This window comes from Vibrio sp. 1F263 (genome assembly GCF_041439035.1).
GTDB lineage: Bacteria > Pseudomonadota > Gammaproteobacteria > Enterobacterales > Vibrionaceae > Vibrio > Vibrio tasmaniensis_A.
In genome coordinates, this window is the sequence record NZ_JBGONI010000006.1 from 57,672 (window position 1) to 115,342 (window position 57,671).

Sequence of the window (57,671 nt, forward strand, 5' to 3'; positions counted from 1 at the left end):
TGCGTTGGGTGCAATCGACCTTCTGGATCTTCAAGGATCAAAAGAGGGCGAGCACATCTTCTTAAGTCATTTGGCCCTTTTGCTTGCAAATAGGCATTAAGTAACCCCATGAATAATAAGCGAGTTTGTTTGTTTTTGGTCTCTTCGACCAATTGATGAATGCTCTTGTCGTTCGCACCAGCTGAGTAAAGTAACCCATCACGCGGTTTTCTCGGATTTTTACGTGAGACACTCTTAAATGAGAAGTAGTGTTCTATTAAGCTTTGCATCGACTCAAGACTACTGCGCATTTCACCTTTATTAACATGTCCGGGTATCGCCATAAGGCGACGGCAGGTGTTGTCGATGCGTTTTTCTATCCTTGCCTGACGCCCATTTCCGTTTCCATTGCTGCCATTACCATTGGTTGTTTGACTCTGGCCGTTACCATTTCCACTCACATTATTAGCGTGCCCGTTACTAGCATGAACGGTGTTAGTGTGAACATTACCCGGTAGATGAGCATTGTGGTTAAGTGAATTGCCGTTGAAAGGGCGATCGAAGTGCCTTGCGTCTCTCAAACGAATTACAGGGTGTAACGTCATTAATTCTTGAGCGAGCTTTTCTGAGTGATGAAGCTTGAGAGGGTTTCCGTCCAACCCCAAAAATGCATAGTGTGTGGTCGTTTCATATTGTTCTAACGTGGCACTGATTCGATAATAGATACGAAAAACACCAAACTCGTCTTGAACCCAAACCGGTTTGAGTTTGCGATAACGTCCTGCATTTAGCTCACTTTTATCGTTGGCTTTTAATGCGAGAACAATTTGAAGGTGTTGAGACTGTGGATGTGAAACTGAGTAATCGACATGGAAATCGGTCATTTCGAAGTGATATGGAACTCCGTCTGAAGGGAGAACGACGGAAAGGGCATCCAATAATGAAGACTTACCCCAAGTATTTTCACCAATAAGCGTGGTTAGCTCATCAAACGCAAGAGACATGCGCTTAATACCTCGAAAGCCAGAAATCTCGATTCTTTCTAGTTGCATAGGCTTACTCCTAACGGAAGGCTCTGCTAATTGTTTGAAAGCTAACAGATATCTTTAATCATAATCGAAAAACACAAATCTGGTATGCTCACCTGTCACAAAACCCGTTGTTTATTTATACGGTGCAAAATGAGATTTTCGATCTATCTCGAGTATTTTTTTGCAGTGCAGTTTCATAAAATTCACGATTCTGTCATGATTCTCGACCTAGTATGAAGGGACAAAGAGAGAAGAAAATATGACTAAAAAGAATAAGCCGACAAAAATAGTGTTGGCACACATCAACGACACCCACTCATACTTTGAACCAACCTCGTTACAGCTATCACTTAAAATGAACAACCACATCATTGAACCTTATGTCAGTACTGGTGGCTTTGCTCGAATTTCAACACGCTTCAAACAAATAGAACAAGATGCCCAGCGTCAGAAGGTTGGAACCCTGTTCCTGCATGCTGGTGACTGCTTCCAGGGCACTTTGTACTTTTCTTTATTCAAGGGAAAAGCCAACGCCGATTTGTTGAACGCCCTTAATATAGATGCCATGACGCTCGGCAATCACGAGCTAGACATGGGTAATGAGCCCGTTGCGATTTTCTCTAAAAGAATCAAATTCCCACTGTTGGCCGGTAACTGGAACCTATCGAATGAGGATATCAATAAAACTCATACCTTAGCGGACAACGAAATTGTTAAGCCTTATCTGACTGAAACGCGAAGTGCTTCTTTTATAACGAAAGAGTTTGATAGCGAGAAGGTTGCAATATTCGGCTTAAGCATCGACAAGATGGCAGGCATTGCCAATCCAGATATCGATACACCATTTGAAAATGCTTTAGAAACCGCAAAAGCGACCATTGAGCAGATTCATAAAGCTGGTATCAACAAGATTGTGTTACTTAGTCATCTTGGTTACGAAGCTGATTTAGAGTTAGCAGCCAACGTAACAGGTATTGGTGTCATTGTTGGTGGTCATAGTCATCGCTTACAAGGTGATTTCTCTGATATTGGCTTAGTTAAAGACGATGACTACGGTGTGAAAGTCGATGACACCTATGTTGTGCAAGCGGGTTTCCACGCCATGAGCCTAGGACACTGCGAAATCGAGTTCGATGCTGAAGGTAAAGTGACTCACTTCAACGGTAAGAACGAACTGCTGTTAGGCCGTCGACTGTTTATAGATGCAAAGCTAAGTGAAGTAGGGCAAGACGACGCTCATGACATGGCGTGTGAGTTTTTGAATAATCACCCTAATATTGCAGTGTGTAAGAAAGATCCCGAGCTGCAGAGCATTCTGACGGATAAATACCAGCCGAGAGTTCGAAAGCTTCAACAACAAGTCATTGCTCATGCAGACACAACACTGCGCCATATTCGGATCCCAGATGAGAAAGGTCCAAGTCAGCTTGCTCCGTTGGTTGCTCAATCATTTCACTACTTGATGAATAAGAAAGGGCATCAAGTTGAGTTTGCTATCCACAATTCTGGTGGAGTGCGAAATTCACTCAATAGTGGTGATGTATCCGTTGCCGATATTGCCGGAAAACTACTACCGTTTGCCGTACCTATTGGTGTGTATAACGTAAAAGGTGAAACGATCGCAGGCATGCTCGAAGGGGCAATTAACAACGCGCTCGATAATGGTGTGGTCGGTACGGGTTCTGGCAGCTTTCCTTATACTCATAACTTGAGATTTTGTTATCACAAAGAAGCACCCTTAGGACATAGGATTCATCATCTAGAAATACACTCTGAAACATCCGGTTGGCAGCCTGTGTCTCGCGACCGAATTTACCGAGGCGCGTCGTCAGCCTACACCATGAAAGGAAAAGAGGGCTATAACGCCGTCTTAGATATGATAGGTGATGGCGTGGTGACGACCGATTCTATGGCAGACTGTTTTATCGAGTTTCTACAAGAATACCCAGAGTCTCTTAAACACAATGAACCGCTGAATTGCATGGAGTGTTTTAGATAATCAGCATCAATGATAGCACTTAACATTATTAGTTATAGCTGTTTATAAATTTGGCACTGTTTATGCTTTATTCCTGCAGGTCACACTTCTTGTGGAGATAAGCATGGATAAGAAAGATTGGTTAGATGCAGTAGCGGTGGTTGGTTGGGTATCGATTTGGTCTGCGTTAGTGTATTTGATACCGACTGCAGGATTGTAATTTACGCGAGATTGTAATTTGCGCAGAATTATTACTTGATCGTTTTGCAGTGTAACTACGCAGTGCCATCGTGAATTTGGTTAGCGGATTTATTCTTAGAATCAATTCGAGTGTCTATTTGACAGGGTGGCATCAATAAGAAAGGAGCATTTGCTCCTTTTTTGTATTTCTAGTGCAAATTTTAATAGACGAAACACAAATAGGGGAATATTATCCACGCGTTTGGGGAGTAGTTAGCGCAAGTTTACATGTCGTCATCTCGTTAGGCTAAGAGCCTATCCGGTATGTAAAGGTGAAATCCCATATTTCACTTCAACGAGACCAACGCAATCACAGTCAAGATCCGTCGTGGAACTTGATATGTTTTGTTTGCGGAAGGTCTTTGTAAAGTTCTTCCGCCCGGAGGAATAATGAACTCAACTCAATCTCTATTATCTACAAATAGTGAATCCTTTTTTTCATCGCCAATCATGACGACTTATGCGGGTTTTTTCCTGCTAACAGTGATTCTCGTCTCAATTGATATCTATCAGACTCGTGGTGGGAACGTCACAATTAAAAAAGCGGCAATCTGGAGCGTTTTTTGGTTTGTACTTGCATTTTTGTTTGCTGGTTCTATTTACTTATTCTGGGACATTTATGCACCAAATAGTGACTACACAGCGCAAAAAGCAACCGTGTCATTCATTACGGGTTACTTGCTAGAAAAATCACTCAGTGTAGACAACCTATTTGTTTTCGCGATGATCTTTGCTCAATACCAAGTTCCTGAGCATCTAAGACCACGTGCGCTTCTTTGGGGCGTAATTGGTGCATTGGTACTTCGTGCAATTATGATCGCACTAGGCGCACAGCTATTGGCGGAATACCACTGGGTACTTTACGTGTTCGCTGCGTTCTTGATTGGTACTGGTATTAAACTGGCGTTAGACAAGGGCGAAGAGGAAAGCGTGAATACACTGCCTGAAAAGCTACTTCGTAAAGTGATGCCGGTAACCGAAGATTTCCATGGCCCTGCATTAATGGTTAAACAGGGTGCTAAATGGGCATTCACTCCAATGATGTTGGTGATCGGTGCGATTGCAGTTATGGATGTGATGTTTGCATTGGATTCTATTCCTGCGATCTTTGCGGTAACACAAGAACCTTTCTTAGTACTTGCTGCAAACGTATTTGCGTTACTTGGTCTCCGTTCTTTGTACTTTGTACTGCAAGGCATGATGGATAAGTTCATTTACTTGAAGCCTGCGCTGGCATTCATCATGGTCTTTATTGGTGTAAAAATGCTACTGGTTGATAGCGAATGGGCTATACCGACGTATTGGTCGTTGGCGGTGCTGATTTCTACCATGACGGTTGCGGTTATAGCGTCGATTTATGCTAAGAAGCCAGACATTGAACAAGTGAATTAGAAACAAATATAACTTATCGAAAAGTTTATAATCGGTATGTGGTCGATGAAGTGGAAAAATTATTTATGTAAAATTTCTGTGACATTGGCCACTATGATTTGAAGGGTATTTGTACTAAATGCATGATTTTAACGCCATTGTGAATTTATAGTCACCATTTGTGAATATGTATTTTCATGCGTTGTTAATGGTTTGTTTTATTAGAAAAACTAATCTGAATGCCCAAATTTAGTCATTTTTTAACGTGTAAAAAATCACCTATTATTCTTGTCATCAGAACGAACCACTTAAACAAATTTATAGAGAGGCAATCATGGCTCAAGCAATGCAAATGAATACTATCGCTGTTCCTAACTCTATGGATAAGAAGACCTACTCGGTTAACTTCAAAGGATTGATTGCACACATTTTCGATATTCTTTTTGTAGACAACTCTCCACGTAGTTACTACTCAAGCGACCTATCTGGTCACATGCAACGCGATATCGGTATCAACCGTTAATCTCCGCGTTAACATGTAAAAATATAGAATTTTAAGAAAACGCCAGCTTCTGAAGCTGGCGTTTTTGTATCTGCAATAAGCTGTGTATCTCAAAGAAACTAAGCATTTAAAATAAACTAAGCACCTGAAAACTCATCACCTGAAAGAAAGACTTAGGCATAACGGTCTGTATTTGAGCGCCAGTAAATTCGCTTCGTACAAGGATCACGGTATGTCACACGCCAGCTGCAACTCACCATTGATTAAACTCTGTTTACTTGCCTTACCGATCGGCTTTTACTCTTCTGTGTCGATTGCACAAACCTGGAGTAATGAAGGTCAACCTGCGCAGGTTATCGAACTGTTCACCTCTGAAGGTTGTTCAAGTTGTCCGCCTGCTGATGCCTACCTTAGTACTTTTGAAGACGACCCTAATCTTTGGACACAAGTCATTCCTCTCGCCTATCACGTCGATTACTGGGACTACCTAGGGTGGGGAGATAAGTTCGCGAGCAAGGCATTCAGTCAGAAGCAACGCTTGTACAAAGCTTATGGGGTAACAAGTGGTGTTTATACCCCGGGCTTTATCGTCGATGGAAAAGAGTGGCGTGGTTACTTTAATTGGCTAGACAGAACCTTGCCATCGCTCCAACAACAAATTAATCCTAAATTAACAGTGAACCATAAAGGCGATACGTTCAGCGTGCATTACGAAGGCAAAGGTGATTATGTCGCTCATATTACCTTGTTGGCGATGAACGAAGTCACCAGCGTTAAAGCGGGCGAGAACAGAGGTAAGAAACTTGAGCACGATTTTGTCGTGGTTTATGACGGCTATCGACGTGGTGAGTCTGAATGGCAATTCAATGTCGATTTTGATCCATTAGTCGCAACGCCAGATGCTGTAGCCGTGTGGTTAACCGAACCTAACTCGTATACACCGGAACAAACGGTAGCAGGGTGGCTGAATTAAACTTGCCATAACTTGATACTGGATGTGTTGTAGTGGGGCTCATTGCTAAAACACGAGAGAAAGGGGCGATTTAGTTACGTAATACTGCTGAAATACGTTAATATAGCGCGCTATTATTTTAGCTTTGAGTTCCTGCAATTAATGACTAACACCACAACACCAACCAACTTCTCTGATCTTGGCTTAATCTCTCCTTTGATGGCTCGTCTTACCGAGCTTGAATACCAACAGCCAACGCCTATCCAAGCGCAAGTTATTCCAAGTGTGTTAGCAGGACGCGACCTAATTGCAGGCGCAAATACAGGTTCAGGTAAAACCGCAGCCTTTGCACTTCCACTGTTACAACAAATCCATGAAGATGCACCTCTAGACCGTCGTTCAGGCAAAGGTAACTATGTTTCTGGCCTTATCTTGGTTCCTACACGTGAGCTTGCTAAGCAAGTTGCCGATAGCGTTAAGTCTTACGCAGTACATTTCAACGGTGCAATCAAAACTGTTTGTGTATTCGGTGGTGTATCGGTGAACACTCAGATGCAAGCGTTACGTGGCGGCACAGACATCTTGGTGGCAACACCGGGTCGTTTGCTTGATCTGATCTCAAGCAACGCTATCAAACTCGATAAAGTAAAAACGTTAGTGCTTGATGAAGCTGACCGAATGTTGAGCCTTGGCTTTACAGAAGAACTTGATGCACTCTTGAAGCTATTGCCGAATAAGAAGCAAACCTTGCTGTTCTCTGCGACTTTCCCTGAGCAAGTTAAAACGCTGACTCAAGAATTACTGAACGACCCAATTGAAGTCCAACTTCAAAGTGCCAATGCGAGCACGCTAGTTCAGCGAGTATTCGAAGTCGAAAAAGGCCGTAAGACAGCTTTGTTGGCGCACCTGATTCAACAACACGAATGGCGCCAAGCTCTTATCTTCGTGAATGCGAAGAACAGCTGTGAACATTTGGCTGATAAGCTTTACAAGCGCGGTATCATTGCGGAAGTATTCCACGGTGATAAAGGTCAGGGTTCTCGTACTCGTATCCTAGAAGATTTTAAATCTGGCGAGATTGACGTTCTGATCGCGACAGACATCGCAGCTCGTGGTCTGGATATTGAAAAGCTTCCTGTAGTGATCAACTTTGACTTACCACGTAGTCCATCAGACTACATGCACCGTATTGGCCGAAGCGGTCGTGCAGGTGAGGTTGGTTTAGCATTATCTTTGATCGATCACGAAGACTACCATCACTTCACAATCATCGAGAAGAAGAACAAAATTCGTCTTGAGCGTGAGCAAATCGAAGGCTTTGAAGTGGATGAAGAAGCAACCGCTGCACTTGTTGCTGCGTTAAAACCGGTTGCGCCACCGGCTGGTACAGGCAAGAAGAAAAAGAAGAAAGCGCCTAAAAACCAAGACGTTTGGTTGAGAAATAACTGATATTGAGTCAGTAAGCAATAGAATTCCTAAAGGCGCTTAATTGCGCCTTTTTTTGTTTTTTTATTCCACGTTTAGCGAATCAGCGTAACGAGATTAAACGACACTCTTGACTCTAAATAGGTCTGTGAATAATTTTCCTATCATCAAAATGATGACCAGTGTGGTTAACATTAGCAATGGTGTTTGAATCTGATAAACCGGTGTTAGATTAAGCGCGCCAGATGTCAGTACGACCAGCAGGTTTATACCAAGTATTCGATGCACCATAAGTTTAGGAGTCGCAAACACTTTCCATATCACTATGCTGTTGATGAAATAGAACAACGCCAATTGCCACAATTCAGTCATCATCGGCATGATAAAGATATATTGCAGCAAGATAACCGTGCCCGTTCCAATGACACCAAAAAACGCATCCTTAATAACACTGGGCGGCATAGTTGGAAGCATTGAAGAAAATATGCCAGCAATCATCGGGAAAATAAAACCTCCCGGTACAGGCAGGTATATCCAAACCAATAACGACGTGACGAACATCGAGACACCTTGTAAGACTTTTCTCCCATCTTCATTAAGGTGTTGAACAAACGTACGGTGCTCATGGTGCCAAGAAACGTTATTCTTCTCACTCATCACAAATGGCACATCATCAATCAATGACGAGTTTGGTGCCATTAACTCGAGTTTTTCCATTTTTTTGGTGAGAGCGACCCAATCAATAGCTTGAGTCAGTTCACCCGAGGCGATCTCAAGCAGACGCTCTTGAATATGCGCCATTTCGGCGATTCGTAAACGCCATGCGTGAATATTTTCTTTTAGGTGATAACTCCCAGCGAGCGGCAAATCCAACAGTTGATAGAGCTTTTCAATATTAGCGGTATTGGACTCTAAGGCTTCTATATCAAGGTTGTTGGTATCGCTCATTGCTGTTATCAGCGTTTCTCTGCTTGTTTCAAATCGTTGTACAAAGCTCTGCTCAGTGTTTACAGGCCAGATCAGACGATAAACAATCGAGAAGGTGATAACGCCTAGCAAAGTTTCTTGTATTCGTAGAACTGCAAAATAGAATGTAATTTGGTTATCGAATCCACCCATACAAGAGATGATGGAGCAAACCGCGAAGCCTATTGAAAAGACATAACCGTATTTTTCATCACTCGACATGAAGATGCATGTACCGAGAAATAAGGTGAAAAACATCAGAAATAGAAAGCGGTCTTGCGAAAACATCGCAATCAAGAAAAAGGCATAACCAGTCCCTAATAAGGTGCCCATCAATCGGTTATGGCCTTTGTTGATTGAATGAGCAAAGCTCTCGTTCAGTGCCATGACCGCAACCGCAATTGCCGCCCAATAAGGTTTCTCCCATTGAAACCACAAAGCAACACAGATAGAGATAACAATAGCGAGAGCCGCTTTAATGGCTTCTTTGGTCGATGCACTGAACATAAATGCCATCCAACTATTTGATTATTTTGATTGAAGCTGTCATGCCGACACGAAGTTGCAAGTCTTCAGGCACGTTATCGAGTACTACTTTAATTGGTATACGCTGAGCGAGGCGAATCCATTGAAAATTAGGGTTCACGTTGGGAAGAAGGTCATTACCAGTACTGCCATCTTGTGTCGCAATGCCAAAGCCAATGCTTTTGATATGGCCTTCCAGTTGAATATTGTTGTGCATCATAAGAGTGACAAGCGCTTTGTCGTTAGGGCCAACATTCACGAGATCAGTTTCTTTGAAATAGCCTTCGATCCAGAAACTGTCTTCATCGATCAGCGCAACTACCGGTGTATTAGCGACGACTTGAGAGCCTTCTCGTAGGTTTAAGTTCGTGATGAAGCCATTCGTTGGAGCGTAAACCTTGGTGTATTTGAGATTTAAATGTGCCTCTTCAACATTGGCCTTTGCTAGTGCAACGTTAGCTGCATTTGTCTCAACCGCGTTGTTCAGGTTATTCAAGGTCAGCACTGGCAGCGCGCCAGGCGTTCTTTTTTCTAAGTTCAACGCGCGTTGCTCTTCGTTTTTAGCTTTTGCTAAGAGCGCGCGAGCCTGTTTCTGTGTCGCGAGTGCTTTATTGTAGGCCGCTTGATAAATACTTGGATCGATCTCAAACAGTAGATCCCCTTTAACTACCTGTGAGTTGTCTTCAATATGGACTTTAGTTACTTGCCCGGTGACTCGAGGGGTAATAGAAACTATGTAAGCGCTGACCTGACCATCTCGAGTCCAGGGATTACTCGAATAAGATTGGTAATAGCTATAAACCACAGAGCTTGCGGCAACGACCAGTAGTAGCGTGATTAGATAACGTTTAATCAAGGTGAATTCCTCAGAAGATGGTAATGAATTGACCGATAACGCCGACGAAAATCACGATTAGGCTTAATTCGGCAATTGCAGGGAAAGCGACATATTTATGTAGCCCAAGTTTTGTCGCGATTGAGCCCGTCAATATCGTCAATACATAAGCTAACGCGATAACCAATAGCAAAGGAGGGAAGTAGATCTCACCCCACACGAGTTCATGTGGCATTGTGTTCATGGGTCTGTCTCTATCGTTTGAAGAAGGATACGATAAAGGAACTATGGCAATGTTAATAATCGTATATAGAGGATCGGATCCATCAAACTTAGGTAGGTTTAGGTATATACTAGAAAGAAGAGTTAGCAAAAGGCACAAGTCATTAGCTATTTAGCTCCGTCTTTTTATCATTATTATTCTGATGCAGTAGATATTTTTCTATTTCATATGCATGACTAAGAAAGTAAGCACATCAAAATGAACTTTAGTATTGAACAACTTCTCGCGTTTGTGACCGTTTATGAACAACGGTCATTCAGTAAAGCAGCAGTAAAACTCAACAAGCACAGAACGACCGTCGGCCAGGTTATTACAAATTTGGAAGACCACCTTGCTGTGCATCTTTTTGAAAGGGTCGGCCGCTCTGTAGAACCAACGGAGGACGGGCACCTCCTTTATCACTACGCAAAACAGACGATTGAGCAAGCTCGTACTTTTGACAAAGTGGCGTTGAGCCTTTCTTATGGTGGGTTAGAGAAAATAACAATCGCGTATTCTAGTTTCGTTCCACAACGAGTTTTGGTCGATATACGAAAACGACTTAAACACGATTTCCCAATGATGCGAGTGAACTTTCTAGTTAGGAATAAGAACGAAATTAAACAAGGAATACAAAGTGGGGAATATCACTTCGGACTTGTGAATGCTCACAATAGCCGAGCGATGCATAGTTTTGATTCTACTTTCCTTGGGCATTTTGAGTTCTATCCATTCGGACAGAAAGGGGGAGCGCTCTCACATATAGACAAAGATGAAGTATTAGTGGCACTAAGGAACTCTAAACAGTTCGTATTGAAGTCTCTGATTGATGAAGGGATGTCTGAGAAGATTATTGTTAGCTCTGACTATGAGGAAATCGATCAGCTTTCGTTAATGATCAAAATGCTTGAAGAGGGTTTTGGATGGGCACTTCTTCCTAAGGCATTTTTTACCGACTCTGAGTTTTCAAAACATTCAATTGAGCCCATTCACTCTGCGCAAATGGTGGAAGGATTCAAATTTGGATTCGCGTTGTGGTGCCCGCACTCGAAGCAAGTCAGTGGTATCAAAGGCTCCTTGGTGTCTGTCATTAAAGAGTACCGCGAGCAACTTATTGATAGTTTTAAGTCGTGAAAATTTGAGATATTAAAAAGGCGCTAATTATTCATTAGCGCCTTTTTAGACTTTGTTCAGCTAAAAGAAGAATTACTTCTTACGGCAGAACTCAGCGATTACGTACATTGATTGACCGCCGTTTGTTTTACCAGAAACAAGCTTAGGATCGTCACCAACGCTGATGCCACGGATAACAGTACCTTGCTTAATCACTTGGTTAGTCCCTTTGATTGGCAGGTCTTTGATTACTGTTACGTCGTCACCTTTCTTAAGTTCAACGCCGTTCACATCAAGAGGCTTATCATCAGCAGACATGCCGATTTGTGCCCAAACTGATGTTTCTTCTTCAAGGTACATCATGTCTAGTGCGTCTTGAGCCCAGCTTTCAGTGTTCAGACGAGTAAGTTGACGCCATGCCGTTACTTGAACTGGTGCCTCTTGACTCCACATGCTGTCGCTTAGGCAGCGCCAGTGGTTGATATCTTTAGGCTCGTCAATCTCACCAAGGCATTTGTCACATACCATAATGCCGTGATCCACTGTTACGTGGCTGTGTGGCGGTACCGCGTACGCAGTAAGAGAAGAATCAGAACCACATAGTTCACATTTAGATTGGCAGCGTTCTAGCATAGTAGCTTCAGAAGACATAATGGACTCACATTTATTAGGTATTAATTACGGGGGCTATTATCCACTTTATTTTCAATAAAGAAAGAGGTCGTACGGCATTCTGTCTTGATTAATTTTAGCCGAGATCAACCATTTGTGTTTTAACGTTGTATGCAAACGGTTAGCTAGAGAAGGTTGATTGGCCGCAGAAACAAAAATGCCAGCGGTTAGGCTGGCATTTGTTTAGTAGCAACGTTTTTTATTCTAAGAAGGAACCTGTTATTGATGCTGAAGTTAGCGCGTTGTCAATTAGGAAATCTACAGCTTGTGCCTGCATACTGACATGATGATCTGCATCCAAAGGTGTCGGTGTCGTCTTATCTTGCGGAACTACAAACGTACTGTGCGCAGCAACATCGCTGAACTTAACAAAGTCCTTCGCACCATCAGGGCTTGTGTTACTCGAATCAACCACCTTGAGGCCTAACTTAGTTGCTAACGGTGTCGTTCCCGCGAACGGAGCGTTTGCGACAGAGTTTGGTACTGTATCGTCACCTTGCACTTGAGCCATATAAATAGGCAAAAGAGGTGAACCAGAAGCAACTAGGTAAGAAGCATTGGTAAACGGATCCACAGTATCCAACACAGTTTGTGCAGCATAAGCGAACTGCTGAAAAGCGGCCGTCATGGTAGCTTTTTGCGCAGCGGTCGCGTTTGCTTCAAACGTTGTGTAGCACTGTTTGCTAGTAAGACTTCCACAGTTAGCGGTTGCGAAGCCTGCGTACTCAGTTGAAGCGCTCAATGCAACGCTGTGCTTAACTTGAGGGCCAAACTCTGTAGAACCAAGCAGAAGGTTAGATATTTGTCCCCCTGAGTTTTCAATTGCTGCTGAACTGAATGAGTAAAGCGAATTAGCTGCGACACTACCGAGAGTACGGTTAGAGACTGCAACTGCTGTTGTTCCAACAATACCACCTAGCGAGTGGCCTAAGAACTTCACTTGTGAGCCAGTAGTTAGATTAAATGCCTTCAATGGAGACGTTGTGAGTGCCCCAGCTTTTAATGAAACGGCTAAAGATGCGCGTAAGCCCATAACATCAAGCGCACTTTGACGCACGTTATCGCGAGCGACGGGTAAGTTCGCCAAGTTCAGATAAGCTAACACGTCAGCGTTTGCCGAACGAGTATCATCTAAACTACGTGTACCATGGAGCGGTAAGTCAATCGCCAATACAGCTACACCTGCTTTTGCAAGGTTGTAAGCGAAAGCATAAGCGTTTTCTTTCGCTGAGGTGATACCGTGTTGGTAGATCACAACATTAGTAGGATCAGAACCATTTGGCGTAAACAGTAAGAGTTCGACGTCTTCTAATGATTTAACTTGAGGAACAGGTGAGTATTTGGTGATGACTCGCTCGCTATCAAGTGCTGAACCATCTTTAAGAGTCAAATTTAAACCAATGAGTTTAAGCTGCTCTGTTTGACTTGTCGCTAATATACTTGCATCAATACCAGCAGCAATAAGCTGAGCGGCCATGTTCGCCTTTTCTGCACTATTACTTAGAGCATTTGAAACCTTAGCTAGGCTAGGCATAGCGGATTCAAACGGCTGAGTATTCCATTTGCTGCTGCTTGTTTCTAAGTAGTGAGGTAACTTAACCGACCCTTGACTTACATTGACATCTGCACTTGATGCATCGTACATCGCCCCAATAGCAAATTTGGCTTTAGCAATCTTAGTCGAGTCGCCGCCACCAATGTATTTATCAAAATCAGTGTCATTGGCTAATGCTGTTTTGAATGTTACTGCAGGAAGAAATGACATAGTGTAAGCGGCTTTTAGGTCAACCGAATTAGGGTTTGCACTGCCTTTCCATACACCATTTAGGTTCGCAGAAGCCAACCCAGTCGCTGTTGCTGCTTTTGTCGCGAAAAGCGAACCGCCAACCGACTCGGTGGTAAACCACGTCGAGTAGATGATGTCTTTGGTATCAAGGCTAACCTTGCCGGCGGCATTCGCCCCTGCAAAGATTTGCTCTACACCCTGAGTTACTTTCTGAGCTTGAGCTAAGCTGCCGTCAGTATACGTTACTGAACTTGATTTCAGAGCCGCGTAGCTTGACGACATACCTACCGGGTCGCCATTAACATCGGCCAGTTCATTCGACAGTGCCAACACATATTCGCTTGAAGCATCGAGTGAATCTTTAAATACAATAGTAAAGGCATCCGTTGCAGCGCTAGATAACACATTAAAGTGCGTACCTAGAGTCAGTACGTCTGTAACCGTTGGTGGTGTTGTAGATGTCAGTGAACTGCTAAGTTTTAGAATGTAAACGCCGCCAGTCGCGACACCGTCGGCAAGACCGGTACCTTCGAAATTCATAATGATTGGCATCGAAGTAGACCAGCCATCCATGGTATTCATAGCCGCGATTGGATTCGTTAACGAATCTTTGCCACCCGTTGGTAACCCGAGAGTGCCATCCGTCGTGTCCATCAGAGCAAAGCTTGGCAGTGGAACCGCTTTGTTAGCACCACTTAGATGAAACTTAATACTCGTTGTGCGAGCCAGTGAATCTTGAATGTACTGCTCATATTTAACGGCGGTTGAGGCACCTGAACTCGAAGAGTCATCACCACAACCTGCAAGAAATATCGCCGAAGCAAGCAGCGAAACACTAAATAACTTTTTCATGTTTGAATTCCGTTTAGTTAAAGGTGTAGTTCAATTGAATTGCAGATAGGTAAGCTACTGCATCACCTGAAAACTCAAGCTTTTGACCCAGTTCGTTAGTTTCCGTGAAATCACCATCTTTACTTTGTACAAGTGCAAAACCAGCATCAATAGAAAGATCTGGGCTGTATTGGTAAGTCAAGCCAGTGCTGTACCAGTAACGATCGCTATCTGGGATACTTAACGTTGCTTGACCAGCTTGCTCGTCATAGGCAAGACCCGCCCTTAGTGTCCACTCTTGATTCAACTGATAAGTCGCACCCAACGAGTAGCGGTTGTTATCCTCGTAGTGTTCTGTCTTTTTAAAACACACACCATCTTTACAATCTGGACTGGTGGCTTTAAGTTCTTTAAAACTGCTCCAACCCGTTTGTTGCCAACCGTAGTGGATAGCCCACTGATCGGTCAGTTGGTGGAAAGCCGATATTTCAATAATTGAAGGTAAGGTAATTTTTAAGCGGCCAGTCGTTGTAGTTGCGCTACCTTGTACGATTCCACCGGTGTAATCTTTGAAATCACCATCGTCAAAATCAAGGTCAACTTCCGAACGATAAGCGATAGAAAATCGATTGTTTTCATTCAATTCATATAAGCCACCCACATTCCAACCAAATGCGAATGTTTCGCCAGTCATACTGATTAACTTCGTCGACGAAGGATCACCAGTAACATTTGAAATAGCACCTTGGTGTCGGTTGAGTTCAGCTTCTGCATAAACAAGGTTTACGCCAGCACCAATGCTGAATTGGTCGTCGATTCTATACGCTACGTTTGGGTTTAAATTGACAGACATTAGTGATGTATCACCAGCTAGATCACCCGCGTAGATATCATCTGGGTAATCGGTAGCAACACCGTAGTTGGAAAACATACCAATGCCCCAAGCCCATTGCTCATTGATTGGGCTAATGTAGTAAGCACCAGGTACAATCTGAAGGGGAGCGACGTCTTTAGATGTCTGACTTTGCCCGCCAGAACCTGGAACATTGTTTTGAGTAATGTCTACTTCTGGATCAACGACAGAAACCGCGCCTGAAAATTGGGCTGTATCAAATAGGGTCATTGCAGCGGGGTTTCTCGCAAGTACACTCGCGTTGTCGGCAACTGCACCTTCACCTGAAAATGCGCGTCCAAGGCCTGAGGCAGAATGCTCAGCAACTTGGAAACCAGCCGCAAGTGAATTACATGCAAATAGCACAGAAAGCGAAACGAGAGAGCGTTGTATTGTTTTCATCCTTGACCCTCCTAGGGCATCAAATCTCATTCTTATTGTTGAAAACACACTGAGCATTCTTATTTGTGATGCTCCAATGTAAATGACATGTTAAATTCATGTTTCATGTAAAGTCAAAGAATGAGTTATCATTTTGTGAAGTTATATTTATGAGGGGCGGGACTTTAGCATTTATAATATGCATACAATCAATGGTTTATTCGTGGTTGGAGGTGTGACCAGAATGTTTATGCGCATTAACGGAATAAATAGTGTTCAATTGCTTAAATATGTAACAACTTTGTTTATGTTTACCGTTAATCGCTAAATCGGCATAATACGGTTTCATTTACGATGGCATTAAATTGGAATTTAAGTTTGGAATTACTCGCGATAGAGTTTCTTGGAAAACCGCTTCGTTTAGAAGGTTCAATGGCTGGTTGGCAACAGCTGTTCTGGGATAATACACTTGTGTCTCAACTGGATGCGACCTCAGAGCAAGACAATGCTCGAACTCACTCATTCATGTTGCAATCTGGCGAAGATACGTTGCAGTGTCACGTCAAGGCGTCAGTTCAATGGCAGCCATTTGAGATGTACTACAAAGCCTCCGTCAATGGTCAAACGATTGCCGAAGGTAACCGCGACACTAAAGACATCGAGCAACAAACTCCCGTTGTAGCACCTAAACCTGAGAAGCGTTTTAGCTTAATTGGATTAGTGTCGCTTGGTATGAAAGCATTAAAAAGTGCCAAGCTAATCAAAGTCGTACTTGCCTCAGCGAGCTTGGCCGCGTATTCATGGCTGTTTTCAATTCAATTTGCTTTAGCTCTAATCGCTTGCCTTATGTTCCATGAATACGGCCATATTAGAGCGATGAAATACTTTGGTATGAAGACCAAAGGCATCTATTTGATACCGTTCCTTGGTGGTTTAGCGTTATCTGATGAGAAGATCAATACGCGCTGGCAAGATGTCGTTATCTCAATCATGGGGCCATTGTTCGGATTGATATTGTCTTTGGTGTTTATGGTGTTGTACTGGATCACTGGCGAGATGCTCTTTGCTGGGCTTGCGGTATTCAACGCGCTATTGAACTTGTTTAATCTATTGCCAATTTTGCCTCTCGATGGCGGACATGTACTGAAAAGTATCAGTTTCTCAATGAACAGCGTGCTTGGTATAGTATTGTGTATCGCAGCCGCTGTTGCTGGTGTGGTACTGAGTTATCGGTTGAATCTGACCTTATTTGGTTTCTTATTGATTATGGGTAGTGTGGAAATACTGTTCGAATGGAAAGGGCGTCACCACAGTCACTTGTTGCCATTAGACAAATACGGTCAAGTCGTGTCGTTTGTTTGGTATGTGGGTTTAGTGAGTAGTTTGATTGGTGTTATCTGGTATTTTGCATCTACTGGTGATCAGCTATTAAGCCTACCATTGCAAATTCTCGGTACTTAACAAGAACCAAAACAAAAAATGCCCTAGCCAATATGGATAGGGCATTTTTGTATTCGAAGTTTAGCGTCTAGACAAATGTAAAATTACGCTTTGCAATTTGGTCTTGGAGAACCCGATTGGGGAAGCGTTTTGATCGTCGCTTGCAGATCTTTGATACGCGTACTGTGCGAAGGGTGTGTAGAAAGCAGTTCTGGGGGCTGATTACCACCCGATGCCTTCGCCATGTTTTGCCATAGGTCGACACTTTGGTTAGGATCGAATCCAGCTCTAGCCATATACTCTAGGCCAACAACATCGGCTTCAGATTCTTGAGTTCGCCCATACGGTAGAATAACGCCATACTGAACGCCTAAACCTAAAGCAGCCATCGTCATACCTTGATATTGGCTGTATTCTGATGCACCTAATGCGATGCTAGTAACCGATAAACCAGTGTTAGCGATTTGAGACTGAGATAGGCGCTCGTTACTGTGGTCTGCTAAAACGTGCGCCACTTCGTGTCCGATAACTGTTGCGAGTTGGTCTTGATTAACCGCTACCTTAAGCAACCCGGTATATACGCCAATTTTTCCGCCTGGTAGGGCGAATGCGTTTACTTGGTCACTGTCAAAGACAACAACTTCCCATTCACTAAAACCTTGTTTAGGAATGTATTGCGTGATGCTGTTTGCAACGCACTGTACATAAGCGTTCGTTTTTGCATCTTTGCTGATGGGTTGTTCTTTCTTCATTTGTTCAAAAGACTGTGCTCCAAGCTGAGACATATCTTTATCTGAAAAAAGCAGTAATTGGTTTCTGCCTGTTGGGGAAGCGCTGCATGCACTTAGCCCAGCGAGTGTAAGAAGCGAGGCAAACTTCATCCATGACGTCATACAATATCCTCTGTGTATTCGGTTTTTATGCATGTTAACATCAACTTGTGTAATAGCTAGTAGCAGTAAGATAACTATTTCGGTAATAATCCCAGCAGTAATGCTAACGTTATTGGTTTTATCAACCTATTAACGATGATAAAACTGCACACGCGATAACAAAGCCAATAATTAAGGAACCTACATGAGTATTTGGAAAAAGCCCGTTGACCTAGAGATCTTCAACGCGACCTCAAAAAATACCTTAATTGAACACCTCAATATTGTATACACCGAGGTCAACGACAACTCTTTGGTGGCAACCATGCCGGTTTGTCATTTTACCCACCAACCTTTAGGTATGCTCCATGGCGGCGCATCGGTTGTGTTAGCAGAAACGCTTGGCTCATTGGCTGCTAATTTTTGCGTTCCAGAAGGCTACTATTGCGTTGGGCTAGATATCAACGCAAACCACGTTAGATCCATGCGCGAAGGTCATGTTGTCGGTACTGCTGAGCCTATTCACTTAGGTGTATCTACCCAAGTATGGCAGATAAACATCACGGATGAGCGTCAACGCTTAGTCTGTACAAGTCGTTTAACTATTGCTGTGAAGAAACATAAGCGATAATAGGCTAAGCATTAGTTAGCTGTGTTTGTATTTATAAGAAGTAATCTGTATTTAAAAATAGTCCGAGAAATCCATGGTCATAACGTTTAAAAGTGGGAAAATCATCGCAACCGCACATGAGCTTGTCGTTCGTTTGGATGGTGAGCACAGAGTAACGCTACAAGCTCAAGTTGATGCAATCCAACTGATAGGAAAAGGGGCAAATGTCATTTCAGCCAATGGTTCTGAATGCAAGTGGTCGATTAAATTAGACAACGAACAGCAACTTCGAGATATTGCCAATGAAATCGGCTGCGATGTGATGTAATCGTATACTGCAAAAGTACTTAGACCTTCTATTTGAATCAAATCTTAGGACACCATACCTAATAAATCGCAAGAAAATCACATCAGTAAGATTGATTTTAAGTCTTAAAATAGGGAAACTGAATTCAATGTCCTTTGAATAAGTTTTCCTCTTTATGAGCAGCCCAAGACTTCGCGTTCAATTTGAAACCCTGTTTGAATACTTCGATGGTAAAGATTCTGATGTTCAGCTCGACGACATCACGGATGTGCTTTGTTGTACCCGTCGTAATGCCCGGATGGTACTCAATAAGCTTGAAGAAGAAGGATGGATTGAGTGGTTACCTGCGGCTGGGCGAGGCAAGTTATCTCAACTTATTTTTAAGCAGAATCGTTGCGATGTCAGTGAAAACTTAGCAAGACGCTACTTACAAGAAGGTAAAATTGGACAAGCGCTGTCAGTGCTTGATCACAATGCAGCCAAGCTGACTCAAGTTATTCAAAATTACTTGGGTGTGCAATACCAGGAAGGTGAGCAGGTTATTCGTTTGCCTTATTACCGACCGCTTTCTATGCTTAACCCGACAAAGTCGATGCGACGATCTGAGCAGCATATTACCTGTCAGGTATTCAGTGGGTTAACACGTTTGGATGAGAACGATCAATTACAGCCCGATCTTGCTCATTCATGGCAAAAAATCAGCGATTATCAATGGCGATTCTTCTTGAGACCCGGAGTCCGTTTTCATAACGGAGAGCCTTTGTTAACCAATCATGTTGTGGATACGCTGCTAGCACTCGAACCTCTCAATATGTTCTCACATATAAAAGACGTCTCTTCTCCGGCAAACTGTGTGGTTGATGTCTTTTTAACGCGACCAGATAAACACTTCCCACTCGCTCTGACTGAATCCGTTGCCAAAGTCACCTTACCGATGATTTTACGTGGTGAAGACTACGATATTCGACCGATTGGTACCGGCCCGTATCGCATTGAAAAGAATGATGATAAACAACTCGTATTAACGGCTTTCAACGGATATTTTGGTTTTAGGCCATTGATTGATCGTGTTGAGGTTTGGGTTGTTGATGAGGCTTACTCTTCAATGGTTTACCCAAGTCTTTCTAAGCCTGTAATGGCGGATCGCGGCGATAGTGACGAAGTCGAACTTGATCCCGGCTGTACCTATCTACTGTTGAATCGAAAAAAGGGCATCGCACAAGATCCTGCATGGGCGCAATTTCTATCTAATACTTTGAATGCGGCCGATCTGTTTGTACACATTCCGAAAGAAACTGTTATCGATTTGGGAGTGTTACACGCTTATGGGATAAAGCCCGGTTGGTATGACATCAAGTTGAACACGCCGGTTTGTCCACCAGCGAATGCGAAACCAACCATTAGATTGGCTTACCAATGCCAACACCCAATGTTTCCAACTCTTGCGAAGGCTATTGTTACAGTGTTGAAGCAATATGACGTCGACGTTGAACTTTATGGTTACGAAACCGATCCTCCACACGCCGATAATGTCGATATTTGGATCAATCCAATGGGTATCGCCAACAATAGAGATGACGCGTTAGCGGGCTGGTTGATGGATTACAGCTTTCTCGATGAATCTAGCCCAGCGGACGATTTTGACCAGTGGTGTCATATGATTGATCGTTGGCGGTCCGGTGAATTTGAGCAATTCCCTGCAAGACAACTTGGTAAACAACTCGTACAAAGTAATCAATTGATTCCAATGTTCCACTGTTGGTTAGGCGTTAACAAAGATCAATGCGGTACGCTGCAAAACGCCAAGTGCAATGCACTCGGTTGGTTTGACTTTAGCCAAGTTTGGGTAAAACCGGACGTTGACTAAGACCAGAGATAACTTGATTAGGACAACACGATGCAAACGGTGATGATCACATTTATAACGCTGGTGGCGTTTGCTGCCAATTCAGTGTTGTGTCGTTGGGCTTTGATGGATCAAACCATTGATCCTTTGAGTTTCTCGATCGTTCGTATCATATCGGGTGCCCTTACACTTCTGATTTTATTAACTTTGTCTTCCCACTCTAAGTCTAGAGAGGAGCTAGTAAACAACGACAAGTCGGTAGAGACAAAGCTCAAATTACCGTTTCAATTCACATCAATATTGTCACTCCTCGTTTATATGTTTGGTTTCTCGTTTGCTTACTTAGAGCTTGGTGCAGGTCTCGGTGCTTTGGTTCTGTTTGTCGCGGTTCAATTTACGATGATTGCCGCACACCTGTTAGCTGGCAATAGAATGTCATTGTTAGAGTGGTGTGGTTGTTTGTTGTCAGTTTCTGGGCTCGTTTACTTACTCATGCCGACGGATTCGACAAGTTCGCCCGATATAACCTCCATCATATTGATGGCTCTGGCTGGAGTAGGTTGGGGGATTTATACACTTGCGGGTAAGAAATCCACGAACGCGTTGCAATCCACTACTGCCAACTTTGCATTTAGCTCGTTAGTGATCCTTGTGTTAGTAAGCCTGTTACTTGTCATCCCTAATGTGGCATCGCAAATATCCATCACAGAACAAGGCTTGATTTACGCAATATTGTCGGGCTCAGTGGCTTCTGGTGTGGGTTATAGTTTGTGGTATTACGTGGTGAAAAAACTGGATACAGTGGTCGCATCCATTGCACAGCTTTCTGTTCCCGTTATCGCGACACTTGGTGGCGTTTTGTTGTTATCTGAACCTGTTACTATGCAATTTATTATCTCATCGACTGTTATCTTACTTGGAATAAGCTTGGTTCTTGTCGCACCTAAACTTAAGAAATAAAGGGCTCAATCATTAACTTCTATGGCTAAACCAAACAAAAAACAACCGACCAAAACGGTTCAGATATTCTGCGCTAAATGTAAGACACAACTTTTCAAGTATCGAAAAGGCGGCAAAGGAGCGCTCGTAAAGTGTTTCAAGGAACGGATCGTTGAAGATTTCACAAAAGACCCTTGTGTGTGCCCTGAATGCGGAATTGAATTTGCGCGAGATACTTTGGTTCGAGGTACGCCTGCCTACAAATTTGTGGGTGGCAAGGTAACTATGAAGTAGTTGAGAAGAATAAATGCCGCAGCACATCATGCGTGTGGCATTTGACATTGTTTTTTATATTCAGAAGAAAGGTTAGAGCTTAATGAGCTCTAACTCGTCCTTGAAGTTGCAACAGTAATAGCGAGACAATGGCACCCGTTGTATCACACAGCATGTCTTTCTGTGCATCCCAAATATCACCTTGTGAGCCAAGGAACGCGATACCTTCATCACCACCTGCAATTTCTGCATACCACCATTCTATAATCTCGTAGCCAGCTGCTACACTCATGATCGCAAATAGGGCAAAGAAACAGGCTAGTATCGGCTGAGCCAATTTCTTACGAATCAAATACTCTGCGAGTGGATAGGCATAAAGACCAATAGAGAAATGGGCTACTCGGTCAAAGTTATTGCGCTCAGAGCCGATAAGGTTATTGAACCAGTCAAATGGCACTTCTGAGAAGGTATATTTTGCGCCTATCGTGTGCAAAATAAGCCAGATAAACATCAGAGCATAAGCTGTCTTAGAAAAGGTGAGCTTGGTGGATAGCCACCATATCCCGATAAGAATACCGAGAGCAGGGACGATCTCAGCGATCCAAACGGCTCTTGAAGATGGCGCAAAGGCTGAAAAGAGAAAGATAACAAGATAGACAGCAGTTAGTGAGAGTAGAGGTCTATTTTGAGCAAGTGGCGTAATTGTCATCATCAGATCCTTTATAAGTTTTTTGTATAGTTACATAATAATGAACAGTGTTCAATTGTGTTCTAATCACTAGATTTGTTGAAAAGTAGTGTTATCGCCCAGTATCTAGACAAACGGTTGGCGGAGTTTCACAAAAGTTTGATTTACAACAAAGCGATCCTTAAAATCATTGCATTACTACATAACAAGAAAGAAAAGTCATGAAACTGGAAACTGTCGATTACCTTGCTGACGACGCAGCAGAACAATTTGTTCGATCTCTACGTGAAACGGGTTTTGGTGTTCTTAAGAATCACCCCATCCCAAAAGAGCTTGTTGAGTCAATTTACGAGAACTGGTACCAATTCTTCATTTCTGAAGAGAAAGAGAACTTCCACTTCAATGTTGAAACACAAGATGGATATTTTCCACCTTCAGTTTCTGAAGTTGCTAAGGGCCACACTGTAAAAGACATCAAAGAATACTTTCACGTATACCCTTGGGGTCAGATTCCTGAACAGTTAAAAGAACAGATTCTAGATTACTACCAACGTGCTAATGCTTTTGCTCAAGAACTATTAGGTTGGGTTGAAGCACATGCGCCTCAAGAAGTACAAGAGAAGTTCTCAATCGCGCTTTCTGAAATGATTAATGGCAGCGAACAAACACTGCTTCGCGTTCTTCATTACCCACCAATGCAAGGCGATGAAGAGCCAGGTGCTATCCGCGCAGCCGCTCACGAAGACATCAACTTACTGACTGTTCTTCCTGCAGCAAATGAACCGGGCCTTCAAGTTAAAGCTCAGAATGACGAGTGGTTAGATGTTCCATGTGACTTCGGTAATATGATCATAAATATTGGTGACATGCTTCAAGAAGCATCAGGTGGTTACTTCCCATCGACAACTCACCGTGTAATTAATCCATCAGGTGAACGCCAAGAGAAATCTCGTATCTCTTTGCCACTATTCCTTCACCCAAAACCGGAAGTTGTACTGTCTGAGAAGTACACCGCAAATGAATACCTAATGGAACGTCTAAGAGAGCTTGGTGTTATCTAATTAACTAGTTCCTTGTGCTAAAATTGGTATAGATATCAGAGGTCAGCAAAATTGCTGGCCTTTTTTTGTTTTTCCAAAGAGCTAAACCAATCATAGCCAATTACTGGTCACCTTAGCTGCGTAATTTTGATGGATAACGGGCTCTTGAGCCAAGCAATTGAATGTGGTGTTCCATTAAGCTCGACAAATCGTAGAAAATCGCTTTCAATTAAGAGAAGTCAGCCCACTGACCTAGGGCAATTCATCATGCCTAACAAGCTAACAAGCTAACAAGCTAACAAGCTAACAACTTAATAACGCAAATGAGCCAACTATGTCGAATAATCAAGGTGTGAGAGCGAGCTTTCATAGCCATATGGAGAACCCTTTGCTCTGGCCCATTATGGAAGTGCTTAAGCGAAAACCAAGCGGATGGAAAGTACACACACTGGCGGCTCATCTAAACGACCTTGGGTTTATGCCTGTATTAGATGCATCACCCGAGAAGGAGTTATTTAAGAAGAACTTTCTCATTATGAATGCGCTGTATCAGCTTCAAGAAACGTTGCACCCTGATGGTTGGCTTCAAGTTCAAGCTATGGATATTGAATTGATGAATGGAAGCTATCATGGAAATAGCCACAGCATTGATCACCAAGACCCACTTCGAGACTACTACACTAATTGGGCTAACTATGAAGCGGATGAAGGTGAAGTCAAAAGGCTGCTGAACGAGTTTTGGACTCGGTACAGAAAGTTTGTTGGCGCTGATACGCTCAATTTAGATAAAAACCGTGCATTGAAGTTATTTGATCTCCCTGTAGACGCAACGCATAAGGAAATTAGAAAGCGTTGGCGACAGCTGGCGTTGCGGTGGCATCCCGATAGAGACGAGGGCAATACGGCAAAATTCCAGACGCTTTGTGAGGCGTGGCATGTATTACGAAGTTCATAATCGACGTAACTCTTACTGCGCTGTTTATTGACTCTTTAGAGTGAAATTTAAGTCCTATATAAAATTGAAAAGCCCCATGTTGTGAGTGACACAAGTGGGGCTTTGTCGTCATTACGCTTGTATTGTTACTAGGCTAGGCGTTGTAACTAGGTTAAGCGTCGTTCTTACTTCATTTATTATGCTATGAGTGATCTTTGCTTTCGCCACTCTTATGTTCGAATGCATAGTCGAGTACTTTACGGATATAAGGGGCACCGACCTTGGAACCACCATTACCGTGCTCGATGACCACAGTCGCGACATATTCAGGGTGTTCGTAAGGTGCGAATGCCGTGTAAAGCGCGTGGTCGAGTAAATGCCGAGCCAGTTTCTTGGAGTTGTAGACCTGATCTTTTGCAAGATCAAATACTTGGGCTGTTCCCGATTTACCGCCGCTAGTGTAGTCAGTTCCTTTAAATGCACGTCTGCCGCTACCTCGACTGCCGTGGTTTACGAGTCGCATCGCATTAATAGGTACATCCCATATCTCGTCTGGTACTTCAGTGATCGACAGCATCGGCTCAGGTTCAACCAGTTTTTGCGTATCAAAATCTTCACCGTGATCTAAGGTAGCTCTCAAGATATGAGGTGGCATTACCTTCCCATGATTAACTAGTACCGAGGTTGCTTTGGCAAGTTGCATTGGCGTGGATGTCCAATACCCTTGACCAATACCAATAGGGACGGTGTCACCTTGATACCAAGGGGTACGATAACGCATCATCTTCCACTCTCGAGTTGGCATGTTGGCGGTACTTTCTTCATAGATATCGATGCCCGTAGGTTCACCAAAACCAAAGCGATTCATCCAACTTGAGATGCGGTCGATACCTAAATCAAAGGCGGTTTGATAGAAGAATGAATCCACCGACTCTTCAATCGCTTGAGTTACGTCAACAGGACCGTGACCCCAGCGTTTCCAGTCTCGCCATGATTTAGAGTTGCGTTTGGAACCGGGAATTTGCCATGAACCGTGATCATCACGAATGGTGTTTTCTGATATAACATGCTCTTGTAATCCAGCAACGGCCATAAATGGTTTTATGGTGGATGCTGGAGGGTAAACGCCCAGTGTGGTGCGATTCACCAACGGGTGAGCAGGGTCATTCAATAGACGTTGGTAGTTCTTACTCGAAATGCCGTCGACAAATAGATTAGGGTCATAACTTGGGCTAGATGCCATCGCCAGTACACTGTTGTCTTTCGGATCGAGGATAACCGCACTTCCGGTTCGGTGATCAAGTTGCTCAAATACATATTTTTGCAGTTCAAGGTCAATATTTAACACGATGTCTTTGCCTGCAACTGGCGGCACGTACTCAATAGTCCGAACAACACGGCCACGACTGTTTACTTCAACTTCTTGATAGCCTTTGGTTCCGTGTAGGATATCTTCGTAATAGCGTTCGACACCCAGCTTACCAATAATAGTAGTTGCTTGATAATTCGCTTCGATGCCTTTTTCTTCTAGCTTCTTTAGGTCACTATCATTGATGTGTGCCACATACCCTAAGACATGTGTCAGCACCTCTCCATTTGGGTAAAAGCGCTTTAAGTTCGTATCAATCGATAAGCCGGGGAATTGGTACTGGTGCACCGAAAACTTAGCAATCTCTTCTTCACTTAGGTTCTCTAATATAGTGACAGATTTGAAACGGCGCGTGTTGTGATAACGTTTTTTGAATCGAGCGATCTGCTCAACATCACGTGGGATGTATTTGTCGAGCTTGGCGAGCATGGTATCGACGTCATCTGTTTGCTCGGGAATCATCGTCAGATTAAACACAAGCTTGTTCTCGGCAAGCAACACACCATTACGATCGTAAATTAGCCCGCGAGTAGGCGCGATAGGCAATACTTTGATTCTGTTGCCATCAGCACGAGTTTGATAGCTTTCAAAATTGTCGACTTGAAGTCGGTACAGGTTGGCGACTAAGACGAGAGTGAACAGTAAGATCCCACAAAACGCCACGATTACACGGTTTTTGAATAGGTTTACTTCGATTTTATGGTCACGCATCTTAACGCGTTTATGATTCATTGAAGCCTCAAGAGTCTGTTACATTTAGTTACACCTATCGAGTCGGAACTTTATCTGAATATCGCCATAGTTTTGTAAAAGCTATGTCATGATTTTTGGGATTTCTATGATTAAAGCGCTGACCAACAATGTAGTCACGTAAAGAGTGGCCGAATCAGATAGAAATATAGGAATTGAACGCAAAAAAACGGCTCTCATAAATGAGAGCCGTAATACGAGATAAGGTTAACTTAACGCGACATATTAGTTCGAGTTGGAGTTCGAGTTCGAAGGTTTGAACTGAGATTTACGCATTCTGTTTAGAGCAGCCATTACATCTAAAACTCTTGGTTTCGCTAAGTCACCGTAGTTTGGCATGTTCACATGCCATTCATCGCTTAAGATAGCGCTAAACTCTTTAGCTGGGTTGTTTGACCAACCTGGAGTTTGTGCAAACTGGAACCAGGCCCAACCAATCGCGTTCACTTCTGACGTTGATTCTAACTGCTCTAATGCAGAAAGGTCCGCGAATTCCTTACCAAAACGCAGTGACTCTTTGCCTTTCGCGTTAACTCGGAATTTGCCGTCAGTAAGAATGTTCATCAATGCAGCGCGGTTTAACGAGCGAGGAACAAACGTTTCTAATGCGGTCTCACATTCGTTAGTTCGTTGAGTAGGGTGTTGAGCTATCACTTCTTGTGCTTTATCAGTTACGTCTACTGCTTGGTAGTCGTGCATTTGAATCACAGTGTCAGCCACGTCTAGGTAATCGCCAGATCCACCCATTACAACGATGGTAGAGATATCCATTTCTTGACGTAGTTGGCCAATACGGTCAACAAGTGGAGTGATTGGCTCAGCACCTTTTGATACTAGCGCTTGCATACGTTCGTCACGAATCATGAAGTTAGTCGCTGACGTATCTTCATCAATAAGTAGTGTTTGAACGCCTGCTTCAATCGATTCTTGTAGCCAAGCCGCTTGCGATGTAGAACCTGATGCATCTTGTGTACTGAAATCAGATGTGTCTTTTTGCATCGGCAAATGGTTGATGTAATTTGATAGGTTCAAGTTGTGAACACAGCGGCCATCTTCAGCGCGGATCTTCATCGTATCAGTCGCCGTCACGATACCTTCACGACCGTCACCAGGAATATGGTTGTAGATAGAACGTTCAACAGCGTTCAACAGCGTAGATTTACCATGGAAACCACCACCAACGATTAGCGTGATACCTTTTGGAATGCCTAGGCCAGTCACATCACCTTGGTTTGGCGCGTTTAGCGTCACACTTAAAGACTCTGGTGCTAGGAAAGGAACCGCGCCTTTCATTGGCAGGTCGCAGTTACCTGCAATACGAGGTAATACGCTGCCATTTGCTACGAATGCCGCTAGGTTGTTTTCTTCCAATTGAGCACGCAATGCGTCTTGGTCTTCAACAGCTTCACAATGCTTAATCATCGCTTCAATATTGAGTTCGCGTTCAAGCGTTGCGCGACGAATAAACTTAGGCAAATAGAATGTAATGATGTTGATTGCTTTCTTTGCAAGAATACTACGACCATCAGCGGGTAGGTTGATACGAAAACGAATTTCGATACCGTGCTCGGTGAAAACCACAGATGTGTTATCCAAAACAGTTTGGCCGGTTAGTGCGATAGACACGGTCACTTCTTGCTTAGCAAATTCAGAGAAGCTACGTGCAATGAAGTCACGTGCTGCTACTTGGTATTCGTAAGATTTTTCTTTAAGCCAATCTAACCCTGTTAACGACCAAGCGCGTGTTGCGCGAAAACGTGAAGATGATGCATACGGGTCACCTTGAACGTGGTCGATGTGTAATTCGAAATCAGCAAAGTCGTATTGACCTTTAATTTGTTGATATGCGCGGAAGTTTTGTTTTTCGAGCTTTTTAAGCTTTGCAGTCAACTGATCCATAACGAGGAATGCCTATATAAAGGGAAGATAAAACAGAAAGGCGGCGATTATAAAAATCACCACCTATAGAGTAAAGAGAAAGTAGGCCTAAATCCAAAACAAAGTGCTCTTTTTCGCCTTAAGCGTAACGAGTTGTCCCCAAATAGTTTTGATTGATTAAGCTGTGTTCGAATTCTTGGCTCGGCATTGGCTTGCCATAAAGGTAACCTTGTCCCACATCACAGCCTTCATTGATGATAAATTGCTCTTGAACTTCCGATTCTATGCCTTCAATTGTGACTTTTAAGTCGAGCTTTTTCGCGATTTGGACTATGGACCGAACGATCTCCGAGTCTTCCTGTGAGTTGAGCATTTGGTCGATGAAGCTCTTATCAATTTTAATCGTATCGAATGGGAATTTCTTAAGGTAACTAAATGAGGCATAGCCCGTCCCAAAGTCATCCAGTGACAATGTAACGCCAATATTGTGTAACGATTCCAATGTATTTTTCGCGACGACTTCATCTGCAATGAGGCAACTTTCCGTGACTTCAAGTTCTAAGAAATGAGGTTCTAGGTGATAGGTTTCCAACAGGTGAATAATTTGGTCTGCGAAATCAACATTCTTCAATTGAATAGCAGATACGTTTACGGCTATTTTGAAATCTTCAACGTATTCGGACCACTCTTTCGCTTGCTCTATAGCGTTGCGCAGAGCAAAATTTCCCACTTCGAAAATCAATCCGTTTTGCTCGGCCATGTGTATTAAAGTTTCGTTAGATATGTCTCCCAGAACGGGGTGTCGCCAACGCAGTAGAGCCTCTGCACCAACCCAGCGATGAGTCAACGGGCATACTTTAGGCTGAAAATAGAGCATAAGGTCATCATTACGAACCGCTTGGAGTAAATAACCTTCAATCTTATTAATATGACTTTGTTCTTCAGCATGAGACTGAGAATAGTAAGCGAACTTCTGTCCGGAATCTTTACATGCCAACATCGCTTCTGAAGATTTTTGGATAATACTGTCAGCACCATCGTCGTGCTCAGTAATCGCAATCCCTATAAAGGCATGCAGATGAATTTTGTCACTACCAATGTCAAATTCTGAATGACCGACTTTTACCAGTGTCTGGCATAGTTCTTCGATACGTTGGTGCAAATCTTTAACGCTGAACGCCAACACAAGGTCAACCGAAGTAGGGCGCGCAGTTAATACCTCGACATCAGAGATACTGTCGATGCGTTGTCGGTATTCAACAAGCACTTGGTCTAACGCGTTGTAGCCATATCGAGCTTGAATGCGCCTGCCATTAGTAAATCCAATATGGATTACTGCGAGTGAGCCACCAGTAAACCTTTGTTGTGACAACAACTTCTGATCCAAGCGCGACTCAAAAGCACTTCGGTTCAAAAAGCCCGTGCCGAGGTCGTGATTTTTTTGGAAATTGATCTCTTGTTCTGCCGCTCTTCGCTTATCAATCTCTTGGTTTAATGAATAATTAAGACTCGCGAGATCTTTAGTGCGAGTCGCAACTCGGCTTTTTAAGTCACGATTCATTTGAGTGAGCTTAGCGTGTTGAAACAAGGTTTTTAATTGAGATTCTATGGAGGTGCGAAAGCTTTCTAATAGCTTAATATAGGTAGGCGTGTAGTGATTTTCTTTCGAGTCCAAGATACAAATGGTGCCGAACAATTCGCCGTTAGGCCAAAATAGCGGAATGCCACAATAAGAGATTAAGCCAAGCTTTGTGTCGGGGTTGTTTTTCCAATCAACATCGGCAAGCGCATTGGGTACTAAAAGCTGCTGCTGAGACTCCATCACTGTTTCGCAGTAAAGCCCATTTCCTAATGTTTCAGAATCGCCTTTGTTATAAGGGTTATCCTGACTGTGGCTGGTAGAGAAAACTTCAATGTAGTTGGTATGAACACGCATGATAAGTGCAGCAGGCACTTGAGTGATTTGAGCTAAGAGGTCGACAATATTTTGCCAGCTGGAGGCCATATCGTCAGGGATATCTAAGTCTATCGTTTTTATCTTCTTCATATGACTCCGAGTCAATTATGCTAAATGCATCAACACATCCTGTGTTAATTAAGATGAACCAAATAAACTGTGAATATTACATTAACTAAGTATAAGAAATGTTGCACAAAAAAACCTCCGCAATTTTGCGGAGGTTTTCAAATGTGAATCTGGGTCTCAGTAATGAGATAAGTTTCGATTAAGGCTTTAACTTTATAAAATCATCAGTGTTAAGTTTCTCTTTATAGTCTACCGATGGTTGAGCAAAACCGTTCAACTGTAAAAACTCTTCTTTAAAACCTTGATAGTCACCGATTGATTGGAAGTTGTTTTCATCCATAGCTTCAAGTAGTTCAGTCACATGAGCTTGGGTTTCTGGGTCGAGTTCCCATTCATCCATCCGAATTAGGCGCTCGCCATCAAGTGGTACTTTGGTTTGTCCATACAGCTTACTGCTGAATAAGCGTTGCATTTGTTGGATACAACCTTCGTGGGTCTCTTTTTCTTTCATCACTCTATATAAAGCGAGTAGGTAAGGGCTTAGCCCCGGAATGAATACACTCGCCTTGGTGACTAATGCCTTACACACGGTCGCGTAAGCATTACCGCCAAAGTTAGCTAGTTCAAGGTTAAGTGCGTGACTTGTTTGATGAAGGTCTATTTTAGCGCGGCCCAAAGTACCGTCTAAGTAGATAGGGTGCGTGACTTCTGGACCAACGTAAGAAAAAGCAATGGTTTTGCAACCTGGGGCAATAGATTCAGCATTGATCAGCTCATCTATCCACTGTTCCCAATCTTCGCCGCCCATGACTTTGAGTGTGCTTTCGGCTTCTTCTTCCGTTGCAGCATCAAGTGTGTTGGTCACCCAGTTGTCGTGCTCTAGTGAGATAGTCGCACCAGTCACGCTTTCACCGATTGGCTTAATGGCAGAGCGCCAGAATTCTTCGGTATTTGGTTTGGGTCTTACGCCAGCGGCTAAGCTATAGATAATTAGATCCACTTCACCTTCGAAGTAGGTTTCAATGGCTTCGACAACTTGTGAACGTGTTTCTTGTGAAAATGCGTCGCCAACAATGTTGATAGCAGTGCGTTGCTCTCGTTCGGCTTCTTTCTTGAAATAGATGTTGTTGTACCAACCAGCGCTGCCTAGGGATTTTTCGTTAGGACCGCGCTCGAATGAGACGCCGATGGTGTCAGCTTTTGCACCGCCAAAGGTAAGGGCAATGCGAGCGGCAAGGCCAAAGCCAGAGGAAGCACCGATAATCAGTACTCGCTTAGGGCCATCTTTGATCTGCGGCGCACTCTTAACAAACTTGATTTGTTGCTTTACGGCTTCTTGACAGCCTAGAGGGTGAGCGTTTTTGGCTACCACACCCTTGATAATAGGTTCGATCAGCATAAATAACCTTACAGTTAACGGTGATATGCACTCAGGCTAACGTAAAGCTGTGTAAAATTTATTGAGCTAGACCATTAAAACCTAAAGATACTGATATAATTCTTTGGCGACAAATTCAGCAATCCAAGGCTGAGCTTCTGGTTTTGGATGCAGTCCATCGTTCATCATCCACTCCGGTTTGAGGATGATATGCTCTAGGAAAAACGGCAAAAGTGGCACGTTTTGTTGATCAGCAAGCGCTGCAAAGACGTATTCAAACTGCTGGTTGTAACGCTTACCGTAATTCGGTGGGATTTTAATCTTCATCATAATAGGTTTCGCGCCCGCAGCTTTTATCTGCTTAATGATTTGATCAAGATTCGCAGACATCAGCTTAGGTGGGAATCCACGAAGACCATCATTCGCACCGAGTTCGATAAGAACAGTGTCTGGGGCGTGTTCTTCAAGCAATTGTGGTAAACGAGCTAAGCCATTACCAGTTGTGTCACCAGAAATACTTCCGTTGACCACGGTTACCGTTTTGTCATGCTTTGCTAACGCGTCTGGTAACAGGCTTGGCCAACTCTGTTTGATGTCCATGTTATAACCAGCACTCAAGCTATCACCAAGCACCAGTAACTTAGAATCTAACTCGGTATCTTGAGCCAAAGAAGCGGTTGAAAATATAATTAAGAATAAAAAGGAAATTAGTCGAGTCATGCATACATCCATCATTAAAGCAGAAGCTGTTTCGAAGACAGTGTCTACTAATCAAGAACATTTAACAATCTTAGAGCATGTTGATATCGATATTCGTGAGGGTGAAACGGTTGCGATCGTCGGTACTTCAGGTGCTGGTAAATCCACGTTAATGACACTGCTTGCAGGACTCGATGTGCCAACTTCTGGCGAAATCAGTTTGTTAGGCCAACCTCTATCACAGCTTGATGACGAAGCGAGAGCCAAAATCCGCAGTGAATCCGTTGGGTTTGTTTTCCAAAGCTTCTTATTGATCCCAAGCCTTTCTGCCCTGCAAAACGTCACGCTGCCTTGTTTGTTGAAAGGTGAAGACGAAGACATCGAACGCGCGACGGCTTTGCTTGAATCAGTGGGCTTGAAAGACAGGCTTGATCACTTGCCGTCTCAACTGTCCGGTGGTGAACAACAAAGGGTAGCATTGGCTCGTGCGTTTATGATTAAGCCTAAAATTTTGTTCGCCGATGAACCAACGGGCAACCTAGACCAACAAACGGCAGCGAAAATAGTCGAGCTGTTGTTCGAACTTAATTCATCGCACGGCACCACGCTTGTTCTCGTCACGCATGACCCTAAGCTCGCACAGCGTTGCCAACGAACCTTGAAAATGCATGTCGGTCACATAGAGGAAGTGTAAATTGAATTCATCACGCGGACTGAACAAACGACTGTTTTCATGGAGCATCGAAGAGATTCGACATGGTCAGTTATGGCCGGTATCCATCGCTTTAACACTCATTATTGCTTGTGTGTTTGCGCTTTCAGCTTTGGCTGAGCGTATGGAACAAGTAATCGTTAAGCAGGGCAAAGATGCGTTAACCGCCGACAGTGTATTTGTATCGGCAAACCCAATCCCACAACCTTTGTTAGATCTGACTCAGGTTGAACAGTTAGAAAGCTCTCAGTTAACTCGCTTCTCAACCATGGCATTCAGTGATAACTCGATGCAGTTGGTTACCGTTAAAGCCGTAGAGAGCAATTATCCTTTACGCGGCGAAATGATACTGCAAGGAGCAGATAGCGCGGTAAGCAATCATGTTGAACCGGGTGAATTGTGGCTTGATGAGCGTATATTTGCGCAGCTAGAGGTTGAAGTTGGTGACAATGTCACTATTGGCGATGCCGATTTAACGATAACAGGGCGTATCACCCAAGAACCAGGTTTGAGCTTTAACCCATTCCAACAAATGCCTGCTGTGCTGATTCATACAAGTGACATCGATGCTACTGGCGCTATTCTACCTGGCAGCCGTGTTAGTTTTAGGCTGTTTCTAAACGGTGATGATACTAAACTGAAAGCCGCACAAGACAGCGTAGAATTAACACCAAGCGATCGCTGGCGCACGCAAGACTCAGCGAGCCGCACTAACGACATGTTCGAGAGCACTACTCAATACTTATCGCTAACCGTTGCTATCGTTGTGATCATGGCGGCGACCACTTTGGTACTCACTTGCCAACATTATGTTGCGAGTCGTCGTAAAACTATTGCGATGCTTAAGAGTTTAGGTGCGAGCAAGCAGTGGATCGTTAAATGGTTGTCTGTACAGGTGTCTCTGTTGGTGGTTATCGGTGCAGTACTGGGAATTACCATCGGTATCGGCTTAGAATTTTTGCTTCGTATACCTCTGGGCGACTTATTACCAACACCACTTCCTAGCTATGGTATTGAACCTGTCATTTTGGCGATTTTATCAAGCATTCTCATTGGTGTGCCTGCTCTTGGTATTCCGTTAATTGGCTTGGTAAGCACTTCGGCAATCAGCGTGATTCAATCAAGTCACCAGTCTAATGAAAGCTACAAGAAATACCTGTTGTTGCTAGTACCTATTATTCCAATGATGCTGATGTACGGTGACAATCTGTTGGTATGGATAGTTCTAGCGGGTATCGCTTGCCTGTTCTTAGTACTCGCGATTGTCAGTACGTTTGTTCTGCGTTTGGTGGGTCAACTGCCGACGTCGACATCTATGCGCTTGGCATTGAGCCGAATTAATCGCACACCATTAGCAACAGGGATTCAATTTGGTTCTTTAGCGCTGTCTTTGATGCTGTTATCAATCATATGGCTAGTGAGAAGTGACTTGTTGTCAGATTGGCAGCAAACTTTGCCCGAGAACGCACCTAATGCGTTTGCGCTGAATATTGCGAGCTATGAGAAAGACAGTTATCTCGAGACGATTGATGCAAACGAAGTAGAGCGTACTCAAGCGTTTCCAATTATACGAGGAAGGCTCACAACCATTAACGGCGTTGAGGCGGCGAAATACAGCGAGACCTCAGAAGAAACAGATGCACTAAGTCGCGAGATCAACTTCACTTGGGGAGATAGCCTGCCTGAGTACAATGAAGTATTAGAAGGCAGCTGGACACAAGAGCAGGGCGTATCTGTGGAATCCGATGTCGCAGAGCAACTTGGTTTGAAAATTGGCGATGATCTTTCATTCACAATCAACAGCCAGAACGTCTCTGCCAAGGTGAACAGCATCCGAAAAGTAGAATGGCGTGAAATGAAGCCAAACTTCTATTTCATTTTTACTCCCGATGTTTTGAGCGCTATTCCTTCTACTTGGTTGGTGAGCTTCAGATTAGAAGAGCAACACAACCAAATGCTCAACGAATTATCTCGAAATCACCCGACCGTGAGTTTGATGGACATTCGTAAAATGGGTAGCAAGATCCAAGAGTTGCTCAAACAGATTGTTTGGTCGATAACCGTACTTGCCGCGTTAGGTGTAGTGGCGGGGCTATTGCTTATCTTCACTCTGTTGCGACTGAGCTTATCTCAAAGACAACAAGAGATACGCTTGTACCGAACCTTAGGCGCGAGTAAGAAGCGTATTCTCAACACTATTTGGTGTGAATACGGGGTGATGGCGTTAGTAGCTGGCTCAATTGCTGCGCTAGGTTCTGAACTCAGTGTTGCAGGGGTAATGAACTTTGGCTTTGAGTTAGAACCTTCACTCCACCCAATACTGTGGATAGCGCTACCCGTGCTGACGTTTATCACATTGGCCGCGGTAGTGAATAGCTTAATCAAACGTTTGTTGGCACCAGTAAACAAGGATTTTGGTTAGTCGCTAGCAAGATCTAACCAAATGCTTAAAACGGTCTAAAAGTGAAATTACTTATACTTAGTCGTTCACTATTTATAAGACGTCTCTTTAGACCGCTTTTTATTTGACCAATGCGTAGCACAAGTTACGAACATCGCACCTTAATTTCCCGTTTTTTTAGTATTTTTTAAAACTAATTGCGCAATAATGCCGATTTAATGAACAGCGGTTAGTCCCTGTAAACAAAGGGTTTGCGCAACTTAGCAAGAACGTTATCAACAGTTATCCACAAAAACGGTGGATAACTTTAGGGATAAGTTAACATCTATGTTTTAAGAGTACTGAGGCAGCCTTTATGTGGCGTCACTTAGGACAAATGTGACGGTTATAATAACCTTTAAAACTCAATCTGGAGTTATTGAGTCAAGAGATTATTTAGGTTTTTTACATAGATATTAAATACTGCCTATCTAAGACCTTGATAAAAATGTGTTTTAATTCGTAGCAGAACAAAAGTAGAATAGCGGTAGTTAATCATATTCTACAGAACACGATGAACCACAACAAAACGGATACAAATCAGCCTTCTATTGCCATTGTTGGTGGTGGTATTGCCGGAACGACGAGCGCAATTCATTTTAGTGAGTTGGGTTATAAGGTCACTATTTTGGAAAAAGGACCGAGTTTGGTTAATGGTCCACCAATTTGCCATCTGCATGCTGGTGGCAATTTGTATCGAGATATTTCTGTAGAGCAGTGTCTTCAGTTGCTCACTCAGTCAATTGATACCGTCCGCTTGTTTCCCCATACGATCAATATTCGTCCGACAATTATCGCTGTTCCACACAGTGATGGTGGAGAGCCGTTGGATCTTCTTCCGCGCCTAAAGATAATCAAGAACGCTTATGCTGAGCTTGTTAATCAAGATAAAAGCAACCAAGTGCTTGGTAAACCGGAAGAGTATTACAAGCTGTATAGTAAAGAAGAGTTACTAGCACTTACTGCTCAAACACAGCCTCTGAAACCAACATCGCTTGATGAATGGTGTATTCCTTTCGCTAAACATACGGATCTAGAAACCCTTAAGTATCCTGTTGCTATGGTTCAAGAGTATGGTTGGAGTGTATTCCGACTTTCTGCAACCGCTCAACTCTCTTTGGGGCAACAGTCTAATTGTACCGTGTTAACCAACAGCCGATTACAATCTGTTGAATCGTTAGAGCAAGGTTGGTCTTTGACTTATACAGACGCTGAGAACCAAAGCTGTCACCTAACGACCGACTACTTGATTAATGCAAGTGGCTTTGAAACGGGCATCGTGGATGACTTTGTCGGTTCTAAGCAACAAAGGCTTGTTGAGTTCAAAGCCGCATACGTTACGCAGTGGCCGTACTCGCAAGAATGTAAGGAAGAGTGGCCAGAGGTTATCTTCCATGGCCCGAGAGGCACACCGCAAGGCATGGCTCAGTTAACACCGTACGCTGATGGTGTATTCCAACTTCACGGTATGACAGAAGGGATTACTCTGTTTGAGGGTGGGCTTGTTTCATCATCAACAGATTCATCACAGCCTCAGTTGCCTTCTAAGCTTCTTAAGAAAATCGTATCAGGTTGGAGTGAAGAGCAGCTCGAATTAAGAACTCGCGCTGCGATAACGCATATGTCTCAGTTCATCCCAAGTTTTAGCTCTGCACTGGTAGGTGGTAAGCCTTTGTTCGGTGCACAGCAGATTCCGGGAACCGATCCGAGCTTAAGAGCTTCAGACGTGTCATTCTGTGGTGATCGCTATGCTCGACTTGAAGTAGTCAAAGCATCTTCAACCTTAGAGGCAGCGCAAAAGGTCGCTGAGCATTGGTTTGATGTCGCAGAGTCAGTATCGATTGAAAATACACACTCAGTGACAATGTCACTTAATCTAAAGAATATTGAGAATAAAGCGATAGATTTGACACAAGAACGCGGATACCCAGAAGCCCTTGCAAAGGTATCAGGCCAAGATCACGCTTAATACTCAGTCATAATCTACTACGCTAAACATCTTCAATTCGGCTTACTTTGACAGGTAAGCCTAACCTTTAACTGAAACGCCTGCTTGTATCTTGTCAATTGCCTGAACTACATCTTCCAAACGAAACCTTCCTGGCTAAAGATTTCAAGATTCTTTGCAATAGAGTTACTTAGCTACAGAGCAAAAACTAATAGCCGAAAAATTGAGCCCACTGGCACCACACATCTTGTAATCCTAAGCGATCGCCTTTACTAAACGAGACTTTATGTCCAGGTTTGGCTTGTGCTAAGCGCGGTAAATCGATTCTGGCGACACATCCAATCTTCGGATAGCCACCAATAGTCTGTCTGTCATTAAGCAACACAATAGGTTGCCCATCTTGGGGGATTTGAATCGCACCTAAGGCAATGCCTTCTGAGAATAGCGAAATGTCAGGCGAGTCCACGGGGTCGCCACTGAGTCGATAACCCATGCGATTAGAATTTTGGTCAACATGATACTGTGCGTTATACAAAGTCGCTTTTGCAGACTCTGAGAACAGCTCGCTTTGATAGCCTTCAATCACTCGCAGGTTCACTGGTAGGTTGTAATTAGGCGTGTATCGGAAGGTGACACTCAACGCTTTAAACGGGCGAGAGAGTTGGTGTTGGGTAAAAGTAATTTGTTGCCCTTGCTGGCATGGCTGTCCATCTTGCGTTAATCCACCAATCTTTTCACGAGTCACCGTAGAACAGCTATGAAGAGTTGATGGAACATCGAAGCCACCCTTAACGGCTAAATACGCCCTTAGTCCATTTTTAGGTAAACCAAATGAGAGAACTTGCCCTGCGAAAGCTTGAAAAGTACGCCAGTTCGACTGTGGTTTGCTATCGAGCTTCGCTTGTAAATCGCCACCACATAATGCCATCTCACAATCAAAATCGATTCGTAACGCACATTGCCCAAGCGTGATTTCCAACGCAGCTTGGTTTACTGGGTTTCCGAGCAGGTGATTGGCCCAGCTATACGAGTAATCATCAACAGGGCCGCCTTGTGTCAATCCGAGATGAGCGACACCAAATCGTCCGAAGTCTTGAATCAAACTCAACGGGCCGGGCTTAATGACTGTCAGCGTTGGTTTGGCTTTTGACTTAACCATTAGCGACACCTCCACTAATATCCATAAAACTAAGCTCAACAAATTCTTGTTTTGAAATCGCGATGAAACGGACCGTATCACCGACATTAAGCAGAGACAGCGGCGTTTGCGTGGTATCAGCGTTCTTTAATTGGCTGTGATCAAACAGTGCGAGTGGGCAATTGCCAATAATATTCCAACCGCCCGGTGAGTCCGAAGGATACACCGCCGTTTTCGTATCCGCGATGGCGATGCTGCCTTTCGGCACACTTAAGCGTGGGGTTGAATGACGAGGCAAAGCAAGCTCGTTGACCACATCAGACATAAACGCAAAGCCAGGCGTAAACCCAATGGCACTGACGCTGTAAGTCTGTGAGGTGTGATGTTGAATGATCTCATCCAGCGACATGCCTTTGGCTTGATATCGGTCTAAGTCGAGTGCTGTTTCTTGTGAGTAATAAGCGGGAAGCTCGATAGTGTTACGCGTTTTACTAACACTAGAGAAGGACGAAATAGCATGACTCAACAAATTATTGAGTTGTTTAATGAGCTGCTGTTCTGATATTCGATAAGGTAGGTAATCGACCAATATTATGTGGTAAGCCGGTGTCACATTCATCAACACCGATGCTAAATTTTGACGAATAGCATCGGAAAAGTGAGCCATGTACTGCGCATATTCGGCGCTAGATTGATTATTTGAAGGCGATAGCGTCAATGTCACCAAAACGCTGCATTCTGCGACTGGCGCTATATTGAACTCAATTTGATTCGTCGTCATTTCGTTTCCATACGTTTGTTTGCTTATTTGTCGTGTCTCACTTCCGTGTCTAAACCAATACAAAGCGATTAGACCTTACGAGCAATTGGTTAGATGCTCGGTTAGGCGAGTGATAAGGTCATGTGCCATACCAATCACACGCTCCATACTAGTTAAAAGCGTTAAGGTCTTGTCTGATTTTTCTAATTAATGCGATGGATTGGGGGTTATCACCATGAACACAGATGGTATCGGCTTCAATCGGCAGTCTTTCACCTTCAATTGTCGTGACCGAACCGTAGTTAATGATTTGCATGACTTGGTTGTAGATGTCGTCTTGATTGACGTAAACCGAGCCTTTTTGAGTTCGCGGCGATAACTGCCCATTATTCAAGTATGCACGGTCGGCAAACGCTTCAAACAAGAGGGGTAAGTCATGATCGTCAGCAATATCTAGATACTGTTGATTGTCTGATGAAGAGAGAATCATCAAGGGGATGTTAAATTCAGCGACGGCTTGGGCAACGGCATTGAACACATCAATGTTCGCCATCATATCGTTGTAAAGGGCACCATGAGGTTTCACATAACCAACAGAGGTGTGGTGATAGTGGCAAAGCGCTTGTAGTGCACCTACTTGATAGCACACTAGTTCACTGATATCGTCCATGGTATGTGGAATAGAACGGCGACCAAACCCGACTAAATCTTGATAACCAGGGTGGGCACCAATTTGGGTGTGATAGTACTGCGCCAGTTTTATGGTCTTAGACATAACGTGCGGATCAGACGCGTGAAAACCACAAGCGATGTTTGCCATATCGACCCATTCCATGACCGACTCGTCATCGCCCATCTTCCAATTGCCGAAACTTTCTCCCATGTCGCAATTAAGCAAAATCTTCGTTGTCACGTGGTGCTTACCCTTTACGTTGAGGTGAGTAATGACGGTCTTATAAATACCATAAATAAACAGTGACCTAACTCAAATTTTCGACACCAAGAACTGCATTTACTATGAGGTCACGGCATGTATCAAACCCGCTAAAGAATGGATTGTGAAAAATGCTTCCTTTCATCAATAACGTATAGAAACTATGGTTAAAGATAATTGAAAAACAAGCGTTCGACAAACAGCCTTCATCTATTTTGTTTCCGGTTTAGGGAGCAAACGTAAGGTGATGAATCATATGGCGACATTGATGTAATTCTGAAGATTGTCGGTGAGGTGAACTGCCAAGTGAAATTCAAGGTAAAGGTCAGTTTTTGTTCTCTCGTGCGGTGTATCTGCCATAGCCGTTTGTGGCTCCACCCTAAGTTGTTGTATCATAAGCGGTAGGTTGAGTGTTTTTAATTAAAAGGTCTGCTAAACATGAATGTTTTAGTTACAGGTGGCATGGGTTACATAGGTAGCCATACCAGTATTCAGATGATTAACGCAGGTATGACACCTGTGCTTTTCGATAACTTGTATAACAGTAAACCAAGCGTTTTAGAACGTATCGAAAAAGTATCTGGCGTTCGTCCTGATTTCATTGAAGGTGATATTCGTGATAAAGCGCTTTTAACTGAAACCATGAAGCAACACAATATTGAAGCTGTTATTCATTTTGCGGGCCTGAAAGCGGTTGGTGAATCTGTTGCCAAACCTCTCGAATACTACGATAACAACGTAAATGGCACGTTAGTCCTTGTCGATGCAATGCGTGACGCTGACGTAAAAACATTAGTATTCAGCTCTTCAGCAACGGTTTATGGCGATCCTGCTAGTGTTCCTATCACAGAAGACTTTCCCACAAGCGCAACCAATCCTTACGGTCGTAGTAAGCTCATGGTTGAAGAGTGCTTAACTGACTTCCAAAAGGCTAACCCCGATTGGAGCATTACGTTATTACGTTACTTTAACCCCGTAGGTTCACACCCAAGTGGTGAACTCGGTGAAGACCCAAGTGGTATTCCAAACAATCTAATGCCATTTGTATCTCAAGTTGCAGTTGGCCGACGTGAATTCCTATCTGTATTTGGTAGTGACTACCCAACAAAGGATGGCACTGGTGTTCGTGATTACATCCACGTTATGGATCTGTCTGATGGACACATTGCAGCACTTGAGAAAGTAGGGCGTAAAGACGGTCTTCACATCTATAACCTGGGTACTGGCAACGGTTCAAGTGTATTAGATATGGTTAAAGCCTTCGAGAAAGCGAGCGGTCAAGCTATACCTTACAAACTCGTTGCGCGTCGTCCTGGTGATATCGCTGAGTGTTGGGCCGACCCAGCGAAAGCTCAGAAAGAACTGGGGTGGAATGCGACACGCACACTGGCTGAAATGACTGAAGATACATGGCGCTGGCAATCAACAAATCCTGATGGTTTTCCTGGTTGATTGAGTAATTTCATGAATAGTTAACGTACAAAAAGATGCTCTAGGGCATCTTTTTTGATCTAAATCGAATAAAAAGTGATTTGGTGGTTAAAAAGTATCATTCTGTATCGGTTGTTGTTATCATGCTCGCGAATTATATGTTTAATGTTAATTTTCTTTGGAGTTAATCATGGAACTAGGCCTAATCATCACTTTCATCATTGCTGCTGCAGTAATGGTTAAGAAAGAAATGGCAGAGAAATAATTTCACTTTACCCCTTTTTGATACAACTTTTAGTGAAATAACAAAAAGCCAGCTTATAGTAAGCTGGCTTTTTAGTTTCTACAGTATTTTTTGTATGGCTTTATTCTGGAACGACCTAGATCTTTAATGACCTAGGTCTTCAATAAACTTAGCTCTACAACGAACTAGATTTCTAACCAGTTAGAACTCGTAGTTTGCAGATATACCCCAGTTACGACCCGGTTGAGACTTAATATCGGTGTTGAACTTAGAATCGTGCCCACGGCCTGACATGTCATTGTACAGCCAATATTTTTTGTCTAATGCGTTGAATAGACCCGCTCGTAAGGTTAAATCCGTGACAGGGCGGTAATAAGCAGTCAAATCAACAACTGTGTATCCAGCCACGTTTACGTTGTCATCGGAGTTCCACTCATCTTTCGCAGCAACCATCTTAACATTTAAAGCTGAACCAAAAGTCTCGCGCTCGATTCCAAGCCCTAGCGTACCCGTTAGTGGTGCTACAGAATCAATGGATTTACCAGTAGATTTATCTTCACCATCAGCATAAGCGACCGCTAAACGAGTGTAGGTTCCAAATGGTGCGTCTAACAAAGTGTCTAGATTAATCGTTGAAGAAAGCTCTGCACCATAGATAGTTACTTTATCTAAGTTCTCTTTAGTGTATACGTCTTTACCGCCTTGTTTGCCCGTTTTCGTCTGGTTAATGAAATCAGAGTAATCAGTGTAGAAAGTGCTTAGTTCAAAGCGAGCATGTTCATTATTGCCACGAAGACCAAGCTCGTAAGAGATACTTCTTTCGGCTTTCAAGTTAGGGTTAGCTTCAATGATGGCACCTCGAGTATAGAAGTAGTAGAGGTCGTAAACTGAAGGTGCTTTAAACCCTTGCCCAACTTGACCAAATACCGATAGGTTATCATTGATGTGGTAAACTGAACCTAGCTTAGCTGTGACGGCGTCATCTTTATTCTTCTCATATTGAGTCTTGTAGCCTTCATCCGTTGATGGGTCAGCAACAAATGAGTCATAACGAAGACCGCCAGTTACAATCAACTTGTCTTCCATGAAAAATGCTTGGTCTTGAACAAACACACCCCATTGCGTTATTTCTGCATCAGGTATACCAGTGCTACCCGGTGTAACAGTGCCTCGATCAAATTTATGGTCGTAGTTTTCTAGTTCAAAGTCATTCTGCAGGTATGTGAAACCATATGTGAATTCGTGATCCGCACCATCAATATTCACTAGCTTAGAAAGCTGTGTATCAACTTGCATGTTGACATCAGAAGCATCACGCTCACGAAGTCGACGTCCGTTGAAGCGAGTTGTATCGTAGTTTTTATTCAGAGAACTTGAGTCTTGGTAACTTAGAGACCAGTCTAAAGAGTCAGCAATTGAAGAGCTTAGCTTAAGCTGTTGTTCCAATGTTGCACGAAAACGTTTGTTGGTGTCTTTGTTGTAATTATCAGTATATACAAAGCCCGGCATAAGCTGATAGCCATTGTAGTTTAGCTCATCTTCATCATATTGACGTTGGTAATGCTCAACCGTAATACCAACCTTATTTGAATCTGATACATTGTAGAATGCTTTGGCTAGGATATTACTTAATTCCGTATCTGCTGGGTTCTCTGCACCACGATCTGGACCTTGAACTTCGCTTCCTGATGAATGAGTTTCTGTCTCGTGGCCTTGAGCGTATGTCGCCATAACGATCGTTTCTAACTTATCTTTACGCATCGCCCAAGAAACTGTGTTCTTGAACTGTTCATCTGCAGATGTATAGGTAGATTTGATGCCAAAACGGTTTTCATCCCCGTCAGTTCTAAGCATATCCTCTGGATTTTTAGTTCTTAGCAGTACTGCACCACCAATGGCATCTGAACCGTAAAGCGTAGAAGCAGGGCCTTTATTCACCTCTATGACACTTAATGTATCGACTTCGATCGCATTCGAATATTTACGTTGCTCAGAAGCACCAGGGTTATATGGTGTAGGTTGTTGAACTCCATCTACCATAAGTTTAACGCGATCACCTTCAACACCGCGGATGTTAAAGCCTGAAATACCAAAACGGCCACCGCCTTGAGCTTCTACCCCTGGCGTGTATTGAAGAGCTTGCTTTATGTCGCTAGACATTTGATTCTCTATGTCTTTTGCAGATACAGACTCAATTGAGCTTGAAACGTCTTCTTTGTTTTGTTCAGTACGCGTTGCTGATACAACAACCTCGTCAAATAGGGCATAATCTTCAGCAAAGGCTGATGTTGATGAAAGCGCTAAAACGATTGAAGCAGAGAGTAGGGATTGCTTATACATCTGATAGTTACCTTAGTTCCATAATATCATCTTGATTTGCGAAAGATGATATTGGATCTAAATGATAATTACTATTATTTGCATTTAAATAATTTTCAATATTATCAACTAATTCATAATTAGCGTTATTAAACACATGTATTAAAAAGAGTTTTTCAGTTCCATTCACCATGTGAATGCTTCTCTTTTTGTGATTTAGATCTCACTTACAAAGTAGGAAAGTTATGCATAGCCCAATAACACTTGAAGCCTTACACATATTAGATGCCATTGATCGTCGTGGAAGCTTTGCGGCAGCGGCTAATGAAATGGACCGAGCACCTTCTTCATTGAGTTATCAAATCCAGAAGCTAGAACAAGACTTAGATATTATGATTTTTGATCGCTCAGGCCACCGTGCAAATTTCACGGAAGCGGGGCAGTTAATATTAGAGCAAGGAAGGATCATTCTTGGTGCCACTGAACAGCTCGTTAATGACGCGAGTATTCTTGCTAATGGCTGGGAGTTGGATTTAACGATTGCCTTTGATGGCATTATTCCGATTGCTAATTTCTTCCCATTAGTCGATGAACTCGGAAAAATAAGTAAAACTAGGGTTCGATTACAAGAAGAGATTCTAGCTGGATGTTGGGAATCTCTTTCAGACGGCCGAGCTGATTTATTGGTGTGCCCAAAGGTTGACACCATACCAAACGATATGAAAAGTGACATTATCGGTAAGATGGAAATGGTATGGGTTGCAGCATCAAATCACTACGTTCATAAGCGTTCTGGTGATTTCGACCAAAAGGCGAGAGAAAGTTACAGGGTTATCGCAATTGCAGATACAGCGCGTGACCAACCTGCATTAAGCATCAATATTCTAGAAAAGCAGCCACGTTTAACCGTAACAAGCTTCCCAGCCAAGGTAGAGGCTCTAACTGCAGGGTTAGGGATCGGCACCTTACCGAATAGTGTAGCTAAACCTTTGATTGAATCTGGCGTTCTACAACAAATTTCGGGTACCGAACCACAGCCTATCGACATCGTAATGGCTTGGCGACGTAACAAGATGGGCGACGCCAAGTCATGGTGTATTCAACACCTAAAAAAAACATGGGCGTTAAAGTAACGGCAACACCATATCTGCAGTGCCGTCTTCAAAACTGATATCTAGCTCGAAGCCCAACTTCTGGGCTAGTGTCAGCATCCCTCGGTTGGTCGGCATCGTCATGCCCGACATCTGCTTGGTCTGCTTTGTACGACAGTAGTCAATAACCTTAGTCATCAAAATGCGGCCTAATCCGACGCCTTTCAGATCGGAACGTATCAGAATAGCGAACTCTGCATCGGTGTTCTCTGGGTTAATCAGCGCTCTCGATACGCCAATAATCGCGGGTACGCCTTGTTCCTTTCGAACGACCACAAATGCAATTTCTCTATCAAAGTCAATCTGAGTAAAGTTAGCCAACGCCTCATGATTGAATTCACCCACATCACTAAAGAAACGCTTGTAAAGGTCTTCTTTGGATACACGATGAATAAAATCAGCATGAAGCGGCTCGTCTTCAGGAAGGATCGGGCGTAACAACACCTCAGTGCCGTCCTTAAGTACGATATTCTCTTCCAATTCGACTGGATAAGGGCGAATCGCAAGACGTTCTTGAGGATCGCCTTGGTATGCTTTCAAGATGATATCGGCATCTAATATCGTGAACTTGTCTCCGTTGGCCAGTACTGGATGGATATCCAAATCATGTATTTCAGGGCAATCTACTACCATCTGAGATATACGAACCAGCAACTCAGAGAGCCCTTCAATATCAATCGGGTTAGGTAGTTTTTGCAGACGAATCTTGCCGCTTTTTATCGCTCGAATGATCAAGTAACGCGCCAGTGTCATATTGAGTGGTGGAAAGGCTGCAGCAGCGTCAATGGATTCATCCCATTCAGAACCTCCTTGACCAAGTAAAATGATAGGACCAAAGGTTTCGTCCGTTGTCACTTTTACACGTAGCTCCTGCCCGCCGGCGAGTTTGGCCATTCCTTGAATTAACAATCCATGAATATGCGCAGTAGGGAACGACAGTTGAGAGCGATCGAGAATCGCCTGAGCCGCATTGGCGACTTCATTGCTGTTTCTTAAATTAAGCATGACTCCTTGCACGTCCGACTTGTGTGCAATGTCTGGCGAGCGTAGTTTAACTGCGACTGGGTAACCAATCGTTTCAGCAATATGTACCGCTTCACTTGGGTCAGAAGCTATCCAAGTTGGTAATACATCTAGGTTGAAGTGCTTGAAAAATTGGCTATTTTGATGCGTATCAAGGCTGACTGTATCTTTATCCAGTAGTTGTCGTTCTATCCAATTTTTTGCATCTGCTAGATCTTCAATATGGACTTTTTCTGCCGTGGTTGGCGTTTCCATTAACTGACGCTGGTTACGCCTGTACTCGACCAAGTGCATGAATGCGACCACTGAACTTTCAGGTGTTCGATAGGTTGGAAAACCCGCTTCGGTAAACAATTTTCGTGCTGGCTTTGCTGTTAGCTCGCCAGACCAATTCGTTAGAATGTTAAATCGCTTGTGGCGAGGATGCTTTTTAATGGCTTCAATAATTCGTTCAGCTGTTCTAGCTGAATGTGCGATCGCAGAAGGGCTGTGCATGATAAGAATCGCGTCCGCTTCATCACCATCTAACAAGATGTTTATCGTATCGATATAACGTTGCTCACCGGCGTCACCAACTATATCGATTGGATTACTCTGAGACCAACTCAATGGTAAAACCTTATTGAGTTTCTCTAGCGTATCTTCAGAAAACTCGGCAAGCTTACCACCACGGTCAAAAAGGGTATCCACCGCCATGATCGCAGGGCCGCCGCCGTTGGTCACAATGGCCAAGCGCTCTCCACGCAATGGCACTGAATGAGTCAGAGTCTCTACCGCTGCAAACAGTTCATGTAAGTTCTTAACTCGTAACATGCCGCTGCGTCGGATCGCTGAGTCATAGATAATATCTAACGTATCGGCACCGCCAGTATGTAGCATTGCCGCCGCCCGGCCTTTAGCTGTTCGTCCGCCTTTTAACACTAGAATTCGTCTATTACGTGACGCAGCACGCGCAGCAGAGATAAAGCGCCTCGCATCTTTAATACTATCAACATAAAGCAATATTGCTTCGGTGTGAGAGTCGGTACTCAGATAATCCAACAGCTCTGAGAATTCTATGTCACTGCCATTACCTATCGAGATAAACGCCGAGAAGCCGATCTCTTTATCGTTCGCCCAATCTAGAATCGTTGTACACACTGCAGCGGATTGAGAAACAAAGGCTATTTTACCTGGCAGCGCCGTCACCGGAGAAAAAGAGGCATTCAAATTTAACCACGGGACAATAACTCCCAAGCTATTGGAACCAAGTACCCGAATATTGTTTGCTTTGGCTATTGCAATACATCTCTCATCAAACGTTTCACCGCTATCACTTTGCTGTTGCATGTCGGAGGAGAGCACAATGACGGAAGCGATGCCTTTCTCGGCCAACTCTTCAAAAATAGCCACATTGCGTGTCGCATTAGTGCACAAAATAGCAAGGTCAGGCACGATAGGTAGCGACAAGATGTTTTTGTAAGAGAGGACGCCTGCGACAGAATCGTATTTTGGTGTTACTGGCATCACCGCACCTTTAAAATCCCCGTGCAACAAATTGTTCATGACGATATATCCTGCACGCGTTTCTCGTTGAGATGCACCAACAACAGCGATTGAACGGGGTTTAAGTAGGGGATCAAGATGATTCATAGACATATCCTAGCAATGCACGTAAGTTCATCGTAACTTACTTTTCATTCACGGGTTGATGGCAAATTCACCGAATTAAGATGAATAAGCAGACACTGCATAAAGTTTGTGAAATAGGTCACCCACTAATGGTGTATAATCTCAAAGTTAACTTGATTCTAAACCGACGTATCGGCATGATTTATAGTAATTATTATTAAGGATATAGAGCTTTCCATGAAAAAACTTGCAATTGTGACTTTGCCACTGCTCTTGGCTGCATGTGTATCTGACAACTACGTTACCAATGTAACCTCAGATAGCTATCAAGAAGAGTTCAAAACGGCTAAAGTTGAAGCTCCAGTTGTATCTCAATCTGAGCAGACTGCCGTTGTTGAAGAGAACGTGGTCAACGTTGTCAGAACCACACCTGTAGAACAAAAAATCACTCACACGACTAGAGCTAAGCCGGTTGCAACAATTACAGCTCCAACCAAGAAGCAACAAGACATGAACCAACGCTTTGGTTACACAGTTCAAGTTGTTGCTGTCGGCAGCCAAGCCAAAGTCGATTCTTTTGTAAAAATGCTACCAACCACTTCCCAGCCAATTTGGGAAAACTACAAAATGGTTAACGGCACGAAGTGGTTCACTGTACTTTACGGTGACTACGCGACACGCTTAGACGCTAAAAAGGCGATTTCATCTTTGCCGAGCAGTTTTCAAAACTTAAAGCCATTCGTTAAGAGCATTGATGATATCAAGAACTCTGAATACCCAACGCTTAACAAGTTAAACTAAGTTTTAAATCATAAAGAAGGAGCAAATGCTCCTTCTTTTGTTTTATGACGGTTAGTTTTGTTTAATAGTTAATCGCTCACTCCTTAGATGACAATTTTAGCGTTCAAAACACTGTACCTATTTCGACTTTTGTTTATCATTGAAGTCAGTATTCCTAGTTTCAAGGACCGAATTTACCCATGAACACCACAAACATCCTTCTACTTTGCGGCGGTGGATCTTCAGAGCATGAAGTGTCAATCGTTTCAGCCAATTACCTTTTTGAACAACTTAATAGCGTTGCAGATTTTAACGTTGTGAGAGTTGAAATTAAAAACGAAGGCTGGTGTCTTGATTCGGGTGAGTTGGTTTATCTTGATATTAACGATCAAACCTTACGTGGCGACAACTTAGAATCTAAAGTCGATTTCATTGTTCCTTGTATTCATGGTTTCCCTGGCGAAACAGGTGACATTCAATCACTGTTTGAAATGGCTAAGATTCCGTACCTAGGTTGTGGTTCTGAAGCAAGCAACAACAGCTTCAATAAAATCACATCAAAACTTTGGTACGACGCTCTGGGTATCCCAAATACGCCGTATCTGTTCTTATCCGACAACACTGAACAAGCTCATGCACAGGCGACACAAGCCTTTGAAAGTTGGGGGGAAGTGTTCGTCAAAGCGGCTCGTCAGGGATCTTCTGTAGGTTGTTACCAAGTTAACCAAGTGGAAGACTTAAGAGAAGCGATCAATAAGGCGTTTACCTTCTCTGATCAAGTGCTTATTGAGAAATCAGTTGTGCCAAGAGAGCTAGAAGTTGCCGCTTATGAAATCGATGGCGAGCTACAGATAAGCAAGCCAGGCGAGGTGATTGCACCTAATGGCGCATTTTACTCTTACGAAGAGAAGTACAGTGCAGACAGCCACTCAATTACTGAAGTTGAAGCAACTAACTTAACCGATGAACAGCGTGAATTGATTGCAGACAGCGCCCGCAAGGTATTCACGCAGATGAAGCTTCGTCACTTGTCTCGCATCGATTTCTTCTTAACACAAGACAATGAGATCTACCTGAACGAGGTGAATACCTTCCCAGGTATGACGCCAATTTCCATGTTCCCAAAAATGGTTGAACATGACGGCCACAAATTCAGCCAGTTCTTAGAGAACTGCGTGAGAACAAGCATTTCTTAGTTCACCCAAAATATCTTAGCCGTTTTATATAACTCATTAGATAACAAATAGCGCCTTGAGCTTATCTACCAAGGCGCTATTTGTTTTTAAGTCGGAAGCTTTTGGTTTTTAAAGTCAGTTGATTGACTAAGCAGTTTATTAACAATCTGCCTATAAAAAACCGTAGATAAACAAGCCGCCTCTTAACAAAGCCATCAGCTCATTGCCAAGGGATTAGTGCTTTAAACTTCATATTCTCACTCTCAGAGGTACCCGAATAACCCACATATTGCGCAGGCATTGCAGGGCTGAGCCAACGACCAAAATCTTGGATTTCTCTCACCTTAAGGCCTTGTTTCGACAGTTCTTGTGCGGCACCTACACGAATAGAGTTCCCGGAGAAATGGTGGTTGTCAGCCAATTGAAGTAAGTCACTTGCTCTTCTCAATATTCTGTAGATCGACGAATCATCTAAAGGTTGCAGACTGATATTTTCATGTTTATCTATCGCACGAAATACAGGCAACTCGTCTTGTGTTCCAGTAAACGAAAACCAACGCTCAAGTGCGGCGCTTGCTACTCGCGATAGCCTATACACTGAATTTTTTATTGTAATCTGGTACTCATTCTCAACGCTCTCCACATTATCCATCGACAACGCCCTTAGTTCAGATCGCTTTAAAGCACACTCGAACATCACATTATAAATCGCGATATCTCTGATCTCTTTTAAGCTCGATTTCTCATGGGAAAGTAACGTGTTTAACTCAGTAAGGTGTGCGGATGTCATGGCATTGGTTTGTTTAGAGTCGCCAGCCATTCGAGATTGCAAGTGGAGCAGGGTAAAACGAACTTGCCTATGCTTGATTGGGTTAGCAAAGCTCAACACAGTATGCAACAAGCTAAGTGTTGCAGTGTAACGTTTCAAGGACGAGAATTTTCTTTCACTTGATTCAGTCTCAAGAAAACGCCGAACAGCAGTGATGGATGCTGGGAGTGTGTTGATACGATTTTTAGTACAGAACGAATGGTAGCGATTCCAATCACTGTAGATACCCAACAAGGAGTTTCGAGAGTACTGATATCCTGTTAACTCATCTATAATTTCAATTGTCGCGTGGCTGTTTAATTTTTCAACAAATGAATTAATTATCACAGAGTCCGATAAAATAGGGACTTTTTTTCTCAAATTACCGTACCTCAACAGGTGTTTTTGCCATATTATGCTTGATATCATTAGAAGTATACTTATGATTAACGTAATGAAAACAAAACGATGATCAATGGATATGGCAAATTCAGTTTACCGAGGCGTTCCTCTACAATCAGCGGATGCAAACAACACCGTTTGGCGTGCCAAGCTAAAAAACAACATTATTCAAGGCAATTTACCTGCTGTGAAAAAGAGTATTGATTGGTGGATTGATACTGCGACCCTTATTGACCCGAAAGAATTCACAGCGTTAAACAAGTCGAGGGCGTCTGGTGGTGGCTTAGCTGAAAACTTCCATGGTTACCAAATTAAAAATGATAGCGGTGAGCCTAACGCTTGGTATTGCATGTTTAACGGGCGCCTAATTAAAGGTGGCAAGATTGCAATCCAGCGTCATATAGAGGCTTTCTTACTCGCAAAACAAAAAGCAGCACAGCAAAAGAAGTAAAATTATGAGCCTAGTATATTCAACTGAAACAGGTCGTATTAAACCTGAAGAAGAGAAAATCCAGCGCCCTAAAGGCGATGGTATTGTTCGAATCCAAAAAGAAACAAAAGGCCGTAAAGGTAAAGGCGTTTCTATCGTAACAGGCTTAGACCTAGATGACGCACCATTAAAACTCATGGCTGCGGAACTCAAAAAAGTATGTGGTTGTGGCGGCTCAGTAAAAGATGGCAACATCGAGATTCAAGGCGACGCTCGTGACAAGCTCAAAGCGCATCTTGAAAAGAAAGGCTACAAAGTTAAATTTGCTGGCGGTTAAGCTCTAACTAATGCCAGGGGTAAAATCGAAGATTATTATCACTGGTTATTAGGTATTTTATGGTAAATAGCCACTATGGTTAAATACACAGTAGAATTCAGAGAGTACAGATATGAAATAAAGGCAGGGCATCACATAAAGATACCTGCCTTATAAACACCGAAACCAATTTAACATAACGTACATAATACGCACTAAGGCTGTGCGTAAAATCTGAGAGTATTCAGTACCTTAGCAATTGCAGATTTTGCGTACACGCGTGCTATAGACGCTTGAAATTCAAAATGTTTCCACATAAATACGATCATTAATTAGTTTTCGTCCTTCAATTTTGCGTTATACCTAGTTTTCGTCACTGTTCTTTTTTCCGGTTTGACGACAAGTTTCATCGAATTCACCGATGGACATCGTGTTTTGTCATCGAAAAAAGAATTCGACGGATGTTTGATAACTTGAAGGAGATCACATGCTCACTCCCCGTTTTGCCGATCTATTGAATCGCTACTTCGACGACATTCATGAAGCCGCCGCGTATTTTTACGTTCAACCGATCACGATCAAGCGTTGGCTGTCTGGCGCGGTCCCGGTCAATCCACTGGCCGAAAAATTGATGAACATTCACGCCCGTGGCTACTTACCGTTGGATCATCGCTGGAACGGATTTCGAATCAACGTTGACCGTGCGATCCTCATTACCCCCGAAGATCGGGAATTCAATCCCAAGGAATTGCTCAGTTTTGCGTACTGGCGTGACGAGCACCGGCAACTGGTTGAGCGCCACGGCAAAATTGAGTCCCCGAAATACTATCCGGCTAAAGAGCATCCCTTGCCATTTCGTGGCGGTCGTTGCATGCTGCCTAAGCCCTGGATCCCGGCCAAATTCAAATAATGGTGCCATTCAGAGCAACAACCCTCGAGATAAGCTTCTTTAATCTAGGAACGTAAAACGTCATGACAACGATAATAGCCAGCCCGAACATTTTCATCGCGGGTGACGCCATGTGGACTAGCCAAGTCAGCGGTTTGGAAGTCGACTGTGAGACGCGCAAACATATCGTGTGTCTCGAGCAAGTGATCTTTTTTTCGGGTGATGAGCACCCTATTATCCTCGCGCAAGCCGTGCTTCTGGCCCTCATTTCTGACGAGGAATACATTCAATTAGCCCAAGCGCTCGACGAACGCGATGAGATTGGCTTGATTGCGGTAACGGAAAACACCGGTGCGCTGATAGACATGCCCATCGGCAACAACGCGACCACCGGAGAGCTGGTGTTTACTGGCTCTGGGGGCTTCCATGCGGCCACGTTTTATCAAGATCTCGACAGATTATCTTGCCTGTTAACAAGAATAGATACAGCGATGACGATGGCGTTCCACGTCGACGAGCAATCCGGCAACGGGATCCACAAGAAGGTGTGGCCTCAGCGCTACGACAACTTGTGTTATACTGACACCAGTTACCGAGAATACATCGGGGCTAAAATTGAAGAATATCACGAGTTCATCGCCGAATGGGCCTTAATGGAGGGCGACAACATGGCAGCACAACTTCCCCGCTCTACAAATCGCACAGCGCCGGCACCAAACGCGCCCAAAGCGACCCCAGAGCGCATGAAAGCAATACTCGACGCGATAAGAAAAAACCAGAAGAAACAAACTGAGAAACAAGAAGAAAGTGCCTAAAACAGAGGCGCCTGAACAGTACGTAGGTCATGTTCAGGCGCTTGTTATGTGACCTAATTTTTGACAACTATCTTAAGCTTTTTATCTATTAGTGTTACCCCTGCATGAGTCACTGATATGTTTCCATCAGAATCAGTCCTCGGAGTCATCAATATACTACATTCACTTCCATCATTATTGAGAAGGCTAGCGGAAATAGAAGGTGATTGACCTTTTTTATGTTCGCTCTTTTTTATCTCAAAACGATAATATTTATGACCATCTTGTTTTCTTTCTTCAAAATCATCGGAACCTAGTAATATTATATATGGCTTAAGTTTTAGAAACTTTAATACAGCGAAAGAAATACTCAAAACAGCTGCGATAATCTTTAGGAAAATGACCACATAATTTAATGCGCCTTCTCCAATGACCGATTCCAGTTCTTTTAAGACAGAAGCAATGGCACCGAATATAACAGCTACAATAAACATCCAATCAATTTCATCTAAATTCATTTATTCTCCTTTACACCACCAAATCCAAGGTTCCATTATGCACATAGCCCCGCCTTAAACATTAAGGCTAATTCGAGCCAAAATTTCCATAGTCGAATCGTTTGTTATATTTATTCTCTTTTGATACGAACTATAAATTACCAATTATTTTTTGAATTTCATCTGGATTTAAGTAGCTATTATTAACTTTACCTTCAATCAAAAAACCGTCTGCTAATATTTGGGATAATTTTTGAACAGACTTTTCATTAAAGAGCTTCGGATAGATCCGCGTATACGCATTGAACGTTGCCTTTAAGTTACGGTGGCAATCTTCAGCTGAACTGAGTGTTGTGACCTCTCCCGAATTAAATATAGGTATGAAAATTTCAAGTAGGTTGTTTTTAACTCTTGCTTTAGCTTTCTGCGACTTGTGATTTTCTCGAGCCCAAGACCTAAAAAGAATGCCAGAATACCAGGGAGCCATCCATTCATGAAACTATTAAGTGAAATTTTCCACCACTCAATATCATTAATTATAAAATACACTAACTCTTCCTATTGCCCGTGAGGTACTTGAAAAATATAACGCCTTAAACATCGAAACTAAAGACAAACCTACAATGCCGAATGTAATAAATTGTGTTGATTAATTTGTTAGACGAATGTTGCCTTCAGCAACGCGACTTGTTGCTCAAACAACCCACTATCAAATTTGGAGTAAGATTTAGCTATATTTACCCATTGAACTCCGGTTTCATCAATATGACGAAATTCAATTTGTAACGCATATTTTGAACAACGAAGAAAACCAAATATAAAACCTACAATCGTTAAAGTAACAACTAAAGCTTTCAACCAAAAAGGTGTACTCTCAAGAGTTGGGATTGCTAACCAAACTGCTCCGGAGAAAACAAATAACCAAAATATTATTTGACCTAGATTGTCGAGTAAGCCAAGTTTCTTAACTCTCACATTATTAATTTTTGATAAAGGATACGAATCTTTTTTAAAGCTAAACTCTTCTTGGCTCAGTTGAAAATCTGTTTCCTTGTACATTATTGCCTCCATTTTTATCAACACTCTTAAATGCTTTATTAGCTTTTTTGGGTTACATACTTTGCGTGAATATCGAGAACAAATGGCTCCACTAAAGCTATACATCGGTCTAGATCGTCATCCGTTATATCTACTTTCTCACCATCTAAGGTATGACCATTTCGATGCACAAGGTCATGGCGTAACTCAAGTTGTTTTAATAGCTCTCTGCTGATATTAAAACGAATGCCAAGAACTTTTTTATAATACATTTCAACATCATTAAGCCGATGCCATACCAATGCTTTCATTGAATGTATCAAATACTCATCAATAGGGTTGTTTAAAGCAAAAGGAACCGTCACGGTAGCAGAACGAAACTTGTCATGGCTTGCTAGTTTTCGGAGTGATTCTGGAGAATTAGTAAGTTCAAAAATGAACAAGTTTGAAAGATACTGTTCCATTAAGCTTATCACGTTCGAAAAATACAATTGGTTGTGAAAACTATCTCTACTTTGGGCTCTTATTTGCGTAAGTCCTTCAGTGAAAGTATTGAGATATACATCAAATTCCGTATCAGAACTCATTAGCATGGTACTCCACTCTAATTTGCTCTTTTAACGCTCCATCCTTTGTCTCAACGTCTAGCGTCCAATCAACACCAACATTGGAAGACCAAACATTAATGTTAAACTCATTACCTTCCTCGTCTTCAAACGAATCATAGTTTTCGCTAACACTATCCCTATAACGCTCTGCCACAAAGTTAGGAGACGGTACGCTAACAACCGTAACCTCTTCAGTACCGCGATAAATAAGTAGATAGCCACCGGAAATGGGTGGCATACAGTCATTACCTTCTAACGTAAACTTCATCATCTCATTTCTCAAAATACAAATACGTTTCGATTATAACAGCATAGTTTTAGGCTTACACCTTCAGAAAGCTAACGCCCGCTTAAGTGGTGAGTAGCGTAAGACCGATGTTTCTGCAAACCACCTTAAACACAGAACGCAACGTATAGTAAAAATGTCACGTGTTACGAATTAATCCTAAACAGTTCGATATACGGTTGTGCCAGGCTCAGAGTTTGGCCCCAACTTACTGCTAAAAACGAACAGACAACTAACTAAAATACCTATCTCGAAAAGCTGACATAGAAAAGATGCTGTCTTAAACACCAGACCTGAATCCATCCAAGGCATCGCTATTTCAATTAGCACAGCGGCTAAAACCAAAGTATACCCAACTCGTTGATGCCATTTACCTAACACTCGCGAAAAGTGATGGAAAGCTAACAGATAAAACACCGAAAAAAAAGGCATTATAAACCAGATGAGATACTCAAAAATTTCAATCAACGAGCTACTACCTTCGCCCAAAGTTGCCATTAGAATAGAGATAATAAAGTTGAGTAGCATGTAAAGAAACGGATATATAAGAATACCCAAGGCAAGATACCGAACTGATTTTTTAACTCCACTTTCCACTTGTGTTACCTTCTCTAGTTGGAGTGACGCATAACACCCAATTAAGTAGCTGACAACGCTACTAATACGTTCAAAATTACCACCAAAATCACTTAAACTGAACTGAGTTGAAAATCCCAAGCGTTGACAGTCTGCTTTAATTGCTTGTTGTTAGCTCTACGACTTAGACTGGACAAGACACAATTTATTGAAATTCATCGCCATGATTTTCTAATGTTTTAATACCACACTCTAAACAAACTACATAGCGATCGATTAAATCTAGTGACGCTCCTGCTGGACTAGCCATCCCACCCAAAAAACCCGCAAGAAATTCCTTAAACTTTTCTTTCTTACTATTGCCATATTTGGACGGTTTTTGCTTAATCAATTCTTTATGTTCTGTTTTTTGACCACATTTGTCGCAATACCTAGCACTCATTTTAACCTCAATTGTTGTTTTATAAATCCTGAGAATGATATCGGAGTAGCTGCGCATATGAATGAGAAGTGAATCACACATATGAACCAGTACGCACATTTAATAAGTAGAACTAACGCTTATTAGATA

52 protein-coding genes (1 of these 52 only partly in view) are annotated in these 57,671 nt (G+C 42.9%); 25 read left to right on the forward strand and 27 right to left on the reverse strand.

Annotation, left to right across the window (positions count from 1 at the left end):
• On the reverse strand, positions 1-1,031 hold the 5' portion of the coding sequence (locus ACED25_RS05840; RefSeq protein WP_009845306.1) for an ATP-dependent endonuclease. 742 nt of this gene lie to the left of the window's left edge; only the first 1,031 of its 1,773 coding nucleotides appear in the window; the start codon lies at positions 1,029-1,031; the stop codon falls past the left edge of the window.
• Positions 1,032-1,269: 238 nt separating this feature from the next.
• Between ACED25_RS05840 and ACED25_RS05845 the strand changes: the two genes are divergently transcribed.
• From ACED25_RS05845 to ACED25_RS05865, 5 genes are all read left to right on the forward strand, one after another.
• A complete protein-coding gene (locus ACED25_RS05845; protein ID WP_371694859.1) occupies positions 1,270-3,009 on the forward strand; it encodes a bifunctional UDP-sugar hydrolase/5'-nucleotidase in 1,740 nt (579 codons plus the stop codon).
• Positions 3,010-3,618: 609 nt separating this feature from the next.
• Positions 3,619-4,620, forward strand: coding sequence for a TerC/Alx family metal homeostasis membrane protein (locus tag ACED25_RS05850; RefSeq protein WP_029222773.1), 1,002 nt, complete (start codon positions 3,619-3,621; stop codon positions 4,618-4,620).
• Between the two features lie 313 nt (positions 4,621-4,933).
• Complete coding sequence (locus ACED25_RS05855; protein WP_009845310.1) at positions 4,934-5,122, forward strand: hypothetical protein; 189 nt, start codon at positions 4,934-4,936, stop codon at positions 5,120-5,122.
• Between the two features lie 211 nt (positions 5,123-5,333).
• Positions 5,334-6,074, forward strand: coding sequence for a DUF1223 domain-containing protein (locus ACED25_RS05860; RefSeq protein WP_029222772.1), 741 nt, complete (start codon positions 5,334-5,336; stop codon positions 6,072-6,074).
• A gap of 141 nt (positions 6,075-6,215) precedes the next feature.
• The gene (locus tag ACED25_RS05865) at positions 6,216-7,502 is read left to right on the forward strand and encodes a DEAD/DEAH box helicase (protein ID WP_371694860.1); all 1,287 of its coding nucleotides are present in this window, start codon (positions 6,216-6,218) and stop codon (positions 7,500-7,502) included.
• Between the two features lie 93 nt (positions 7,503-7,595).
• Here ACED25_RS05865 and ACED25_RS05870 read toward each other — a convergent pair whose 3' ends face one another.
• Genes ACED25_RS05870 through ACED25_RS05880 form a run of 3 tightly spaced genes read right to left on the reverse strand, consistent with a single transcriptional unit; the run spans position 7,596 to position 10,048 of the window.
• Positions 7,596-8,951, reverse strand: a complete 1,356-nt coding sequence (locus ACED25_RS05870) for an FUSC family protein (protein WP_371694861.1) — start codon at positions 8,949-8,951, stop codon at positions 7,596-7,598.
• Between the two features lie 13 nt (positions 8,952-8,964).
• On the reverse strand, positions 8,965-9,825 hold the full coding sequence (locus ACED25_RS05875; protein WP_269336446.1) for an HlyD family secretion protein: 861 nt from the start codon (positions 9,823-9,825) through the stop codon (positions 8,965-8,967).
• 10 nt (positions 9,826-9,835) lie between these two features.
• Entirely contained in the window at positions 9,836-10,048 is a 213-nt protein-coding gene (locus tag ACED25_RS05880; RefSeq protein ID WP_004730923.1) for a DUF1656 domain-containing protein, read from the reverse strand.
• Between the two features lie 237 nt (positions 10,049-10,285).
• On the opposite strand from ACED25_RS05880, the gene ACED25_RS05885 reads away from it, so the two are divergent.
• The gene (locus tag ACED25_RS05885; RefSeq protein WP_135384325.1) at positions 10,286-11,200 is read left to right on the forward strand and encodes a LysR family transcriptional regulator; all 915 of its coding nucleotides are present in this window, start codon (positions 10,286-10,288) and stop codon (positions 11,198-11,200) included.
• 72 nt (positions 11,201-11,272) lie between these two features.
• Here the strand turns inward: ACED25_RS05885 and ACED25_RS05890 are convergent, their stop codons facing one another.
• The 3 genes from ACED25_RS05890 to ACED25_RS05900 form a co-directional block, all read right to left on the reverse strand.
• Positions 11,273-11,830 (reverse strand): PhnA domain-containing protein, encoded by a 558-nt coding sequence (locus ACED25_RS05890; protein ID WP_009845316.1) that lies wholly within the window; start codon positions 11,828-11,830, stop codon positions 11,273-11,275.
• A gap of 220 nt (positions 11,831-12,050) precedes the next feature.
• Positions 12,051-14,489 (reverse strand): VolA/Pla-1 family phospholipase, encoded by a 2,439-nt coding sequence (locus ACED25_RS05895; RefSeq protein WP_371694862.1) that lies wholly within the window; start codon positions 14,487-14,489, stop codon positions 12,051-12,053.
• A gap of 13 nt (positions 14,490-14,502) precedes the next feature.
• The gene (locus ACED25_RS05900; RefSeq protein WP_371694863.1) at positions 14,503-15,762 is read right to left on the reverse strand and encodes an outer membrane protein transport protein; all 1,260 of its coding nucleotides are present in this window, start codon (positions 15,760-15,762) and stop codon (positions 14,503-14,505) included.
• Positions 15,763-16,119: 357 nt separating this feature from the next.
• On the opposite strand from ACED25_RS05900, the gene ACED25_RS05905 reads away from it, so the two are divergent.
• Positions 16,120-17,202: a site-2 protease family protein gene (locus ACED25_RS05905; protein ID WP_371694864.1), complete on the forward strand. Its 1,083-nt coding sequence runs from the start codon at positions 16,120-16,122 to the stop codon at positions 17,200-17,202.
• An 83-nt stretch (positions 17,203-17,285) separates the two neighbouring features.
• On the opposite strand, the gene ACED25_RS05910 is transcribed toward ACED25_RS05905, so the two are convergent.
• A complete protein-coding gene (locus ACED25_RS05910) occupies positions 17,286-18,074 on the reverse strand; it encodes a M48 family metallopeptidase (RefSeq protein ID WP_012600658.1) in 789 nt (262 codons plus the stop codon).
• Positions 18,075-18,258: 184 nt separating this feature from the next.
• Here ACED25_RS05910 and ACED25_RS05915 point away from each other — a divergent pair, with 184 nt between their 5' ends.
• The 5 genes from ACED25_RS05915 to ACED25_RS05935 all read left to right on the forward strand — a co-directional run bounded on the left by ACED25_RS05915 (position 18,259) and on the right by ACED25_RS05935 (position 22,049).
• On the forward strand, positions 18,259-18,684 hold the full coding sequence (locus ACED25_RS05915) for a hotdog fold thioesterase (RefSeq protein ID WP_017097935.1): 426 nt from the start codon (positions 18,259-18,261) through the stop codon (positions 18,682-18,684).
• 73 nt (positions 18,685-18,757) lie between these two features.
• On the forward strand, positions 18,758-18,991 hold the full coding sequence (locus ACED25_RS05920) for a DUF3389 domain-containing protein (RefSeq protein WP_009845322.1): 234 nt from the start codon (positions 18,758-18,760) through the stop codon (positions 18,989-18,991).
• 154 nt (positions 18,992-19,145) lie between these two features.
• Entirely contained in the window at positions 19,146-20,837 is a 1,692-nt protein-coding gene (locus ACED25_RS05925; RefSeq protein ID WP_371694865.1) for an SgrR family transcriptional regulator, read from the forward strand.
• Between the two features lie 30 nt (positions 20,838-20,867).
• Positions 20,868-21,776: a DMT family transporter gene (locus tag ACED25_RS05930; RefSeq protein ID WP_009845324.1), complete on the forward strand. Its 909-nt coding sequence runs from the start codon at positions 20,868-20,870 to the stop codon at positions 21,774-21,776.
• Between the two features lie 21 nt (positions 21,777-21,797).
• Positions 21,798-22,049 (forward strand): hypothetical protein, encoded by a 252-nt coding sequence (locus ACED25_RS05935; RefSeq protein ID WP_009845325.1) that lies wholly within the window; start codon positions 21,798-21,800, stop codon positions 22,047-22,049.
• Positions 22,050-22,128: 79 nt separating this feature from the next.
• Here ACED25_RS05935 and ACED25_RS05940 read toward each other — a convergent pair whose 3' ends face one another.
• Complete coding sequence (locus tag ACED25_RS05940) at positions 22,129-22,737, reverse strand: DUF2238 domain-containing protein (RefSeq protein ID WP_009845326.1); 609 nt, start codon at positions 22,735-22,737, stop codon at positions 22,129-22,131.
• A gap of 200 nt (positions 22,738-22,937) precedes the next feature.
• Between ACED25_RS05940 and ACED25_RS05945 the strand changes: the two genes are divergently transcribed.
• Positions 22,938-23,777 (forward strand): isopenicillin N synthase family oxygenase, encoded by an 840-nt coding sequence (locus tag ACED25_RS05945; protein ID WP_009845327.1) that lies wholly within the window; start codon positions 22,938-22,940, stop codon positions 23,775-23,777.
• Between the two features lie 313 nt (positions 23,778-24,090).
• Positions 24,091-24,711 carry a DNA-J related domain-containing protein gene (locus ACED25_RS05950; RefSeq protein WP_102250462.1) on the forward strand — a complete coding sequence of 207 codons (621 nt, stop codon included), beginning with the start codon at positions 24,091-24,093 and terminating at the stop codon, positions 24,709-24,711.
• 181 nt (positions 24,712-24,892) lie between these two features.
• On the opposite strand, the gene mrdA is transcribed toward ACED25_RS05950, so the two are convergent.
• The 5 genes from mrdA to ACED25_RS05975 form a co-directional block, all read right to left on the reverse strand.
• Positions 24,893-26,791, reverse strand: a complete 1,899-nt coding sequence (gene mrdA, locus ACED25_RS05955; protein ID WP_102250461.1) for a penicillin-binding protein 2 — start codon at positions 26,789-26,791, stop codon at positions 24,893-24,895.
• 243 nt (positions 26,792-27,034) lie between these two features.
• Positions 27,035-28,708 carry an ABC-ATPase domain-containing protein gene (locus ACED25_RS05960; protein WP_017102140.1) on the reverse strand — a complete coding sequence of 558 codons (1,674 nt, stop codon included), beginning with the start codon at positions 28,706-28,708 and terminating at the stop codon, positions 27,035-27,037.
• A gap of 118 nt (positions 28,709-28,826) precedes the next feature.
• A complete protein-coding gene (locus tag ACED25_RS05965) occupies positions 28,827-30,734 on the reverse strand; it encodes an EAL domain-containing protein (protein WP_371694866.1) in 1,908 nt (635 codons plus the stop codon).
• Positions 30,735-30,912: 178 nt separating this feature from the next.
• Positions 30,913-32,112, reverse strand: a complete 1,200-nt coding sequence (fabV, locus tag ACED25_RS05970) for an enoyl-ACP reductase FabV (protein ID WP_371694867.1) — start codon at positions 32,110-32,112, stop codon at positions 30,913-30,915.
• 81 nt (positions 32,113-32,193) lie between these two features.
• Positions 32,194-32,811, reverse strand: coding sequence for an arylesterase (locus ACED25_RS05975; RefSeq protein WP_009845333.1), 618 nt, complete (start codon positions 32,809-32,811; stop codon positions 32,194-32,196).
• On the opposite strand from ACED25_RS05975, the gene ACED25_RS05980 reads away from it, so the two are divergent.
• The 3 genes from ACED25_RS05980 to ACED25_RS05990 all read left to right on the forward strand — a co-directional run bounded on the left by ACED25_RS05980 (position 32,810) and on the right by ACED25_RS05990 (position 37,911).
• Complete coding sequence (locus ACED25_RS05980; protein WP_009845334.1) at positions 32,810-33,484, forward strand: ABC transporter ATP-binding protein; 675 nt, start codon at positions 32,810-32,812, stop codon at positions 33,482-33,484. The two genes, ACED25_RS05975 and ACED25_RS05980, sit on opposite strands and share 2 nt — an antisense overlap.
• Position 33,485: 1 nt before the next feature.
• Positions 33,486-35,924, forward strand: coding sequence for an ABC transporter permease (locus ACED25_RS05985; protein ID WP_371694868.1), 2,439 nt, complete (start codon positions 33,486-33,488; stop codon positions 35,922-35,924).
• Between the two features lie 532 nt (positions 35,925-36,456).
• The gene (locus tag ACED25_RS05990; protein ID WP_371694869.1) at positions 36,457-37,911 is read left to right on the forward strand and encodes an FAD-dependent oxidoreductase; all 1,455 of its coding nucleotides are present in this window, start codon (positions 36,457-36,459) and stop codon (positions 37,909-37,911) included.
• A gap of 187 nt (positions 37,912-38,098) precedes the next feature.
• Here the strand turns inward: ACED25_RS05990 and ACED25_RS05995 are convergent, their stop codons facing one another.
• The 3 genes from ACED25_RS05995 to ACED25_RS06005 all read right to left on the reverse strand — a co-directional run bounded on the left by ACED25_RS05995 (position 38,099) and on the right by ACED25_RS06005 (position 40,701).
• The gene (locus tag ACED25_RS05995; RefSeq protein ID WP_371694870.1) at positions 38,099-39,049 is read right to left on the reverse strand and encodes a biotin-dependent carboxyltransferase family protein; all 951 of its coding nucleotides are present in this window, start codon (positions 39,047-39,049) and stop codon (positions 38,099-38,101) included.
• On the reverse strand, positions 39,042-39,809 hold the full coding sequence (locus ACED25_RS06000) for an allophanate hydrolase subunit 1 (protein WP_371694871.1): 768 nt from the start codon (positions 39,807-39,809) through the stop codon (positions 39,042-39,044). Before ACED25_RS06000 ends, ACED25_RS05995 begins: the two co-directional genes overlap by 8 nt.
• A gap of 148 nt (positions 39,810-39,957) precedes the next feature.
• On the reverse strand, positions 39,958-40,701 hold the full coding sequence (locus ACED25_RS06005) for a 5-oxoprolinase subunit PxpA (RefSeq protein WP_371694872.1): 744 nt from the start codon (positions 40,699-40,701) through the stop codon (positions 39,958-39,960).
• A 459-nt stretch (positions 40,702-41,160) separates the two neighbouring features.
• On the opposite strand from ACED25_RS06005, the gene galE reads away from it, so the two are divergent.
• Positions 41,161-42,174, forward strand: a complete 1,014-nt coding sequence (gene galE, locus ACED25_RS06010) for a UDP-glucose 4-epimerase GalE (RefSeq protein WP_371694873.1) — start codon at positions 41,161-41,163, stop codon at positions 42,172-42,174.
• Positions 42,175-42,598: 424 nt separating this feature from the next.
• Here the strand turns inward: galE and ACED25_RS06015 are convergent, their stop codons facing one another.
• Positions 42,599-44,737, reverse strand: a complete 2,139-nt coding sequence (locus tag ACED25_RS06015) for a TonB-dependent hemoglobin/transferrin/lactoferrin family receptor (protein WP_371694874.1) — start codon at positions 44,735-44,737, stop codon at positions 42,599-42,601.
• 224 nt (positions 44,738-44,961) lie between these two features.
• Here ACED25_RS06015 and ACED25_RS06020 point away from each other — a divergent pair, with 224 nt between their 5' ends.
• Positions 44,962-45,849 carry a LysR family transcriptional regulator gene (locus ACED25_RS06020; RefSeq protein ID WP_065679020.1) on the forward strand — a complete coding sequence of 296 codons (888 nt, stop codon included), beginning with the start codon at positions 44,962-44,964 and terminating at the stop codon, positions 45,847-45,849.
• Here the strand turns inward: ACED25_RS06020 and ACED25_RS06025 are convergent.
• Positions 45,841-48,522, reverse strand: a complete 2,682-nt coding sequence (locus ACED25_RS06025) for a GNAT family N-acetyltransferase (RefSeq protein ID WP_371694875.1) — start codon at positions 48,520-48,522, stop codon at positions 45,841-45,843. The genes ACED25_RS06020 and ACED25_RS06025 overlap by 9 nt on opposite strands.
• Positions 48,523-48,738: 216 nt before the next feature.
• On the opposite strand from ACED25_RS06025, the gene ACED25_RS06030 reads away from it, so the two are divergent.
• Positions 48,739-49,302, forward strand: coding sequence for an SPOR domain-containing protein (locus ACED25_RS06030; RefSeq protein WP_009845372.1), 564 nt, complete (start codon positions 48,739-48,741; stop codon positions 49,300-49,302).
• A gap of 179 nt (positions 49,303-49,481) precedes the next feature.
• A complete protein-coding gene (locus tag ACED25_RS06035) occupies positions 49,482-50,477 on the forward strand; it encodes a D-alanine--D-alanine ligase (RefSeq protein WP_371694876.1) in 996 nt (331 codons plus the stop codon).
• A 199-nt stretch (positions 50,478-50,676) separates the two neighbouring features.
• Here the strand turns inward: ACED25_RS06035 and ACED25_RS06040 are convergent, their stop codons facing one another.
• Complete coding sequence (locus ACED25_RS06040) at positions 50,677-51,645, reverse strand: tyrosine-type recombinase/integrase (RefSeq protein ID WP_371694877.1); 969 nt, start codon at positions 51,643-51,645, stop codon at positions 50,677-50,679.
• A gap of 100 nt (positions 51,646-51,745) precedes the next feature.
• Here ACED25_RS06040 and ACED25_RS06045 point away from each other — a divergent pair, with 100 nt between their 5' ends.
• From ACED25_RS06045 to ACED25_RS06060, 4 genes are all read left to right on the forward strand, one after another.
• Positions 51,746-52,117: a DUF3319 domain-containing protein gene (locus ACED25_RS06045; protein WP_029222765.1), complete on the forward strand. Its 372-nt coding sequence runs from the start codon at positions 51,746-51,748 to the stop codon at positions 52,115-52,117.
• 4 nt (positions 52,118-52,121) lie between these two features.
• Positions 52,122-52,433 carry a stress response translation initiation inhibitor YciH gene (gene yciH / locus ACED25_RS06050; protein ID WP_012600635.1) on the forward strand — a complete coding sequence of 104 codons (312 nt, stop codon included), beginning with the start codon at positions 52,122-52,124 and terminating at the stop codon, positions 52,431-52,433.
• Between the two features lie 466 nt (positions 52,434-52,899).
• Positions 52,900-53,322: a phage protein gene (locus ACED25_RS06055; RefSeq protein ID WP_371694878.1), complete on the forward strand. Its 423-nt coding sequence runs from the start codon at positions 52,900-52,902 to the stop codon at positions 53,320-53,322.
• A gap of 62 nt (positions 53,323-53,384) precedes the next feature.
• The gene (locus ACED25_RS06060) at positions 53,385-54,116 is read left to right on the forward strand and encodes a hypothetical protein (RefSeq protein ID WP_017102028.1); all 732 of its coding nucleotides are present in this window, start codon (positions 53,385-53,387) and stop codon (positions 54,114-54,116) included.
• Between the two features lie 53 nt (positions 54,117-54,169).
• Here ACED25_RS06060 and ACED25_RS06065 read toward each other — a convergent pair whose 3' ends face one another.
• The 7 genes from ACED25_RS06065 to ACED25_RS06095 form a co-directional block, all read right to left on the reverse strand.
• A complete protein-coding gene (locus tag ACED25_RS06065; protein WP_017102029.1) occupies positions 54,170-54,613 on the reverse strand; it encodes a hypothetical protein in 444 nt (147 codons plus the stop codon).
• Between the two features lie 130 nt (positions 54,614-54,743).
• Complete coding sequence (locus ACED25_RS06070) at positions 54,744-55,079, reverse strand: hypothetical protein (RefSeq protein ID WP_241816866.1); 336 nt, start codon at positions 55,077-55,079, stop codon at positions 54,744-54,746.
• Between the two features lie 170 nt (positions 55,080-55,249).
• Positions 55,250-55,651, reverse strand: a complete 402-nt coding sequence (locus tag ACED25_RS06075) for a hypothetical protein (protein WP_017102030.1) — start codon at positions 55,649-55,651, stop codon at positions 55,250-55,252.
• A gap of 38 nt (positions 55,652-55,689) precedes the next feature.
• On the reverse strand, positions 55,690-56,217 hold the full coding sequence (locus ACED25_RS06080) for a hypothetical protein (protein ID WP_241810802.1): 528 nt from the start codon (positions 56,215-56,217) through the stop codon (positions 55,690-55,692).
• The gene (locus tag ACED25_RS06085; protein ID WP_017102032.1) at positions 56,207-56,509 is read right to left on the reverse strand and encodes a hypothetical protein; all 303 of its coding nucleotides are present in this window, start codon (positions 56,507-56,509) and stop codon (positions 56,207-56,209) included. Before ACED25_RS06085 ends, ACED25_RS06080 begins: the two co-directional genes overlap by 11 nt.
• Before the next feature lie 174 nt (positions 56,510-56,683).
• Positions 56,684-57,121: a hypothetical protein gene (locus ACED25_RS06090; protein ID WP_017102129.1), complete on the reverse strand. Its 438-nt coding sequence runs from the start codon at positions 57,119-57,121 to the stop codon at positions 56,684-56,686.
• Between the two features lie 184 nt (positions 57,122-57,305).
• A complete protein-coding gene (locus tag ACED25_RS06095) occupies positions 57,306-57,542 on the reverse strand; it encodes a hypothetical protein (protein WP_017101858.1) in 237 nt (78 codons plus the stop codon).
• Positions 57,543-57,671 lie beyond the last annotated feature (129 nt).

Bases quoted from the DNA above. Each gene is read 5' to 3' on its own strand.
- ACED25_RS05845 (WP_371694859.1), top strand. From the start codon at position 1,270: ATGACTAAAAAGAATAAGCCGACAAAAATAGTGTTGGCACACATCAAC.
- ACED25_RS05850 (WP_029222773.1), top strand. From the start codon at position 3,619: ATGAACTCAACTCAATCTCTATTATCTACAAATAGTGAATCCTTTTTT.
- ACED25_RS05855 (WP_009845310.1), top strand. From the start codon at position 4,934: ATGGCTCAAGCAATGCAAATGAATACTATCGCTGTTCCTAACTCTATG.
- ACED25_RS05860 (WP_029222772.1), top strand. From the start codon at position 5,334: ATGTCACACGCCAGCTGCAACTCACCATTGATTAAACTCTGTTTACTT.
- ACED25_RS05865 (WP_371694860.1), top strand. From the start codon at position 6,216: ATGACTAACACCACAACACCAACCAACTTCTCTGATCTTGGCTTAATC.
- ACED25_RS05870 (WP_371694861.1), bottom strand. From the start codon at position 8,951: ATGTTCAGTGCATCGACCAAAGAAGCCATTAAAGCGGCTCTCGCTATT.
- ACED25_RS05880 (WP_004730923.1), bottom strand. From the start codon at position 10,048: ATGAACACAATGCCACATGAACTCGTGTGGGGTGAGATCTACTTCCCT.
- ACED25_RS05885 (WP_135384325.1), top strand. From the start codon at position 10,286: ATGAACTTTAGTATTGAACAACTTCTCGCGTTTGTGACCGTTTATGAA.
- ACED25_RS05890 (WP_009845316.1), bottom strand. From the start codon at position 11,830: ATGTCTTCTGAAGCTACTATGCTAGAACGCTGCCAATCTAAATGTGAA.
- ACED25_RS05895 (WP_371694862.1), bottom strand. From the start codon at position 14,489: ATGAAAAAGTTATTTAGTGTTTCGCTGCTTGCTTCGGCGATATTTCTT.
- ACED25_RS05900 (WP_371694863.1), bottom strand. From the start codon at position 15,762: ATGAAAACAATACAACGCTCTCTCGTTTCGCTTTCTGTGCTATTTGCA.
- ACED25_RS05910 (WP_012600658.1), bottom strand. From the start codon at position 18,074: ATGACGTCATGGATGAAGTTTGCCTCGCTTCTTACACTCGCTGGGCTA.
- ACED25_RS05915 (WP_017097935.1), top strand. From the start codon at position 18,259: ATGAGTATTTGGAAAAAGCCCGTTGACCTAGAGATCTTCAACGCGACC.
- ACED25_RS05920 (WP_009845322.1), top strand. From the start codon at position 18,758: ATGGTCATAACGTTTAAAAGTGGGAAAATCATCGCAACCGCACATGAG.
- ACED25_RS05925 (WP_371694865.1), top strand. From the start codon at position 19,146: ATGAGCAGCCCAAGACTTCGCGTTCAATTTGAAACCCTGTTTGAATAC.
- ACED25_RS05930 (WP_009845324.1), top strand. From the start codon at position 20,868: ATGCAAACGGTGATGATCACATTTATAACGCTGGTGGCGTTTGCTGCC.
- ACED25_RS05935 (WP_009845325.1), top strand. From the start codon at position 21,798: ATGGCTAAACCAAACAAAAAACAACCGACCAAAACGGTTCAGATATTC.
- ACED25_RS05940 (WP_009845326.1), bottom strand. From the start codon at position 22,737: ATGACAATTACGCCACTTGCTCAAAATAGACCTCTACTCTCACTAACT.
- ACED25_RS05945 (WP_009845327.1), top strand. From the start codon at position 22,938: ATGAAACTGGAAACTGTCGATTACCTTGCTGACGACGCAGCAGAACAA.
- ACED25_RS05950 (WP_102250462.1), top strand. From the start codon at position 24,091: ATGTCGAATAATCAAGGTGTGAGAGCGAGCTTTCATAGCCATATGGAG.
- mrdA (WP_102250461.1), bottom strand. From the start codon at position 26,791: ATGAATCATAAACGCGTTAAGATGCGTGACCATAAAATCGAAGTAAAC.
- ACED25_RS05960 (WP_017102140.1), bottom strand. From the start codon at position 28,708: ATGGATCAGTTGACTGCAAAGCTTAAAAAGCTCGAAAAACAAAACTTC.
- ACED25_RS05965 (WP_371694866.1), bottom strand. From the start codon at position 30,734: ATGAAGAAGATAAAAACGATAGACTTAGATATCCCTGACGATATGGCC.
- fabV (WP_371694867.1), bottom strand. From the start codon at position 32,112: ATGCTGATCGAACCTATTATCAAGGGTGTGGTAGCCAAAAACGCTCAC.
- ACED25_RS05980 (WP_009845334.1), top strand. From the start codon at position 32,810: ATGCATACATCCATCATTAAAGCAGAAGCTGTTTCGAAGACAGTGTCT.
- ACED25_RS05975 (WP_009845333.1), bottom strand. From the start codon at position 32,811: ATGACTCGACTAATTTCCTTTTTATTCTTAATTATATTTTCAACCGCT.
- ACED25_RS05990 (WP_371694869.1), top strand. From the start codon at position 36,457: ATGAACCACAACAAAACGGATACAAATCAGCCTTCTATTGCCATTGTT.
- ACED25_RS05995 (WP_371694870.1), bottom strand. From the start codon at position 39,049: ATGGTTAAGTCAAAAGCCAAACCAACGCTGACAGTCATTAAGCCCGGC.
- ACED25_RS06000 (WP_371694871.1), bottom strand. From the start codon at position 39,809: ATGACGACGAATCAAATTGAGTTCAATATAGCGCCAGTCGCAGAATGC.
- galE (WP_371694873.1), top strand. From the start codon at position 41,161: ATGAATGTTTTAGTTACAGGTGGCATGGGTTACATAGGTAGCCATACC.
- ACED25_RS06015 (WP_371694874.1), bottom strand. From the start codon at position 44,737: ATGTATAAGCAATCCCTACTCTCTGCTTCAATCGTTTTAGCGCTTTCA.
- ACED25_RS06020 (WP_065679020.1), top strand. From the start codon at position 44,962: ATGCATAGCCCAATAACACTTGAAGCCTTACACATATTAGATGCCATT.
- ACED25_RS06025 (WP_371694875.1), bottom strand. From the start codon at position 48,522: ATGAATCATCTTGATCCCCTACTTAAACCCCGTTCAATCGCTGTTGTT.
- ACED25_RS06030 (WP_009845372.1), top strand. From the start codon at position 48,739: ATGAAAAAACTTGCAATTGTGACTTTGCCACTGCTCTTGGCTGCATGT.
- ACED25_RS06035 (WP_371694876.1), top strand. From the start codon at position 49,482: ATGAACACCACAAACATCCTTCTACTTTGCGGCGGTGGATCTTCAGAG.
- ACED25_RS06045 (WP_029222765.1), top strand. From the start codon at position 51,746: ATGGCAAATTCAGTTTACCGAGGCGTTCCTCTACAATCAGCGGATGCA.
- yciH (WP_012600635.1), top strand. From the start codon at position 52,122: ATGAGCCTAGTATATTCAACTGAAACAGGTCGTATTAAACCTGAAGAA.
- ACED25_RS06055 (WP_371694878.1), top strand. From the start codon at position 52,900: ATGCTCACTCCCCGTTTTGCCGATCTATTGAATCGCTACTTCGACGAC.
- ACED25_RS06060 (WP_017102028.1), top strand. From the start codon at position 53,385: ATGACAACGATAATAGCCAGCCCGAACATTTTCATCGCGGGTGACGCC.
- ACED25_RS06065 (WP_017102029.1), bottom strand. From the start codon at position 54,613: ATGAATTTAGATGAAATTGATTGGATGTTTATTGTAGCTGTTATATTC.
- ACED25_RS06070 (WP_241816866.1), bottom strand. From the start codon at position 55,079: ATGGCTCCCTGGTATTCTGGCATTCTTTTTAGGTCTTGGGCTCGAGAA.
- ACED25_RS06075 (WP_017102030.1), bottom strand. From the start codon at position 55,651: ATGTACAAGGAAACAGATTTTCAACTGAGCCAAGAAGAGTTTAGCTTT.
- ACED25_RS06080 (WP_241810802.1), bottom strand. From the start codon at position 56,217: ATGAGTTCTGATACGGAATTTGATGTATATCTCAATACTTTCACTGAA.
- ACED25_RS06085 (WP_017102032.1), bottom strand. From the start codon at position 56,509: ATGATGAAGTTTACGTTAGAAGGTAATGACTGTATGCCACCCATTTCC.
- ACED25_RS06095 (WP_017101858.1), bottom strand. From the start codon at position 57,542: ATGAGTGCTAGGTATTGCGACAAATGTGGTCAAAAAACAGAACATAAA.